The sequence below is a fragment of the Pseudomonas sp. TE12234 genome (genome assembly GCF_054061835.1).
The window spans coordinates 113,792-170,537 of sequence record NZ_JBSSEP010000009.1; the positions used below are offsets into that span (position 1 = coordinate 113,792).

At 58.3% G+C, this 56,746-nt stretch carries 52 protein-coding genes and 2 pseudogenes (2 of these 54 cut by a window edge); 40 read left to right on the top strand and 14 right to left on the bottom strand.

Annotation, left to right across the window (positions count from 1 at the left end):
* From ACVWYU_RS15890 to ACVWYU_RS15910, 5 genes and pseudogenes are all read left to right on the top strand, one after another.
* A protein-coding gene (locus ACVWYU_RS15890; protein WP_457373093.1) for an ABC transporter permease crosses the window boundary here: on the top strand, positions 1-205 show its 3' portion. Its footprint begins 623 nt before the window's first position; 205 of the gene's 828 nt are visible here — the last part of the coding sequence; its start codon lies beyond the left edge, outside the window; the stop codon is at positions 203-205.
* A gap of 2 nt (positions 206-207) precedes the next feature.
* Positions 208-1,854 carry an ABC transporter ATP-binding protein gene (locus tag ACVWYU_RS15895; RefSeq protein ID WP_248914969.1) on the top strand — a complete coding sequence of 549 codons (1,647 nt, stop codon included), beginning with the start codon at positions 208-210 and terminating at the stop codon, positions 1,852-1,854.
* A gap of 9 nt (positions 1,855-1,863) precedes the next feature.
* A complete protein-coding gene (locus ACVWYU_RS15900) occupies positions 1,864-2,568 on the top strand; it encodes an NAD(P)H-dependent oxidoreductase (protein ID WP_457373094.1) in 705 nt (234 codons plus the stop codon).
* Positions 2,569-2,689: 121 nt separating this feature from the next.
* Positions 2,690-2,818 (top strand): annotated as a pseudogene (locus ACVWYU_RS15905) (Rieske (2Fe-2S) protein); the annotation flags it as partial.
* 43 nt (positions 2,819-2,861) lie between these two features.
* Positions 2,862-3,314, top strand: a complete 453-nt coding sequence (locus ACVWYU_RS15910) for a YMGG-like glycine zipper-containing protein (RefSeq protein WP_090321955.1) — start codon at positions 2,862-2,864, stop codon at positions 3,312-3,314.
* A 206-nt stretch (positions 3,315-3,520) separates the two neighbouring features.
* Here ACVWYU_RS15910 and ACVWYU_RS15915 read toward each other — a convergent pair whose 3' ends face one another.
* From ACVWYU_RS15915 to ACVWYU_RS15925, 3 genes are read right to left on the bottom strand one after another with little or no spacing between them, the layout of a single operon-like run.
* Positions 3,521-4,552, bottom strand: coding sequence for a DUF2955 domain-containing protein (locus ACVWYU_RS15915; RefSeq protein WP_457373095.1), 1,032 nt, complete (start codon positions 4,550-4,552; stop codon positions 3,521-3,523).
* Positions 4,542-5,663 (bottom strand): HlyD family secretion protein, encoded by a 1,122-nt coding sequence (locus ACVWYU_RS15920; protein ID WP_090321950.1) that lies wholly within the window; start codon positions 5,661-5,663, stop codon positions 4,542-4,544. Before ACVWYU_RS15920 ends, ACVWYU_RS15915 begins: the two co-directional genes overlap by 11 nt.
* Positions 5,660-7,213: an efflux transporter outer membrane subunit gene (locus tag ACVWYU_RS15925; RefSeq protein WP_457373096.1), complete on the bottom strand. Its 1,554-nt coding sequence runs from the start codon at positions 7,211-7,213 to the stop codon at positions 5,660-5,662. Before ACVWYU_RS15925 ends, ACVWYU_RS15920 begins: the two co-directional genes overlap by 4 nt.
* A 238-nt stretch (positions 7,214-7,451) precedes the next feature.
* On the opposite strand from ACVWYU_RS15925, the gene ACVWYU_RS15930 reads away from it, so the two are divergent.
* From ACVWYU_RS15930 to ACVWYU_RS15950, 5 genes are all read left to right on the top strand, one after another.
* Complete coding sequence (locus ACVWYU_RS15930; protein WP_390956008.1) at positions 7,452-9,455, top strand: aminotransferase class I/II-fold pyridoxal phosphate-dependent enzyme; 2,004 nt, start codon at positions 7,452-7,454, stop codon at positions 9,453-9,455.
* A 24-nt stretch (positions 9,456-9,479) separates the two neighbouring features.
* Positions 9,480-10,268 (top strand): transporter substrate-binding domain-containing protein, encoded by a 789-nt coding sequence (locus ACVWYU_RS15935; protein WP_247255637.1) that lies wholly within the window; start codon positions 9,480-9,482, stop codon positions 10,266-10,268.
* 160 nt (positions 10,269-10,428) lie between these two features.
* Positions 10,429-11,142: an amino acid ABC transporter permease gene (locus tag ACVWYU_RS15940; RefSeq protein WP_457373097.1), complete on the top strand. Its 714-nt coding sequence runs from the start codon at positions 10,429-10,431 to the stop codon at positions 11,140-11,142.
* Between the two features lie 5 nt (positions 11,143-11,147).
* Positions 11,148-11,846 (top strand): ABC transporter permease subunit, encoded by a 699-nt coding sequence (locus tag ACVWYU_RS15945; RefSeq protein ID WP_090327325.1) that lies wholly within the window; start codon positions 11,148-11,150, stop codon positions 11,844-11,846.
* Entirely contained in the window at positions 11,846-12,850 is a 1,005-nt protein-coding gene (locus ACVWYU_RS15950; RefSeq protein ID WP_457373098.1) for a DMT family transporter, read from the top strand. The genes ACVWYU_RS15945 and ACVWYU_RS15950 overlap by 1 nt, the downstream gene beginning before the upstream one ends.
* Here ACVWYU_RS15950 and ACVWYU_RS15955 read toward each other — a convergent pair.
* A pseudogene (locus tag ACVWYU_RS15955) lies at positions 12,806-13,345 on the bottom strand (TetR/AcrR family transcriptional regulator); the annotation flags it as partial. The gene ACVWYU_RS15950 and the pseudogene ACVWYU_RS15955 sit on opposite strands and share 45 nt — an antisense overlap.
* Before the next feature lie 117 nt (positions 13,346-13,462).
* On the opposite strand from ACVWYU_RS15955, the gene ACVWYU_RS15960 reads away from it, so the two are divergent.
* The 5 genes from ACVWYU_RS15960 to ACVWYU_RS15980 all read left to right on the top strand — a co-directional run bounded on the left by ACVWYU_RS15960 (position 13,463) and on the right by ACVWYU_RS15980 (position 18,479).
* Positions 13,463-14,479: a succinylglutamate desuccinylase gene (locus tag ACVWYU_RS15960; RefSeq protein WP_457373099.1), complete on the top strand. Its 1,017-nt coding sequence runs from the start codon at positions 13,463-13,465 to the stop codon at positions 14,477-14,479.
* A gap of 130 nt (positions 14,480-14,609) precedes the next feature.
* Positions 14,610-15,233, top strand: a complete 624-nt coding sequence (locus ACVWYU_RS15965) for an NIPSNAP family protein (protein ID WP_457373100.1) — start codon at positions 14,610-14,612, stop codon at positions 15,231-15,233.
* Between the two features lie 276 nt (positions 15,234-15,509).
* Complete coding sequence (locus ACVWYU_RS15970) at positions 15,510-16,214, top strand: transporter substrate-binding domain-containing protein (protein ID WP_425415224.1); 705 nt, start codon at positions 15,510-15,512, stop codon at positions 16,212-16,214.
* Positions 16,211-17,056 carry an amino acid ABC transporter permease gene (locus ACVWYU_RS15975; protein WP_248914958.1) on the top strand — a complete coding sequence of 282 codons (846 nt, stop codon included), beginning with the start codon at positions 16,211-16,213 and terminating at the stop codon, positions 17,054-17,056. Before ACVWYU_RS15970 ends, ACVWYU_RS15975 begins: the two co-directional genes overlap by 4 nt.
* A 40-nt stretch (positions 17,057-17,096) precedes the next feature.
* Complete coding sequence (locus ACVWYU_RS15980; RefSeq protein WP_248914957.1) at positions 17,097-18,479, top strand: LLM class flavin-dependent oxidoreductase; 1,383 nt, start codon at positions 17,097-17,099, stop codon at positions 18,477-18,479.
* A gap of 32 nt (positions 18,480-18,511) precedes the next feature.
* Here ACVWYU_RS15980 and ACVWYU_RS15985 read toward each other — a convergent pair whose 3' ends face one another.
* Positions 18,512-19,075, bottom strand: a complete 564-nt coding sequence (locus ACVWYU_RS15985; protein WP_457373101.1) for a lipocalin family protein — start codon at positions 19,073-19,075, stop codon at positions 18,512-18,514.
* Positions 19,076-19,228: 153 nt separating this feature from the next.
* On the opposite strand from ACVWYU_RS15985, the gene ACVWYU_RS15990 reads away from it, so the two are divergent.
* The gene (locus ACVWYU_RS15990) at positions 19,229-19,786 is read left to right on the top strand and encodes a chalcone isomerase family protein (RefSeq protein WP_248914955.1); all 558 of its coding nucleotides are present in this window, start codon (positions 19,229-19,231) and stop codon (positions 19,784-19,786) included.
* A 24-nt stretch (positions 19,787-19,810) separates the two neighbouring features.
* Complete coding sequence (locus tag ACVWYU_RS15995) at positions 19,811-20,335, top strand: DUF3833 domain-containing protein (RefSeq protein ID WP_090321909.1); 525 nt, start codon at positions 19,811-19,813, stop codon at positions 20,333-20,335.
* A gap of 17 nt (positions 20,336-20,352) precedes the next feature.
* Here ACVWYU_RS15995 and ACVWYU_RS16000 read toward each other — a convergent pair whose 3' ends face one another.
* Positions 20,353-20,844 carry a DUF2878 domain-containing protein gene (locus tag ACVWYU_RS16000; RefSeq protein WP_248914954.1) on the bottom strand — a complete coding sequence of 164 codons (492 nt, stop codon included), beginning with the start codon at positions 20,842-20,844 and terminating at the stop codon, positions 20,353-20,355.
* Positions 20,845-21,015: 171 nt separating this feature from the next.
* Positions 21,016-22,206, bottom strand: coding sequence for a cation:proton antiporter (locus ACVWYU_RS16005; RefSeq protein WP_457373102.1), 1,191 nt, complete (start codon positions 22,204-22,206; stop codon positions 21,016-21,018).
* 261 nt (positions 22,207-22,467) lie between these two features.
* Between ACVWYU_RS16005 and ACVWYU_RS16010 the strand changes: the two genes are divergently transcribed.
* Together ACVWYU_RS16010 and mgtA are read left to right on the top strand one after the other, a co-directional pair.
* Complete coding sequence (locus ACVWYU_RS16010) at positions 22,468-23,139, top strand: MarC family NAAT transporter (RefSeq protein ID WP_247255626.1); 672 nt, start codon at positions 22,468-22,470, stop codon at positions 23,137-23,139.
* Positions 23,140-23,288: 149 nt separating this feature from the next.
* Positions 23,289-26,864: a magnesium-translocating P-type ATPase gene (gene mgtA, locus ACVWYU_RS16015; protein ID WP_457373103.1), complete on the top strand. Its 3,576-nt coding sequence runs from the start codon at positions 23,289-23,291 to the stop codon at positions 26,862-26,864.
* A 108-nt stretch (positions 26,865-26,972) separates the two neighbouring features.
* Here the strand turns inward: mgtA and ACVWYU_RS16020 are convergent, their stop codons facing one another.
* Positions 26,973-28,130, bottom strand: coding sequence for a transporter (locus ACVWYU_RS16020; protein WP_457373104.1), 1,158 nt, complete (start codon positions 28,128-28,130; stop codon positions 26,973-26,975).
* A gap of 38 nt (positions 28,131-28,168) precedes the next feature.
* Here ACVWYU_RS16020 and ACVWYU_RS16025 point away from each other — a divergent pair, with 38 nt between their 5' ends.
* From ACVWYU_RS16025 to ACVWYU_RS16055, 7 genes are all read left to right on the top strand, one after another.
* Positions 28,169-29,380 carry an MFS transporter gene (locus tag ACVWYU_RS16025; protein WP_457373105.1) on the top strand — a complete coding sequence of 404 codons (1,212 nt, stop codon included), beginning with the start codon at positions 28,169-28,171 and terminating at the stop codon, positions 29,378-29,380.
* A 242-nt stretch (positions 29,381-29,622) separates the two neighbouring features.
* Positions 29,623-30,228: a TetR/AcrR family transcriptional regulator gene (locus tag ACVWYU_RS16030; protein WP_457373106.1), complete on the top strand. Its 606-nt coding sequence runs from the start codon at positions 29,623-29,625 to the stop codon at positions 30,226-30,228.
* Between the two features lie 288 nt (positions 30,229-30,516).
* Entirely contained in the window at positions 30,517-30,999 is a 483-nt protein-coding gene (locus ACVWYU_RS16035; protein ID WP_457373107.1) for a VOC family protein, read from the top strand.
* On the top strand, positions 30,996-32,216 hold the full coding sequence (locus ACVWYU_RS16040; protein WP_390956020.1) for an FAD binding domain-containing protein: 1,221 nt from the start codon (positions 30,996-30,998) through the stop codon (positions 32,214-32,216). The genes ACVWYU_RS16035 and ACVWYU_RS16040 overlap by 4 nt, the downstream gene beginning before the upstream one ends.
* Before the next feature lie 31 nt (positions 32,217-32,247).
* Entirely contained in the window at positions 32,248-32,610 is a 363-nt protein-coding gene (locus ACVWYU_RS16045; protein WP_457373108.1) for a DUF485 domain-containing protein, read from the top strand.
* Complete coding sequence (locus ACVWYU_RS16050; RefSeq protein ID WP_457373109.1) at positions 32,607-34,262, top strand: cation acetate symporter; 1,656 nt, start codon at positions 32,607-32,609, stop codon at positions 34,260-34,262. The genes ACVWYU_RS16045 and ACVWYU_RS16050 overlap by 4 nt, the downstream gene beginning before the upstream one ends.
* Positions 34,263-34,398: 136 nt before the next feature.
* Positions 34,399-35,736 carry an OprD family porin gene (locus tag ACVWYU_RS16055; RefSeq protein ID WP_090321877.1) on the top strand — a complete coding sequence of 446 codons (1,338 nt, stop codon included), beginning with the start codon at positions 34,399-34,401 and terminating at the stop codon, positions 35,734-35,736.
* A 230-nt stretch (positions 35,737-35,966) separates the two neighbouring features.
* On the opposite strand, the gene ACVWYU_RS16060 is transcribed toward ACVWYU_RS16055, so the two are convergent.
* From ACVWYU_RS16060 to ACVWYU_RS16070, 3 genes are read right to left on the bottom strand one after another with little or no spacing between them, the layout of a single operon-like run.
* Entirely contained in the window at positions 35,967-38,222 is a 2,256-nt protein-coding gene (locus ACVWYU_RS16060; RefSeq protein WP_457373110.1) for a molybdopterin cofactor-binding domain-containing protein, read from the bottom strand.
* Entirely contained in the window at positions 38,219-38,683 is a 465-nt protein-coding gene (locus tag ACVWYU_RS16065; protein WP_457373111.1) for a (2Fe-2S)-binding protein, read from the bottom strand. The genes ACVWYU_RS16060 and ACVWYU_RS16065 overlap by 4 nt, the downstream gene beginning before the upstream one ends.
* 5 nt (positions 38,684-38,688) lie before the next feature.
* Entirely contained in the window at positions 38,689-39,954 is a 1,266-nt protein-coding gene (locus tag ACVWYU_RS16070) for a c-type cytochrome (protein ID WP_457373112.1), read from the bottom strand.
* A 286-nt stretch (positions 39,955-40,240) separates the two neighbouring features.
* Between ACVWYU_RS16070 and ACVWYU_RS16075 the strand changes: the two genes are divergently transcribed.
* From ACVWYU_RS16075 to ACVWYU_RS16130, 12 genes are all read left to right on the top strand, one after another.
* Positions 40,241-40,885 carry a DsbA family oxidoreductase gene (locus ACVWYU_RS16075; RefSeq protein ID WP_457373113.1) on the top strand — a complete coding sequence of 215 codons (645 nt, stop codon included), beginning with the start codon at positions 40,241-40,243 and terminating at the stop codon, positions 40,883-40,885.
* Between the two features lie 37 nt (positions 40,886-40,922).
* On the top strand, positions 40,923-42,035 hold the full coding sequence (locus ACVWYU_RS16080; protein ID WP_457373114.1) for an alkene reductase: 1,113 nt from the start codon (positions 40,923-40,925) through the stop codon (positions 42,033-42,035).
* Between the two features lie 53 nt (positions 42,036-42,088).
* Positions 42,089-43,231, top strand: coding sequence for an FAD binding domain-containing protein (locus ACVWYU_RS16085; RefSeq protein WP_457373115.1), 1,143 nt, complete (start codon positions 42,089-42,091; stop codon positions 43,229-43,231).
* Positions 43,232-43,345: 114 nt separating this feature from the next.
* A complete protein-coding gene (locus ACVWYU_RS16090; RefSeq protein WP_090321857.1) occupies positions 43,346-44,245 on the top strand; it encodes a LysR family transcriptional regulator in 900 nt (299 codons plus the stop codon).
* A 276-nt stretch (positions 44,246-44,521) separates the two neighbouring features.
* Positions 44,522-45,571 (top strand): NAD(P)-dependent alcohol dehydrogenase, encoded by a 1,050-nt coding sequence (locus ACVWYU_RS16095; RefSeq protein ID WP_457373116.1) that lies wholly within the window; start codon positions 44,522-44,524, stop codon positions 45,569-45,571.
* Between the two features lie 115 nt (positions 45,572-45,686).
* Positions 45,687-46,925 carry an MFS transporter gene (locus ACVWYU_RS16100; RefSeq protein WP_457373117.1) on the top strand — a complete coding sequence of 413 codons (1,239 nt, stop codon included), beginning with the start codon at positions 45,687-45,689 and terminating at the stop codon, positions 46,923-46,925.
* A 221-nt stretch (positions 46,926-47,146) separates the two neighbouring features.
* Positions 47,147-47,440 carry an ATP-binding cassette domain-containing protein gene (locus ACVWYU_RS16105; RefSeq protein ID WP_457373118.1) on the top strand — a complete coding sequence of 98 codons (294 nt, stop codon included), beginning with the start codon at positions 47,147-47,149 and terminating at the stop codon, positions 47,438-47,440.
* Between the two features lie 277 nt (positions 47,441-47,717).
* A complete protein-coding gene (locus ACVWYU_RS16110; protein WP_457373119.1) occupies positions 47,718-48,245 on the top strand; it encodes a putative PEP-binding protein in 528 nt (175 codons plus the stop codon).
* A 291-nt stretch (positions 48,246-48,536) separates the two neighbouring features.
* Positions 48,537-49,010, top strand: coding sequence for a hypothetical protein (locus ACVWYU_RS16115; RefSeq protein ID WP_457373120.1), 474 nt, complete (start codon positions 48,537-48,539; stop codon positions 49,008-49,010).
* Between the two features lie 1,204 nt (positions 49,011-50,214).
* Positions 50,215-51,495 carry a tyrosine-type recombinase/integrase gene (locus ACVWYU_RS16120; RefSeq protein WP_457373121.1) on the top strand — a complete coding sequence of 427 codons (1,281 nt, stop codon included), beginning with the start codon at positions 50,215-50,217 and terminating at the stop codon, positions 51,493-51,495.
* Between the two features lie 853 nt (positions 51,496-52,348).
* Positions 52,349-52,747 carry a hypothetical protein gene (locus ACVWYU_RS16125; protein ID WP_457373122.1) on the top strand — a complete coding sequence of 133 codons (399 nt, stop codon included), beginning with the start codon at positions 52,349-52,351 and terminating at the stop codon, positions 52,745-52,747.
* 96 nt (positions 52,748-52,843) lie between these two features.
* A complete protein-coding gene (locus ACVWYU_RS16130; RefSeq protein ID WP_457373123.1) occupies positions 52,844-53,419 on the top strand; it encodes a hypothetical protein in 576 nt (191 codons plus the stop codon).
* 694 nt (positions 53,420-54,113) lie between these two features.
* On the opposite strand, the gene ACVWYU_RS16135 is transcribed toward ACVWYU_RS16130, so the two are convergent.
* Positions 54,114-54,311: a hypothetical protein gene (locus ACVWYU_RS16135; protein ID WP_457373124.1), complete on the bottom strand. Its 198-nt coding sequence runs from the start codon at positions 54,309-54,311 to the stop codon at positions 54,114-54,116.
* Between the two features lie 273 nt (positions 54,312-54,584).
* On the opposite strand from ACVWYU_RS16135, the gene ACVWYU_RS16140 reads away from it, so the two are divergent.
* The gene (locus tag ACVWYU_RS16140) at positions 54,585-54,881 is read left to right on the top strand and encodes a DUF7693 family protein (RefSeq protein ID WP_457373187.1); all 297 of its coding nucleotides are present in this window, start codon (positions 54,585-54,587) and stop codon (positions 54,879-54,881) included.
* Positions 54,882-55,042: 161 nt separating this feature from the next.
* Here ACVWYU_RS16140 and ACVWYU_RS16145 read toward each other — a convergent pair whose 3' ends face one another.
* Positions 55,043-55,657, bottom strand: coding sequence for a hypothetical protein (locus ACVWYU_RS16145; RefSeq protein ID WP_457373125.1), 615 nt, complete (start codon positions 55,655-55,657; stop codon positions 55,043-55,045).
* 513 nt (positions 55,658-56,170) lie between these two features.
* Here ACVWYU_RS16145 and ACVWYU_RS16150 point away from each other — a divergent pair.
* A complete protein-coding gene (locus ACVWYU_RS16150) occupies positions 56,171-56,536 on the top strand; it encodes an antitoxin Xre/MbcA/ParS toxin-binding domain-containing protein (RefSeq protein ID WP_457373126.1) in 366 nt (121 codons plus the stop codon).
* A 43-nt stretch (positions 56,537-56,579) separates the two neighbouring features.
* Here ACVWYU_RS16150 and ACVWYU_RS16155 read toward each other — a convergent pair whose 3' ends face one another.
* Positions 56,580-56,746, bottom strand: partial view of a nucleotidyltransferase family protein gene (locus ACVWYU_RS16155; protein ID WP_457373127.1) — the 3' portion only. 136 nt of this gene lie beyond the right edge of the window; only the last 167 of its 303 coding nucleotides appear in the window; its start codon lies beyond the right edge, outside the window; its stop codon occupies positions 56,580-56,582.

The following is a 56,746-nucleotide window of genomic DNA, read 5'->3' on the forward strand; positions in this document are numbered from 1 at the left end:
CATCAGTGCGCTGTCATTCCTCGGCTTGGGCATTCAACCGCCCACCGCCGACTGGGGCAGCATGGTGCGCGACAACGCCGTACTGATTACCTTCGGCGACATCAGCCCGTTGCTGCCTGCCCTGGCCGTGGCATTGATCACGGTCAGCGTCAACTTCGTCGTCGACTGGATGCTGCATAAATCCAGCGGCCTCAAGGAATGCTGAACATGACGACCTCCAAACCTTTGCTGGAAATCCGCAACCTGCATATCGAAGGTCACTACGAAGACGCTTGGCATCCGCTGATCAAGGGCATCGACCTGACCCTTCAGCGCGGCGAAGTGCTGGGGCTGATCGGCGAGTCGGGAGCGGGCAAGTCGACCCTCGGCCTGTCGGCCATGGGCTACACCCGTGACGGCTGCAAGATTACCGGTGGTTCGGTGCATTTCGACGGCATCGATCTGCTCAAGGCCAAACCCGAAGCCCTGCGCAAGTTGCGCGGCTTGCGCATCGCCTACGTCGCACAAAGCGCGGCCGCTTCGTTCAACCCGGCCCATCGACTGATCGACCAGCATGTCGAAACGGCGGTGAAAAATGGCGGCATGAGCCGCTCACAGGCCATGGCTGAAGCCGTGGAACTGTACCGCGTGCTACGCCTGCCCAATCCCGAACAGATCGGCCAGCGTTATCCGCACCAGGTCTCCGGCGGTCAGTTGCAGCGGGTGATGACGGCGATGGCCATGGCTTGCCATCCCGACCTGATCATCTTCGACGAGCCGACCACCGCGCTGGACGTCACCACCCAGATCGAAGTGCTGGCGGCGATTCGCGATGCGGTGAAAACCTACGGCAGCGCGGCCATCTATATCAGCCACGACCTGGCGGTGGTGGCGCAGATGGCCGACCGCATCATGGTGCTGCGCCACGGCAAGCTTGTGGAAGAGGCCGAGACCCGCAAGATGCTCGGCGATCCGCAGCAGGACTACACCAAGTCGTTGTGGGCAGTACGCAGTTTCCGCACCGAGCCCAAGGAGTGTCCACAACAGGAACAGCCGCTGCTTGAACTGCGCAACAGTTGCGCCAGTTACGGTCGTCAGCCGGTGCTGCATGACGTTTCGCTGAAGCTGTACCGTGGCCAGACCCTGGCGGTCATCGGCGAATCCGGCAGCGGCAAAAGCTCCACCGCGCGACTGATTACCGGTCTGCTGCCGCCGACCTCGGGCCAGGTGCTGTATGACGGCCAGCCACTGCCGGCGGACTTTCGCCAGCGCAGCAAGGAGCAGCTGCGGCGCGTCCAGATGATTTATCAGATTCCCGACACGGCGCTGAACCCACGCCAGCGCATCGTCGATATCATCGGGCGGCCGCTGACCTTTTACCTGGGGCTCAAGGGCAAGGCCATGCGTGCGCGGGTGGCCGAGTTGCTGGAGATGATCGAGCTCGACCCGGCCACCTTCATGGAGCGTCAGCCCCGGGAACTGTCCGGTGGGCAAAAGCAACGGATCTGTATCGCCCGGGCACTGGCAGCCGACCCGCAGTTGATTATCTGCGACGAAGTCACCTCGGCACTGGATCAACTGGTGGCCGAAGGCGTGCTCAAACTGCTCAATCGTATTCAGCAACAGCTGGGCGTGGCCTACCTGTTCATCACCCACGACGTTGCGACCGTGCGCGCGATTGCCGATGAAGTGCTGGTGATGCAGCGGGGCAGGGTGGTCGACCACGGCTCACGCAGCAAGATTTTCACCCCGCCGCACCAGGATTACACCGGACTGCTGTTTTCGTCCGAACCGCAAATGGACCCCGACTGGCTCGACCGCTTGCTGGCCAGCCGCGCACTCCCGAATTCAAACCCTACGCTGGAAAAAGTCTAAGGAATCACCATGAAAGTACTGATCGTCCACGCTCATCCAGAGCCACAATCCTTCACCGCGGCTTTACGCGATCAAGCGGTCGCGACCCTTGAAGCCCAGGGCCATGAAGTGCAGGTCAGCGACCTGTACAAAATGAACTGGAACCCGGTGGCCAGCGCCGATGACTTCTCCTCGCGGGAAAACCCCGAGTATCTGGTGTACGCCCTGGAGCAACGCCTGGGGGTGAAAAGCCAGTCGCTGGCGGCGGACATCCAGGCCGAACTGGACAAACTGCTGTGGGCCGACCTGCTGATCCTCAACTTCCCGATCTTCTGGTTCTCCACCCCGGCGATCCTCAAGGGCTGGATCGACCGGGTGCTGGTGTCCGGCATCTGCTATGGCGGCAAACGCTTTTATGACCAAGGTGGCCTGGCCGGTAAAAAGGCATTGGTCACCGTCACTTTGGGTGGCCGCGAACACATGTTCGGCGAAGACGCGATTCATGGTCCGTTGCAGGACATGCTGCGGCCGATCCTGCGCGGGACCCTGGCTTACGTTGGTTTTGATGTGCTGGAACCGTTCGTGGCGTGGCATGTGCCGTACATCAGCGAGGAAGCGCGTCGGGAGTTTCTGGTGGATTATGCGCAGCGGTTGCAGCATCTGAGTGATGATCAGCCACTCGTGTTTCCAAAGCTCTCGCAGTTCAATGAACAGCTGTATCCGCTGCCCAAATGACACCACAAGACCTTTAGGAGCTGGCTTGCCAGCGAGCGGGCCGGCACATTCGACATCGAAATTGCCTGGCCTGACGCCATCGCGGGCAAGCCACACACAAGGGGATTGGGTGCCTACCCAAAACAGTGCGATGTTTCGCTTCGAAGACGGGCACTGCATCGACGGGCCGTGCAAGGGCGCACAGCTGGAGGCGGTGCCGGTGCGCTGGGTCGGAAATTGTCTGGTCATGGAGGTTGGCGAGGAGGGCTGATCTACACTTTCTGAGGGCCACTCGCGCCCATCCGGAGGACATCATGAACAGATTGTCGCCCATCGGCCTGTGCGTCGTATTGTCGGTTTTCAGTGTCCAGGGTTGGGCACAAACGGTCGTACCGATGAAGGGCCAGAGTTCGCAACAGACCCAACTCGACATCAATGAATGCAACAGCATCGCCGCCAGTAGTACATCGACGACCTCGACGCCTTCCGGTGGACGGGTCAAGGGCGCGGCTGTGGGGGCTGCCGCCGGCGCCACGGCGGCGCAGGTGCGCGGAAATCAGCATGACGAGATCTATGATCGCGTCGATGACAACACCAAGCAGGACTACCGGCAAGACCGCGCCAAACAGACCGCTGCGGCCGGTGCCGTGGTCGGTGGTTCGCGCCAGCGTCAGGAGCGGCGTGCCCAGGAGAAAACCAACGCCTCGACCACTTCTGCCGCTTATACGAGCTGCCTGCAGGGCAAGGGGTATCAGGTTAATCCCTGAGCAGGTGTAGACCGGCCTTATGGCAAGGGTGTTTGTGGGACCACCGCCTCGCTGGGACGCGAAGTGGCCCTACGATGCATGAAAAGAAGGGCCTGCTGCGCAGTCCAGCGGGAGCAAGCTCCCTCGCCACAAGGTCAGTTCAACTCACAAGATCAGTGCAGGTCACAAGATCAGTGCAGGTCACAAGATCAGTGCAGGGCACAAGTTCAGTGCAGGCTCGCACTGATTGTTGTGGCCGGTCGCTGATCCAGCCAATACACCATCAAACACGCATACAGCGTCACCGCGATAAACAGCCCCATGCGAATCGCGAACGCGGTGTAGACGTCCTTTCCCAGCAGGCTGTCCTGAACCGACTGCCCCAACAGGATAATCAGTGTGATCAGGGTATTGAGCCAGAAGCCCGGACTTAGCCGGCCCGGGCTCAGGCCATAGAGCTTGCGCGCAAGGATCAGGGCAAACAGCAGCATCCACAAAAAGAACATCCACAGATGCACAAACACGCTCAGTGCACTCCAGAACAGGATCGCCAGCAGACCACCGAGCAACGTCGAGCCAACCAGCTCGCGCGCGGCGTCGCGGGTGTTGGTGCTGGAACTCTGCTGGCCGAGGCTGACGGCTTTGAGGACGATCGGCAGGTAGCTGGCGGGATCGATCAGCGCCAGCAGGAAGGTCGGCATCACGATCAGGGTGGCCCGTAACGCCACCCGGTCGACGTCGGCCTCCGGCAATGCGGCGGCGGGCGGCGGTGCCGGGGCATTGTCCGGTTCGGGGAACAGCCAGTGGCTGAAGGCACCGATCGTCACGGCCAGCAGCAAGCCACTGATCAGCGCCTTGATGACCATTGCTGCCAGACCGAAATCGACGACCCCGGCCGAGGGAATCATGGTCAGGCCGATCACCAGAAAGGTGACGACCAGATTGTTGCCGCCCCGTTGGCCATATCGAAAGACCATCAGCAGGCTGATGCCAATCAACAGCACGCCGCTGAAGGCGTAGTAGCGCAACATCGGGATCAACAGCAGGCCAATGCCGGTGGTCAGCATCGCGGTCACCGCCAGCACCAGGGCGGCCTTGAACGGTAACGGACGATTGAGGCTGACCAGCAGCAAGGCACCGAGCACCGGCGCGAGGAACGGGATCGGCAACGCCAGGCCGAAACTCGCGGCCAGGCACAGTGCGGTGCCACAGGCCAGGCGCAACGCGCGCTGGACCCGCGGCGGGCGTTTAGTAGGCATAGGACAGCCAGCTCATCAGCCACAAAAACATCCGGCCCAGGGGATTGAGGACATTGCCCTCGGACGGGAAGGCCATGACCTCGGCCTGGCCGCCGGCACGAATGGCACGGTTGTCCTTGAGCATGGTCAAGGCGTCCGGCGAGAACTCGATGATCACCGGGAAACGCTGGGCCGGACGCAGCCAGTCGCGGCTGTTCTGCACCGTGGGCAGGCTGCCGGGAGCGGTCGGCTGCCCGACGCTGACCCCGTAACCGATACTGCGCACGCGCCCGGCAAACACTTCGCCGGGCAACGCATCCAGTGCGATCAACACCGGGCTATCGGGACGCATCAGGCCGAGGTTGTTCTCGGTCATGTCGGCACTGATCCAGACGTCGTGGATCGCAATCAGGGTCATCACCGGGTTCCCGGCCGCGGCGAACTGGCCGACGTCGGTGCGCAAGTCGGTGATCAAGCCGGCCGAGCGTGCATGGACCTGGGTGTTGGACAGATCCAGTTCGGCTTTCGACAGAGCGGTGGCGGCACTGCGCAGCAGGGCGTTGGACTCCTCGTTGCCGCCTTCCTGCTCGCGGGCGCGCTGCACTTCGGCGCGGGCGGCGGCGACCTGGCTGACGGCCTGTTCGCGGTTGGCGCGGGACACTTCCAGCAGGCGCACGGAAATGGTTCCGGGGTCCTCGCGATACAAGCCTTCCAGTCGTTGATTGTCCTGCCTCGCCTTGAGTTCGTTGGCCTGCGCGGCGCGCAAGTTGGCTTGGGCCGAGGCGATGCCGGCGGTGCTGGCGCCGACTTGTCGACGGGTGGATTCGAGATCCGCCCGAGCCCGGTCGACCGCGATCTGGTAGGGCTGCGGGTCGATCTCGAAAATCACGTCGCCGGCCTTGACGTCCTGGTTGTTGCGCACGTTGACGCGAATCACCCGGCCGGAAACTTCCGCCGCCACCGGAATCACAAAGGCACCGACCCGTGCCTGCTGGGTATAGGGGGTGAATCGGTCAGCCAGCAGGTACCAGGCCAGGCTCACGACAATCAGCAGCAACACCCATTTCACGCCTTTTTTAGTCGGGTCGGCGGCGGGTTCCGCTGGCGGCGGGGTGGAGGCGGCTTCACTCATGGTTTATTACCTGGTTGGGCAAGGGGGGAGGCGGGCTGCGCGGCCGGGGGATCGTTCAGCAGGTCGCCCCAGTCGGTGCGTTGTTCCATCTGTCGGCGCGTGGCCGCGTCGACCCTGGGCTGGGCGCTGTACCAGCCGCCGCCCATGGCCTTGTACAGGGCAATCACATTACTCACCGCATCGCCTCGACTGAGCAGGTAACTGTCTTGCAGTTCCAGCAAGGCACGCTGGGCATCCAGCACCCGCTGGAAATCCGAATAGCCTTCGCGATACAGGATGACGGCCAGCTCCAGCGAGCGTTTAGCCGCGCCTTCGGCCTCGCGCAGGATGCGTTCGCGCTGCAAGGCATGGGTCAAGCCGTTGGCGGCGTCATCGGCTTCGCGTGCCGCCTGGCGCACCTTGTCGCGGTAGGCCTCGATCAATTGCTGCAAGCGCGCATCCTGGACCCGCACGTTGTTGCTGATGCGGCCATGGTCGAACACGTTCCAGCGCAGGCTGGGCCCGCCCACCAGATCGAGACTGCGTGATGTGCCGCTCAAGGTGTCGGTTGACCAGACGATGCTGCCCAGCAAAGACAGCGACGGGTAGAAATCGCTTTCGGCCACGCCAATCAATGCGGACTGCGCGGCGACATTCAGTTCGGCGGCGCGTACGTCGGGGCGGCGTAACAGCAGATTGGCCGGCACGTCCTGCAATACGGCACGGTCCACCAACGGAATCAACCCGGTGCTCTCGACCACCTGCGGCAATGCACCGGGTGGCTGCCCGATCAGCACGGTCAGGGCATTGCGGGTGCTCGATAACTGGTCTGCCAGGACAGGGAGGGTGCTCAAGGTGGCGAGGTATTGGGTCTTGGCCCCCTGCAGGTCGAGCTCGGCGGTCTGGCCGCTGTTGAACAGCCTTTCGGTGATCTCGTAGTTGCGTAGTTGCTGCCGGGCGTTGTCCTTGGCCACGCGCAAGCGCGCTTCGGTGGTGCGCAGGGCAAAGTAGGTATCTGCCACTTGCGCCCGCAGCAGCACGAGGCCGTCTTCATAATTGGCCTCGGCGGCGAAGTAACTGGCGTCGGAAGACTCGATGGCCCGGCTGAAACGGCCCCAGAAATCCAGTTCCCAGCCGACGTCGAACCCCGCGCTGTGCTGCCAGAACTGGCTGTCGACCGGGTTAGTGCCACCGGATTGATGACGGTCGACGTACACGCTGTCGGCGGCGACCTGTTGCAACTGCGGGTAGCGGCCACTCTGGGCGATGCCTAACTGCGCGCGAGCCTCCATCACCCGCAGGCCGGCGATCTTCAGGCTGGAGTTGTGCGCATCGGCTTCGGCGATCAACTGGTCGAGCACCGGGTCGGCGAAGACTTGCCACCACTGGCGGATATCCGGTTGCAGGGTGCGTTGGCTGGCGTGCTCGATCGCGGGGGTGTTCCAGTGATCGACCCAAGCCTCGCCGGGCGGTTGAAAGTCCGGTCCCACCCGCACGCAACCGCCGAGGACGAGCACACCGCACAGCCATAGCCGTGCGGATCGCGTCAGCGGGGAAGCACTTGATTGCATTGGCTGTTTTCCGACCGGAGAACTTCACAGGAGCATAGTCGCCCGGCGGTCTTCTGCATGCCCGGATTGGCCGGTACGCAAAAACGCCGCGACTGTCGTAAAAACGACCTGTTTACGCTGAACGCGAACCTTCTCCAGTATTCTGTTGAACGAGTGTTCAGCTTGGGCTATGTTCCTTGCACCTTCTCTCCCGGCTGGTTGCGGGCTTGCGTTTCTTCATTTCGAACGAGGCACTGGCATGCGGTTTTCACCCTTTGTTGAGCGGATCTCAGGTCAAGGCGTTGCTGCCTGGGATATTCACAATGCGGCGTTTGAGGCACGGCGTCGCGGCGAGGACGTGATCATCCTCAGCGTCGGCGACCCGGATTTTCCCACCCCTGATTTCATCACCGACGCCGCCATCCAGGCGCTGCGCGAAGGTGATACCCACTACACCGAAATTGCCGGTCGCCTGGCCTTGCGCGAGGCCATCGCCGCGCGCTACGGCAAGCTGTTCGACCGAGAGCTGCAAGCGTCAAACGTGATTGCCCTGGCCGGTGCGCAGAATGCGCTGTTCGTCGCGTCGATGTGCCTGCTCAGCGCCGGTGACGAGGTGATTGCCCTCGATCCGATGTACGTGACCTACGAGGCCACCCTCAAGGCCTCCGGCGCCACGCTGGTACGTGTGCCCTGTGCGGCGGGCGATGATTTCCGCCTCGACGCGGCGGTGCTGGCCAAGGCCATTACACCGCGCACCAAGGCGATTTTCTTTTCCAATCCGAACAATCCCACCGGCGTGGTGCTCAACCGCGAAGAGTTGCAAGCCATCGCCGACCTGGCCATCGCCCATGATCTGTGGGTCGTGGTGGATGAGGTCTATGAAAGCCTGGCGTTCGAGCGCGAACACCTGAGCCTGGCCGCCTTGCCGGGCATGGCCGAGCGGTGCGTGGTGATCGGCAGCCTGTCGAAGTCCCATGCCATGACCGGCTGGCGCATTGGCTGGATCGTTGCAGACCCTTCGCTGGTGGCGCATGCCGAAACCCTGGTGTTGAGCATGCTCTACGGCTTGCCGGGGTTTGTCATGGAAGCCGCGCTCAAGGCCGTACAGGCCCACGACGAAGTGACCCACGGCATGCGCGACATTTATCGCCGTCGTCGCGATCTGGTGGTGGCGGGTTTATCGGATTGCCCGGGGATCGAAGTGCTCAAACCCGACGCCGGCATGTTCGTCTTGCTGGATGTACGCGCCACCGGCCTGACGTCGCTGGAGTTCGCCTGGCGCCTGTTGCGCGAGGCGCGGGTATCGGTACTGGATGCGGCGGCATTCGGCGAACCGGCGCAAGGTTTTGTGCGGCTGTCCTTCACCCTCGGCGAAGAGCGCCTGGCCGAAGCCTGCCAGCGAATTCGTGATTTCGTCCTGGTGCTAAAAGGTGAGGCACCACGTCCGATCATCAGCCGCGAGACGCCTTCAGCGGTGGTCGAACCGGTCGCCGGCCGCACCATGATCCAGGTCGAACAGCTGCACAAACGCTTCGGCAATATCGAGGTGCTCAAGGGCGTCTCCCTGACAGCACGCGAGGGCGAGGTGATCTCCCTGATCGGCGCCAGCGGCTCGGGTAAAAGTACCTTGCTGCGCTGCATCAACATGCTCGAAGTACCGGACCAGGGGCGGATTCTGGTGGACGGCGAAAGCATTCACCTGAACCACACACGGCCCGGTGCGCCGTTGGTGTCCGATGCCAAACAGCTTGTGCGCATCCGCTCAAGCCTGGGCATGGTGTTCCAGAATTTCAACCTCTGGCCCCATCGCACGGTGCTGGAAAACCTGATCGAAGCGCCGACCCAGGTCCTGCGTGAAAGCCGTGCCGAGGCCACTGAACGGGCCGAAGCCTTGCTTGAACGCGTAGGGCTGGCGGCCAAGCGCAACGAGTACCCGGCGTTTCTTTCCGGGGGACAGCAACAACGGGTGGCCATCGCCCGGGCCCTGGCCATGCGGCCCAAGGTCATGCTGTTCGATGAACCCACCTCGGCACTCGACCCGGAACTGGTCGGGGAAGTGCTGCGGGTGATCCGCTCTCTCGCCGAAGAAGGCCGGACCATGATCCTGGTGACCCATGAAATGGCCTTTGCACGCGATGTCTCTTCCAAAGTCGCCTTTCTGCATCAAGGACTGATCGAGGAAACCGGTTCGCCGGACGAAGTGTTCGTACACCCACGCAGCGAGCGCTGCCGACAATTCGTCAACGCTCATCAAACTCGCTAACAGATAAAAAGACGGGAATACATCATGGGAAATCGACGTTTTGCACACTGGTTGACCGGCGCGGCCTGCGTATTGCTGGCGGGCATGAGCGCGGCCCAAGCGCAGCCCATCAGGTTCGCGGTCGCCGCCGAACCCTATCCGCCGTACACCGAGAAGCAGGCCAACGGTGAGTGGAAGGGCTTCGAAGTCGACCTGATCCACAAGCTGTGCAGCGAAATGAAAGCGCAATGCGAGATCAAGGAAGTGGCGTGGGACGGGATCATTCCGTCGCTGCTGGCGAAGAAGATCGACGTGATTTTCTCTTCGATGTCGGTGACCGAGGAGCGGGAAAAACAGATCGCCTTCAGCAAGGCCTATTACGACTCGGTTGTCGCGTTGGTCGGGCCGAAGGGCACTGCCGTGACCAAATACCCGGATGACCTCAAGGGCAAGACCATTGGCGTGCAGAACTCGACGGTCAGCGCCAGCTACCTGAAGACCTACTACGAAAAAATTGCCGATGTTAAGTATTACGACACCCAGGACTCGGCCAACGCCGACCTGATCGCCGGACGTATCGACCTGATGATGGCCGACGGCACGGCGATGGCGTCCTTCGTCAAGACCCCGGATGCCGTTGCCAGCAACCTGGCCTACCTCGGCGCGGTGCCTTACGACCCGATCTTCGGCAAGGGTGTAGGCGCCGGTCTGCGCAAGGACGACACCGAACTGAAGGCCAAACTCGATACGGCGATCAAGACCCTGCTGGCGAGCAAGGACTACGACGACCTCTCCCAAAGTTACTTCGGTACCAGTGTGAAACCGACGTTCTGACGGCAGCACCCAACTCCTGAAGGAGCGAGCTTGCTCGCGATGAACGCAAGAGCGACGCGGTTCGTCAGTTAAACCGCGTCATCGTCAACGTTTTTCGCGAGCAGGCTCGCTCCCACAGGGATCACGTCAGTTGGTTGATGTCTGCTAACCGGAGAGTGAAATGCCAGCAATGTTCGATTTGATCAATTTCACCGAACAGGGATGGGGCGGGGCGCTGCTCAAGGGACTCTGGATGACCCTGCAGATTTCGGCGGGGGCGTTTGTGGTCGGACTGGCCATCGGCCTGGTCGTGGCCTGTATCAAGCTGGGCGCGCCAAAACCGATTGCGGCCGTCGCCCGTGGCTATACCACACTGTTCCGGGCGGTGCCGGAGCTGTTACTTATTCTGCTCCTGTACTACGTCGGTTCCATGTTGCTCAACTCGCTGATGGCCCGCCTCGGATACGACGCGGTCAACCTGAGCGGTCCGCTGGCGGCGATCCTGGTGCTGGGGCTGGTGCAGGGCGCTTACGCCTCGGAGATTTTCCGCGCGGCCATCCAGGCGATTCCCTATGGCCAGATCGAATCGGCGAAGGCTTTCGGTCTGCACGGCTTCGGGCTGTTCCACCGCGTCACGCTGCCGATCATGGCGCCGTATGCGATGGCCGGGATGGCCAACCTGTGGATCAACCTGATCAAGGACAGCGCGCTGATCAGCGTGGTCGGCACCAACGAATTGCTCTACACCGCCAAGCAAGGCGCGGGTTCGACGCGTCACTATCTGTTGTTCTACCTGACGGCCGCCGCGTTGTATTACGCAGTGACGCTGTTGTCCAACTACCTGTCGGGACGGCTCGAGCGACGCATTCGTCGCTGGATGCCATTGGCTGAGTGAATGACATGATTCCAGCGTGGACAATTGAATACGCGGCGCTGTTGGGCCGGGGGCTGCAAACGACCATCACCATCCTGCTGGTTTCCAGCGTGTGCGGTTACGCGCTGGCGGTGCTGGTGGCGCTGGCCCGGATCTCGAAGAACAAGGTGATCGCCAAGGTCAGCCTGTTCTATACCAGCGTGACGCGCGGCACACCGTTGTTGATCCAGATCTACATCTTCTACTACGGCCTCGGCAGCCTGTTTGCGCAGTTTCCGCTGATCCGTGGCAGTTTTCTCTGGCCGTACCTGCGCGATGGGTACTGGTACATCGTGTTCGCCCTGGTGGTGTCGGTGGGCGCCTATGTGGGTGAAGTGATCCGTGGTGGCCTGCTGGCGGTGCCCAAGGGTGAGATGGAAGCCGCTTCGGCGTTTGGCATGACCCCGCGTCAGTCCTTGTTGCGGGTGCGCTTGCCAAGGGCGTTGCGCCTGCTGCTGCCGACCCTGGCCGGGGAAACCGTGATGCTGCTCAAGTCCACGGCACTGGCCTCGACCATTGCGGTGATCGACTTGCTGGGCGCGGCCAACGTGGTTCGGGCGCAGACCTTGCAGGTCTATGAGCCGCTGTTGCTGGTGGCTGGCGTGTATGTCTGCCTGACGTTCCTGATCGAGGCGCTGTTTGCCTTTGCCGAACGGCGCGGGACGCCCGTGCGCAGGTCCGCCTAATGAGTTCGCCACGGGTTGACCGTTCGTTGCAGGGCATTGGCCTGTGCACCTTGGGCTACGCGTTCCTGGCGTTGCAGGACGCGGTCATCAAGTGGCTGGTGGCTGATTACTCGGTGGTGACCATTCTGTTCTGGCGCGCCCTGGTGGTGGTCGCCGTCGTGTTCGCAGCGGGACGCACGCGTCTGATCCAGCGGGCCTGGTCCTCACCGAGCCGACGCTTGCTGGTGGTGCGCGGCCTGTTGTCGATCGTGGCCTGGCTGCTGTATTACACGGCGGCCCGGGACCTGACCCTGGCGGAAATGACCACCCTGTATTTTTCCGCGCCGATCATGGTCACGGTGCTGGCAGCGTTGATTCTCAAGGAGCAAGCCAGCGGCTGGCAGTGGTTCAGCCTGATCGTCGGTTTTGCCGGCGTGATCATTGCCTGCCGCCCGGACAACATGACCGAACCACTGCCGGTTGTGCTGACGCTGCTGGCCGCGATGTGCTGGGCCTTCACTTATATCCAGTTACGCCAGGTGGATGACCAGACCTCGGTGCTGGAGCAAATGCTGATCACCAACGTGGTGTTCGTGCTCTGCATGGTCGTGGCGTTGCCATGGACCTACAGCCCGACGCCGACACCGGCCTGGCTGGGCATGGTCGGGGCAGGGCTGGTGGGCGGCATGGGGCAGTTCCTGCTGTTCGCCAGTTTCCGTCATGCCACGGCGACCTTGCTCGCACCGTTCGAGTACACCGGACTGATCTGGGCGTTTGCCCTGTCGAGCCTGATCTGGGGCACGCTGATGGATGGGTCGTTAATGATCGGAGCCGGGCTGATCGCCGTCAGTGGGACCCTGGCGATGATTTTCGGCCGGCATCCGTCACAGGACGTCGTCGGTGCTGAATGCTCCGTGACGCAACCCCTTTATCCAGCAACGACAGATATGGAGGCCGTTGGCGGCACTGAAGGTCTCGGGATTCAGGCACCACTCGAGCCAGAGTCCGTCGAGCGTCGCCGATAGGCCGATGGCAGCCAGGCGCGTGTCGTGAATCCTGAAGCCTTCGCTGTCGGCCATGTCGTCGAGCAATTGGCGGAGCAGATCAATGTAGGCACCGTAGGTTTTGACGTGGGACTGGCTGACGTGTTCGGAGTGCCGGATCAGGCTCCAGAACACCACCCAGACGCCCAACAGTTTCGGGTCCATGACCCTGGGTGAAAACGAGCCGACGAGGAACGCATCCATCTTTTGCGCGGGTGTGCCGGCCTGTTCGATTTCCTGGAGCAGTGCCGTGGTGAGTTCGCTCGCGAGTTTCTGATAGGTGTCGGCGATCAGGGCATCGATGCTGCCGAAATGATGATTGAGCAGGCCGACGGAGACCCCGGCCTCGGTGGCGATGCGCCGCACCGAAATCCCGGCATGACCGTCGCGGCCCAGGCAGCGCAGGGTGGCGGCCACCAACAGTTCGCGACGCTCGTCAGGCTCGGCGCGGCGGTTTTTCGGGGCGGTGGTTGTCACAGAAGATTCCTTGGCAGTGGTTCCACGCTGGCGAGCTTAGTTGAACGTGTGTTCAATCTCCAGTCTCGGCAGCGGCAATACCTCGATTTTTCACGCTGATGAGGGGAGGGCAAGCGCATGGTGCAGGATATTTCGTTCAACGTTCGCAACAACAACGGCGAACCGGTGCAGGTCGGTGCCTGGCGTTTCGAGGGCGATGGCCCCGGGCCGAAGGTGCATTTGCAGGCCGGTGTGCATGCCGATGAAATCGCCGGGATGCTGGTCCTGCATCTGTTGATGCAGCGCCTGCGGGTCGCCGAGGCCGAGGGTCGGCTAAAGGGCAGCGTGACCGTGGTGCCGCAAGCCAATCCGCTGGGCATCGGACAGTTTCGTCAGGGGCGGATTCTGGGGCGTTACCACGACGCCACCGGGCATAACTTCAACCGGGGTTTCGACCAGTCAGCGGCGATGGAACAGTCGATGACCAACGTCCAGGAATGGCAAAAAAAACTGGTGCAGCTGGCGGCACCGGCCGACGTGATGCTCGACCTGCACACCGACGACGAAGCGCTGCCCTACGTCTACGTTCATCGCAGCTTCTGGCCCCGTGGTCGCGCATTGGCGGCGGCGATGAAAATGGCGGTGGCGATCATCTGGGACGACGGCGGCGACGGTTCGTTCGAAGAAACCATCATCGCCCCTTGGCTGCGCGAAGGCAGGACCGACACGCGCATGGCCGCAACCCTGGAGTTGCGAGGGCAGGGCGACGTCAACGATCGATTCGCCGAACAGGATGCCGAGGGCCTCTATGCGTGGCTGTGCGGATACGGCGTCATCGATGAGGCAGTGGGACCCGCTGACTGGCCTGTCGACGCAGTGGAAATGGGTCACATGGAAACCATTATTGCGCCGCAGCCCGGGGTGCTGATCTTTGAAAAAGAACTGGGCGATATAGTCGAAGAAGGTCAGCGCTTTGCACGGATTCTGCGCCGGCCGGGTGATCCGTCATCGGAAGTGGCGTTGTATGCCGAGCAAACCGGGCGACTGGTCACCCGCTTTCGCGATCGCTTGATTGCCCAGGGCATGGGGGTGGCCAAGTTTACCGGGAGCCGGGTGTCGCGTAACTGGAGTGGCGGCTTGCTGGACCCGAACTGAGCCTCGCCCTAAAGAAACCACCTGGCCGACTAAGGCATTTCCCGTCCTGCCGAGTGATCGCCCGAATGGTTTGCCCCATGACGTTGCCCTAGGCTGCTGGCTTTCAAGTGGCTGTTGGCCGGGGGACGTCATGGTTTTTTTTGAGCTGATCACCTTCACCGTTCGGGTTCGCACCGTCGCGCAAGCTTTGGCGTGTATTGAAACGGCACTGGCCGAACCCGGCGTTGGCGGCACCCTGATGGGGTGCTGGGCGTCGGAAATCGGCCAGTTGAACCAGATCGCCGTGCTGCGCGGGTTTGCCGACGAAAGCCTGCGGCAGGCGGAGCGTGAACGTTTCCTGTTGGATGGCAAGGTATTTGGCACCCACGAATTCATGACCGATCTGCGGATCGAAAACTACAGCCTGTTTCCATTCCTCAAACCCTTGAGCCCCGGCCAGCATGGCCCCTTCTACGAAATGCGCGTGTACGACCTGGTCAGCGCCGGGTTGCAGCCGACACTCGATGGCTGGGTCAAGTCCGTGGAATCACGCACTGCCGAGCAATATTCGCCGGTGTACGCCGCCTTCTACGCCACCGACGGTGCATTGCCGCGCTACCTGCACATCTGGCCATGGACCACGCTGGAACAGCGCCTGCAAGTGCGAACCCAGGCCGTGGCGGACGGCGTCTGGCCACCGGAAAATTCCGGCCCGCAACTGCGCGACATGCGCTCGACGATTTATCTGCCGGCAGCGTTTTCGCCGTTGCAATGATCGGCGGTTTAAGCGGGCCGGAAGCCGCGGGGCAGACGCTGGGGGCCGCTGTTTGGATATAGCCTGAAACGAGCTGTTTATTCCATAAAACTAGTACAAGACATTTTTATAGTGCGTTTTAATCTAATCAGGTTTATTAACTGATTGGAGCATTCGCCTTTGAAATCACACGCATTTTTACCCCTTGGCCTGGCCTTGCTGGCCGCCTGCTCGACCGCTTTCGCAGGGACCACCCTTGATCGCGTCAAGCAAAAAGGCGAGTTGACCGGCGTCCTGATGGAAAACTATCCGCCGTTCTCTTTTCTCAACGAGCAGAACCAGCTGGACGGCTTTGATGTGGATGTGGCCAAGGCGGTTGCGCAACGCCTGGGGGTCAAGCTCAAGCTGGAAACGCCGTCCTGGGATGTGATCGCGGCGGGGCGCTGGAGCGGACGCTATGACATTTGCGTTTGCTCGATGACCCCAAGCAAGGCCCGCGCCGAAGTGTTCGATTTCCCTGTCGAGTATTACCAGTCGCCTGCGGTCATCGTGGTCAATGCCAAGGACAAAGACATCGCCACGGGCAAGGACCTCTCCGGGAAAAAAGTCGGGGTGATCAGCGCGTCGACTTACGAAGCCTACTTGAACAAGGATCTGGTGATCGAGGGCGCCGAGGACAAGCCTTTGAGCTATCCATTCGACAATGTCCAGGTAGCACCCTACGACAACGAAACCGTCGCGTTCCAGGACCTGGCGCTGGGGACTGGCGTTCGCCTTGACGCGATGGTCACCAACCTCATCACGGCCCGCGAACGTATCGCCCAGGATCCTCGCTTCAAGATCGCCGGTGACGCGCTGTATGCCGAACCCAATGTCGTGGCGATTGAAAAGGGCGATGCGCAATGGAATGCCAGGGTCACCGAGGTCATTAGCCAACTGAAGGCTGACGGTACGTTGAGCAAGATTTCGCAGAAGTGGATCGGTGCCGACATCAGCCAATGACAGCCCTGAACCCATATCCAGCCAAAACAACGGTCGCCCCCGCTCCCGAGAAGCGTCGCTTTCACTCGCTGTTTGGTTTTCGCACTCGCCTGTATTTGACCTGGGCGGCGCTGTTCGGATTGTGCGTCATGTTTTTCATGAGCTTCGATCTGAAGTTTTCGATCATCCTGGAGAAATGGCCGAATCTGGTCGGCCTGCATCTGGGGCCAAACGGTTTCCTGCAGGGGGCCGCGCTGACGTTGTTTCTGTGCTTCTGTTCGATCTGGCTTTCATTGATCCTGGGCTTTGTGACAGCGCTTGCGCGACTGTCACGCAGCGCAGTGGCGTTCGGCATTGCCAGTTTCTATGCGTCTTTTTTTCGCGGTACTCCGCTGCTGATCCAGATCCTGCTGATTTATCTGGGCTTGCCGCAGTTGGGGGTCGTTCCGGGTGCCATCAGCGCCGGAATCATTGCGCTTTCGCTCAACTATGGCGCCTACCTCAGCGAGATTTTTCGCGCCGGTATCCAGGCGGTAGCACCCGGACAGCGTGAAGCGGCGATGGCGCTGGGCCTTGGGCCGACGGCGACCTTTGTGCACATCGTCTTGCCGCAAGCCATGCGCACGATCATTCCGCCGACCACCAGTCAGTTCATATCAATGCTCAAGGACTCGTCGCTGATTTCGGTGATGGGTGTGTGGGAGGTCATGTTCCTGGCGCAGTCCTATGGCCGGTCTTCTTATCGCTACATCGAAATGCTCTCCACCGCAGCGATCATCTATTGGTTGTTGTCCATCGGCCTTGAATTGATCCAGCACCGCCTGGAGCGCCACTACGGCAAAGGTTTCAAGCATCAGCGGTGATCCGCCGCGTTTAACGACTATTTTTTTGACGAGAACCACGATGTCCGATCCAACACCTCTTTTGTTTGCGCTCTATGAGCAAGCCAGCGTGGGCTGCGGCGGTGCGCCAAGCCTCTGGACGCACCCGGCCGACGAGCGACTGGCCATCAACTCGCTGGGCTATTGGTCGAATCTGGCGCGCATTGCCGACCAGGCTCATCTCGACATGCTGTTCTTTGGTGATGTCCTGGGCTTCTACGACGTGTTTGGTGGCAACGCCGATGCAGCCATGAAATGGGCTGTGGAGGCACCGGCCAACGACCCGCTGATGATCATCCCGGCATTGGCGGCGGTCACGCAGAACCTGGCCTTTGGCGTCACCGTGACCACCAGCTATGAACATCCTTTTACCCATGCCAGACGCTTCAGTACGCTGGATCACCTCACCAACGGCCGGGTCGGCTGGAACATCGTCACCTCATACCTCTCCAGCGCCGCCCGCAACTTCGGCCTGGAGCAGATGATCAAGCACGATGATCGTTATGAACGCGCCGAAGAGTTTCTTGATGTGGTGTACAAACTCTGGGAAGGCAGTTGGGCCGACGACGCCGTGGTCGCGGACAAGGCGCGTCAGCTCTACGCCCGGGGCGAGCGTGTGCGACCGATCAATCATGCAGGTGAGCATTACCGGGTGGCCGGGCCACACCTGACTTCTCCGTCGCCACAGCGCACACCCCTGTTGATTCAGGCGGGCTGGTCGGGGCGTGGTCGTGAGTTCGCCGCCAAACACGCTGAATTGATCTTCATCGCCAAGTCCAATCCCCGGGAAATTCGCCTGGGGCTGGAGGAAATCTGGGCCAAGGCTCAGGCCCGTGGCCGTCAGCGAGAGGATGTGAAGTCCCTGACGGTGTTGCGCATCGTCACGGCGAAGACAGAAATCGAAGCCCAGCGCAAATACGACGAGCTGCAAAGCAACTATCACTTGCAGGCACAACTGGTCAGCTATGCCGGCGACACCGGTATCGATATCGGGCGCTACGCCGACAACGAGGCACTGTCGACTCACACCGAGGGCATGACCTCCTATGTGATGCACCCCGATGGCAGTGGCAAACCCTTGACGGCCGGCGACGTCAAACAGCGTTTTGCCAAGGTCACCCGTGGCAGTGACCTCATCCTCGTGGGGACCCCGCAACAGGTCGCCGAGCGCATCGAAGAACACGCGCGTATTTCCGGCACCAGTGGCTACATGATCAATCCGCTGATCAGCCCGGGCAGCCTTGAGGATTTTGTCGAACTGGTGATACCTGAGCTGCAGAAGCGCGGCCTATACCGTACCCAACCGCAAAGCGGTACTTTCCGCTCGCGGCTGCAGGCCGACGGATCGAACCATTTGCCAGCGTCGGCTTATGGCGCCTCGTTCCGTTTCGAACAAGGCGCGTAGAGGGCGCTCGATAGTGCTGTGGCTCGGCCCGCTCAGGGCTGGGCCGCTTCTGCCTGGCGCCAGATGAGTTTGTGGGTGTCATACCCCTGTTTGCGGGCCATCTCGAGTAACTGGTCGCGGGTCTCGCTGCTCACGGTGGGGGTACGCGACAGCAGCCAGAGGTATTCGCGATTGGGATGGCCGACCAGCGCAACGCGGTAGGCCGGGTCGTGGTACAGCACCCAGTAGTTGCCTTTGGCCAGGCCCGGCAGCAGACGGCTGAACCAATTATCGAACCGGACCCAAAGCTTGTCGGTACTGCCCGGCTGCTGCGGTTCGGCAATGCCCCGGGCTTCGTTCCACTGACCGTCATGCTCCTGGCAGCGGTTGTCGACGTCGATCCGGCCGTCCTCGCGCAGGGCGTAGTGCGCTTCAGAGCGCACGCAGTTGCGCTGGAAGAACATCGGTAGCCTGGCCAGTTCATACCAGGTGCCCTGGTAGCGTTGCAGATCAACCTGCATGGTCGTGGGCGGCTGTTTATCGCCGGAGCCGGCGCACCCGGCCAGGGCCAGGGCCAGGGTCAGGCAAGCGAGCAGCAGGGTCGTACGCGTGACCATGAAAAACCTCCAGTTTTAACGCGCAAAGTCAGAACTCACCTGCGTTAGAGGGGAGTACCCGACAAAAAGTTGTACAAGTTTCACTCCATCTCGGTAAAAAGCTATACAAATAGCTACTCTTGTACAATATTGTGCTGAAGACAGGAGGCTCTGATGAACGTGGTTGAGACAGGATGCACTTTCAAACATCGCCTGACGAAGGCCTGTCTGCTGTTGCTGTTCTTCGCCGTGTCGGCCTCGGCGGACTGGCGGCCCACGGTTCCCGAGGCGCGTCTGGTCGGCCGGGGTGATTTCAGCTGGTTTGGCATGAGCCTCTACACCGCGCGCTTGTGGAGCTCCGAGGCGCCGCCGGCGTGGGGTCAGCCCTTTGCGCTCGAATTGACGTATCGCCGCGCACTTTCAAGGGACACGCTGGTCGAGGCCAGCCTGGATGAAATGCGCCGCCTGGGCGGGGCGAGCCTGGACGACGCCACCCTGCAGCGGTGGTCCGCTGAAATGCGTGAAGCCTTCGTTGATGTTCAGCCCGGCATGCGCATTACCGGGGTCTACCTGCCCGACAAAGGCTGCATGTTCTACGTCGACGACCAGCTTCGCCGGCGAGTGACTGATACCCGATTCGCCCGTGCGTTTTTCGACATCTGGCTCGATCCGCGGGCGCGAGATCCACAGTTGCGCCAGCGCCTGCTGGGGCTGGCCGGCCCTGCTGAATAGGCGCCTTCTGAAGAGGAGATAGACATGCGGCGAATACTGTTACTGATTGGCAGCCTGTTGCTGGCCAGCTGCGGCAATGTCGGCGTGGAGCACTACGCGCAGGAACGCCCGAGCCTGGATCTGGCCGCGTTCTTTTCCCGGCCGGTGCAAGCCTGGGGCCTGTACCAGAATCGCTCGGGTGAAGTGGTCAAGCGCTTCCACGTCCAGATCGAAAGCCATAGAGAGGGACAGCGCCTGATCCTCGACGAGCGTTTTGTCTACAGCGATGGCACGCGCCAGCAGCGGGTCTGGACCCTGGAACCGGATGGCCCCATGCGCTGGCGTGGCCGGGCGAGCGACGTGATTGGCGAAGCCCTGGGCGAGGTTGCCGGCAACGCGCTGCGCTGGCGCTACCGCCTTGACCTGCCGGTGGACGGCAAGCATTGGGAGGTGGATTTCGACGACTGGATGTACCTGATGGACGACGACACCCTGATCAATCGGTCGAGCATGAGCAAATTGGGTGTCGAATTGGGGCAGGTGAGTCTGTTCTTCCGCCGCCAGCCTTAGCAGCTGTCATGTGTTTGTCAGCGCGGCGCGGCCAGTCGCAGGGCGAGGGGCAAAGCTGCTGCCCACAGCGGCGCCAGCAGCAGGGCGGTGCCAAGGGTGCCCCAGGGCAAACCGACCCCGGCCAGTGGCGCACCGGCGATGTACGCCAGAGGGCCACCGATCAGGCCGAGGAGTGCGCCGTACCACATCGGGTTCCGGGCCCAGGCCAGGCTGTGGCGAAGTCCACTTGCCAGCACCAGCCAGAGCAGTGCCAGCCACAGTGGCAGGGGCGGCCGGTCAAATTCGAAAACCCCCAGCGCGCCCAGGCCGGCATCCATCAACCAACCGGCCACGCACACACGCAGGAGAGCACGGGCTTCCTCGCCGGGCCGTGGACAGACCGCCACATGGATCACCAAACCGACCGCTGCCAGCAGTAGCAGCCAAGGGTGCCTGGCGCCCAGCACACAGCCCCACCAGCCGGCCTGCATCCATAGCGCGTTGGCGATCAGCCATGCCCGGCCCGACATCAGGCGCTCGGCTGCGATGTGCTGCGCGTAGCAGGGGCTGGGTTCAGCATTGCGAAAGGCTTGGCGAAAGGGGGCTGGCAGGCGGACATGGCAGGTTCCAGGCAACGTTGTACAAATCGGAAAGTCTGTACAGATAAGCCTGAAGCCTAGGGGTAAAGTTGTACAAGTCAATCAAGGCTCGCGACGGGCCAGCCGCGCGACCCATGGATTGGCGCTCAAACCATGCAGGACCACGCTGAGCAGTACCGTACACACTGCGATGGCGCCTACTATGCGACCGGCTTCCAGCGGGTAATCCAGGATCATGATGGCAAAGACGATGGTGGCCAGTCCGCGTGGGCCGAACCAACCGATGAACAGTCGGGTTTCATAATCGAAGGCCGTGCCTGCCAGGCTAATCAGTACTGGCAGCACGCGAATCACCGTCAGACTCAGCACCGCATAGAGCCAGATGACCGGGGTGAGATTGCCCCAGACCCGAGGGATGACCAGGGCGCCGAACACGATCCAGGTAATGACCGATAGCGGCGTGGCGAACTCTTCGCTGGACTCAAGCAGGCGATGCTTTTGCTCGGAAAACAGACTGCTTGCCAGTAACCCGCCGACGAATGCGGCAATGAACCCGCTGCCACCGAGTGTTTGCGCTGTGGCAAAGCACAGGAGGGCGAGTCCGGGCAGCGTCAGTTGTGACCATATGGGCGATTGCCAATCCTGTTTTGAGGCGTAGCGAAACATCAGCCAGGCAATAAACGTCAGGGCCAGCCCGACGACGGCACCGATCCCCAGTTCCTCAACGAACAATTGCGCGGCCAGTGACAGGGGGGACCGGGTCTGTTCTTCGACCAGCAACGCCAGGAACATCAACAGCACCGGCACGCAGATACCGTCATTCAACCCACTTTCGACGTTCAACCCTTCACGCACGGCGCCGGGAACCTTGGGATTGCTCACCACCGCCTTGCCCAGCGCCGCGTCGGTGGGGGCCAGGAGGGTCGCCATGATTGCCAGTTCCACCGACGGTATCTGCGGAAACAGCCAATGACCGACCAGCCAACCACCAATAATCGTCAGCGGCAGCCCGATCATCAGCAAGCGCAACGGCAATCCTTCGTGGGCTTTGAGAACCTTCAGGTCGGCATTGGCCGCATCGCTGAACAAAACGATCGCCAATGTCAGCTCTGCGAGGATCTTCAGGCCGTCCTTGTCGATCCGGGGCGCCAAAACGCCCAGGAACGCCGGGCCGAGAATCAGGCCGACGACCATGAACATCAGAGGACCATTGAGCAGGCGCGTCTCGATCCCCCCGGCAAATAGGCTGTAGAGCAGGAGGAAGGCGGCGAAGAAGGCGAGGTTCTGATACATCGACGGCATGCCTGTGCGGGGACCGGTTTCGGATGTAAACGGTGTTGATCTAAGTTGGATTCGCGCGTGGTTGGGGCATCTGATTTAAATCAAGGTATGGCCAGATTCTCGCCGTCAGTGGTGAAAACCCACATCGCACCTAGACTTGTCTGGCGTTCGAGTGCAGTTGCGAAATGAAGCTTTATAGAAAATGCCGACACGCAGCCGGCTCCGCAATGACGCACCACGAAGTGTCTTCAGTGACTTGCAGGGTGTATAGGGATGAACCATTTATTCGACGCCGTCACACTCGGGTTGCTGGCATTGCTGCCCTTGATCAATCCACCCACCACCGTGGCGCTATTTCTGGCTTTATCCCAGGGGTTCAGTCGTGAAGAAAAAAATCAGCAGGCTTTCCTGACGGCCTTTTACGTGTTCATCATCATGCTGGTGACCTATTACATCGGTGAGTTTGTGATGGGCGTATTCAGTATCTCCATTCCGGGCCTGCGAATTGCCGGGGGTGGAATCCTGGTCGTGATCGGCTCAAGCATGTTGTTTCCAAAACCGCGCGTAGCAACGGCCGGCGATGACGGGGGGAAAAAAACCAGCTTCGCTTTCATCCCTTTGGCCATGCCCAGCACAGCCGGCCCGGGCACTATCGCAATGATCATCAGTGCTTCGGCCACCATTAAAAACAGTACAAACTTTCCACATTGGGTATTGCTGACGGCTCCGCCACTGATATTCCTTGTCACGGCTTTGACACTTTGGGGTTGTTTGCGCGCGTCGGATTTAATCATGAAGTTGACGGGGGAATCGGGCATCGATGCCATTTCACGTTTGATGGGTTTCATACTGGTGTGCATGGGCGTTCAATTCGCCATCAACGGATCGGTCGAGATCATTCAAATGATCATCAACAATAACGCTCAGATAATACGTACCCCCTAGGTTTGCCCAGCGCTGCAGGTATCCAGGTTTCAGCAGCAATATCCCATCGGACTGAGCCGGTTCGGGCCTGAGGGATTGACATTAATCAAACCAAATAACCACCACAGGCCCAGAATCCAGCAATCCGCCGAATTGCTCAGGGGCCTGGCATGTCTGTTAAATCGCCCATTCCAGACTTTACTCGCGCGCCTGCGCTGGAAGAAGGCCAGCCTTTCAGTCGTCCCGCCCTCTGGCTCACCTGGCTGCTGGGCGCGGCCATGTTTGCGACGGTCGTGGGCGTCGCACTGCAATTCACCGACGTCGAATCCTTCACACGTTTGCTGACGGAGGCAGAGCCACTGTGGCTCATTGCGGCCTTCGGCTTGCAAGCCCTGACCTATATGGCGCAAGGGCAAGTCTTTCGTGTAGTGCTCAAGGCCGGGGCTCAACACCTTTCACTCTGGGATGCGGGCAAGCTCAGCCTGATGAAGCTGTTTGTCGATCAAGCCTTGCCGTCTTCCGGGATCAGCGGGGCCTTTGCGGTTGTCGCCTCGTTCGTGCGTCTCGGGTTTGCCAAACCGGTGGTGCTGGCGTGCCTTGTCCTGGATCTGTCCGGGTACTTCCTGGCCTATGTGCTGTCTGTTGGCGTGGCGCTGCCGGTGGTGATTTTTCAGGGGCATGCCACGGCCGCCGTGGTGACCACCTGCGGGGTGTTTGTGGCGGTCAGTCTGGTGCTGGCGGTTATCACGCCGAGGCTGGCCGGCAATAAACGTCTGGCGACCCATGTGCCGGGGCAGCGTTTTTCGATTGTTGCCAAGGGCATTGCATTAATCACCGGTGCGGATCGGACGTTGGTACGCAACCACGCGTTGCTCTGGCGCATCACGCTGCTGGAGCTGGCGATCATCGTGCTGGACAGCGCAACGCTGTGGGTGTTGGTGCGCGCGTTGGGCGTCTCGGCTCCGCCCTTGGGGTTGTTTGCCGGCTTCATGCTGGCCAGTGTCCTGCGCAGTATCGGTGTTGTGCCGGGTGGCCTTGGCGCCTTCGAAGCGGCGGCCGTGGTGACGTTGCATTGGGTCGGGGTGAACGTTGCGGTGGCGTTGTCCGCGACATTGTTGTTTCGCGGTTTGACGTTCTGGTTACCGATGTTGCCCGGTCTCTGGCTCGCGCATCGTGAATGGCATTCCAGTGCCACACAGCCCGCGCATGATGTCAGCACGGATTACTGGAGCCCGTCGCTCAGCCAGTTATTCAGCACGTTGCACAGCAAGCCGACGGGGTTGAGCGATGCTCAGGCCAAGGCCCGACTGCGCCGCGCGCCACTTCGAGCCAAAGACCGACCACAGGGTTTGGCCAGGCTGGTGCTGGAGCAAATGCGCACACCCCTGGTCCTCATTCTGATTGCCGGCGCAGTGGTGGCCGTGGTGGTGGGCGACTGGCTCGACGCGGCGATTGTCGGGTGCATTGTGCTGATCAGCGCGGTGCTCAGCGCCTGGTATGAAAATCGCGCCAGCCATGCGGTGGAGCAGCTGCGCAACAAGATCGCCTTGCGTGCGACGGTCCGTCGGGACGGCAAGACCCTGGAGGTAGCCGCCAGTGAGGTGGTGCCAGGCGACGTGCTGCTACTCAGCGCCGGCAGCCTGATTGCCGCTGACGGCCGTATCCTGCAGGCACTTGATTGTTTCATCTCGGAGAGCTTGCTGACCGGCGAAACCTTTCCGGTCGAAAAGCTGCCAGGTGACTGTGCCCCCGATGCCACCCTGGGACAGCGCCACAATTCTGTGTTCATGGGCACTTCGGTCCGTAGCGGAACTGCCGTGGTACTTGTGACGCGTTATGCCCAGGACAGCGAGATCGGTCACATCGCCAAGACCTTGTCCCTAAGGCCTCCCGAAACCGAATTCGAACGTGGCTTGCGGCATTTTGGTGGCTTGCTGTTACGGGTGATGCTGGTGATCACCATCGTCGTGTTCGGCATCAACATCTTGCTGCATCGCCCGCCCCTCGACACGTTGTTGTTCGCCATCGCCTTGTCCATCGGGCTGTCGCCGGAACTGTTGCCGGCGATTCTCAGCATCACGCTGGCCAAAGGCGCGCAGCGCATGGCTGCCAAAGGGGTGATCGTGCGCCACCTCAACGCCATCGAAAACCTTGGGGCCATGGACATTCTGTGTACCGACAAGACCGGTACGCTGACCCGGGGTGTCGTGGTGCTGGACGCTGCGATGGATGTGGAAGGTGTCGCCGCCACTGATGTCTTGCAACTGGCAGTGTTCAATTCCAGTTTGCAGACCGGGATGCGCAACGCCATGGACGATGCCATCAGCCTGGCCGGCAAAGACCTGGCCCCGTGCACTGACGTCATCAAATTCGATGAAGTGCCCTATGACTTTGTCCGCAAACGCCTCAGCGTGGTGGTGGCCAATGCGCCTGAAGCCAGCAGGCTGATGGTGACCAAGGGCGCCCTGGACAACGTGCTTGAAGTCTGCACGCACCTGCGCCGTGGTGAACAGGTTGTCACGCTGAACGACGCGGAACGGGCGGCAATCGCAAAACGTTTCGCGGAGTGGAGCGAGCAGGGCTTTCGAGTCCTGGGCCTTGCCACTCGCGTATTGCCCGATCAGCCGCACTACGGTCGGGACGAAGAAAAGGGCATGACCTTTCGCGGGTTTCTGTTGTTCTTTGACCCGCCCGAACCCGGGGTCAAGGACACCATCGCCGCCCTGGACGGGTTGGGTGTGAAAGTGAAGATCATCAGCGGCGACAATCATCTGGTCGCCCGCCATGTCGGCCTGGCGGTGGGCCTGCCGGTGGAGCGAATCATCACCGGCGGTGAACTCTCGGCGATGAAAGATGAGGCCTTGATGCACCTGGCGCCACTGACAACCCTGTTCGCCGAGGTCGATCCCAACCAGAAGGAACGCATCATCCGGGCCCTGCAAAAGACCGGGCATGTGGTTGGGTACATGGGGGATGGCATCAATGATGCCCCGGCACTGCAAGTCGCGGATATCGGGATTTCCGTGGACAACGCTGCCGACGTGGCCAAACAGGCTGCCGACTTCGTGTTGCTGGAGCACGATCTGAATGTCCTGCGCGAAGGGATCGAAGAGGGGCGGCATACCTTTGCCAATACCCTCAAATACATATCGATCGTCTCCAGCGCCAACTTCGGCAACATGATCAGCATGGCCCTTGCTTCCCTGGCGCTGCCTTTCCTGCCGCTGCTGGCCAAGCAGATATTGCTCAACAACTTTCTGTCCGACATCCCTTCAATGGGGATTGCCAGCGACAACGTCGACAGGGAATGGCAAAGCACGCCTCACCGGTGGAACATCACGCAGATTCGTAATTTCATGGTGGTGTTCGGGCTGGTCAGCTCGCTGTTCGACATCCTGACGTTCGTGGCCTTGTACCTGATGGCGCAGATGGTTCCCGAAGTATTCCGTAGCGGCTGGTTCGTGGAGTCGTTGCTGACTCAACTGCTGACGATCTTCATCGTGCGCACTTACAAACCGTTTTACCAAAGCCGTCCGGCGAAACTGCTGATCGCCAGTGCATTGGGTATCGGCCTGCTGGCCATAGGACTGCCATACAGCCCGGTAGCCCAATGGTTCGGCCTGGTGCCTTTGCCACTCCCTATCCTGTTGCTGATGCTGGCAATCAGTCTGGTGTACATGGTGTCGGCCGAGTTCGTGAAGCGGGTTTTTTATCGGCGTCAGCGCCAGGGGGATCATCGCGTATGAGGCAGGTACAACGCATTGATGGGGGGAGGGTGTCTCGGGCCACTGAGGCATTCAGGATGCTATTGGTACTAACGCTATTTCATCAAGGCAGTATCCCAAGCCCCACGTTCAAAGCCCTCCGCCGAAGCGGTACTGCCAGACGATGCCAATGGCATCGTATTCGCTGCCCGTACGAGTATGTGCGCCATTGCTCGCATTGAGCTTCACCGAATTGTTTCGATTCAACGGTAGCGTGAGGGTGAATCCATAGCGTGTGTTTTCCTGAAAGTCATGGTTACCGACGCCATCGATTGAAGTACTCCCCCCCTCAAAGTAGGTCGAATCCAGCGACACCCAGACACCGTTATCAAAGGCATAGATAAAATGCGCCTGTACCTGGTAGATCGGGTTCTGGGAGAGTGTGCGGTCGCCGAGGTACTCGTTATTGTCGGTGTAGTAGGTTCCCGCGGCGGACAGTTCCAGGGTCACCGGCCCCAGACGCTTGGAAATCCCCAATTCGGGCTTGAACGACCAGCGGTTGTTGCCGAGATTCACCAGCTTGTTCGCGTCGTACTGGCCCAGTGGCGCCGTGATCGCCAGGCTGGTGCCGATAATCACATCCTGTTGATAGTTGGGGAATTCAGCCAGGGACATCGCCGGGGCGCCATACAAGTTGACCGAAAAGCGAAATCTTGGATCGATCAATCCCGTCACATCACGTTCCCTGGGTTCACCGGCAAACAGGGCAGAACCCGTCAATCTAGCCTCAGGCACGACGATATCGAACTTCCCGGAGCGGCCCCAGACATCCAGGGATCTGGCAAAGGCAAACACGACAGTCTTGATATTGAGCTTGGCATCCTGGAGCGGGACGGAGGGGTTGGCCGTCACGTTGCCACGGAGATCGCTATAGCCCATGAGCAGGAAATTGATACCAACCGGCGTATTGGCGTAGGACCTGGGTTCGAGATCCTCTGCGCCCGCAATGGAGGGGACGAGGATGAGCGAAGCGGATGCGAAACGAATCAGCCGAACGACGCAGAGTTGGCGTTTCATCCACATTCGCTCGCTTCCTGTCAGGTCCTGAAGTTCTAAGTATTGTAGTAGCGCATCTGGATTCGACTGGTATTGCTGGTTGCCTTGGCGCTCGGCTGGCTGGTCTTCGTTGATGGCGCCCGCGCAGCTTTTGCGCACGACGCAACAAGACGTTGCGCCATGTCCATATTCTCTCGCTGGGGCGAGCCGCCTACTTTGTGACCTGACAAACATCCAGCGGGTGACCTTCATTGGAAAGTCACTGCTGCCGAATTTCAGGAGTCCATGGCATGAGTGTTTCAGCAAGCGGCACAGCAGCGGCTTTAACAAAAGCTTCAATGACGAGAGGGATGGTTCTGCTTTTTGCGTTTTGTTGTGGGGCCATCGTGGCCAACATCTATTACGCACAACCGATCATCAGCTTGATCGCCCCGGATATCGGCATGTCGAATGGCAGCGCCAGCTTTATCGTATCGCTGACTCAAATTGGTTACGCACTGGGTTTGTTTTTCCTGGTTCCGTTGGCGGACCTCATGGAAAACCGCCGACTGATGATTGCGACGATCGTGGTCACGATCTTCAGCCTGATCGGCGCGGGTTTGGCCAGGCAGCCGAGTGTGTTCCTTGTCGTCTCGGCGCTCATCGGTTTCAGCTCTGTTTCCGTGCAAATGCTGATTCCATTGGCCGCGCATCTGGCGCCGGAAGAGTCTCGCGGCCGAGTGGTGGGCGGGATCATGGGGGGCTTGCTGTTGGGGATCCTGCTTGCGCGGCCGCTGTCGAGCCTGGTTGCTGATCATTTTGGCTGGCGGGCCGTATTTATCGGCGCGGCTGCGTTGATGCTCGTCATCTCCATGGTGATCGGCATGACCATGCCCAAATGGCAACCGACCCATCGCGCGTCCTATGGTCAGTTGTTGAAGTCCCTTGGACAATTGTTTTGCCGCGAGCCGGTATTGCGTCAGCGAGCGCTCTATCAAGGGTTGATGTTTGCCGCGTTCAGTTTGTTCTGGACCGCGGTTCCGCTGGTGTTGAGCCGTGAGTTCGGCCTCACGCAAAGTCAGATTGCGATTTTCTCGCTGGTCGGCGCCATCGGTGCAATCGCCGCACCTCTCAGTGGGCGTCTCGCTGATGCAGGACACACTCGACGCGCCTCACAGTTGGCCATGATATTGGGCGCAGTGAGTTTTCTGCCGGCCTTCATCAATCCTCTTTACGGTGTGATTGGCCTGGCTGTTACAGGTATCGCGCTGGATTTTGCCGTGCAGATGAACATGGTGCTTGGACAACGAGCCGTCTACGCCTTGGGCACTGCCAACCGAGGCCGTCTGAATGCGTTGTACATGATCAGCATTTTCATTGGCGGGGCGACCGGCTCCTCGGTGGCCAGCTCACTTTATGAACACTTCAGCTGGTTGGCGATTGCCGCAGTCGGCAGTGCATTGTCACTGGTGACCTTGATCATCTTCCTGGTGGTGTCCCGTAGAGACGGGCAGAGCCACTGAGTCATCGCGCCGCCTGGACTCCTGCTCGGGAACTGATCTGCTCACGTCCTCAGACGCCGGGTCGGGGTTCATAGCCAGCGCATTCTTTTGTTTTGTATGATGCCTCGACGAAGCTCTAGTGAGGCGTTATGCAAGACTCAAAAAACGTAGACGAGAAAGCGCCGCAAACTTCAGCGGACTCACAGGGCACTGTCAAAGCGACGACTAGGCGCCTTTCGCCAGAGGTCCGGGAAAAGCAGATCGTGCAGAAGGCCATTGAGCACTTTGCGACGTGTGGATTCTCTGGAAGCACCCGTGAGCTGGCGCGACAACTGGACATTACCCAGCCGTTGCTCTATCGCTATTTCCCCAGCAAAGAAGCCTTGATCGACCGAGTTTACGAGGAGGTGTATCAGTGGGATGCCTCTTGGGAGACGATGATCAAGGATCGTTCGCAACCCCTTCAGGCACGCCTGGTGCGTTTCTATACCTCATACGCCAACGTGATTCTGCGCCGAGAATGGATTCGCATCTTCGTTTTCGCCGGATTGACCCGTGAAGGCATCAACGATCGCTATCTGGCCAAATTGCGTGAGCGAGTCTTCATTCCTGTTATTGCTGAAATTCGCCATGCCCATGGTCTGGCGCCATCCTGTGGTGAAACGATCAATGAAAAGGAGCTCGAACTGATCTGGAGTTTGCATGCCAGCATTTTCTATATCGGCGTGCGCAAATGGATCTACGATCTGCCGGTGACCGAAGACATTGATGCGCTGATAGAGCAGATGGTCGATGCGTTCCTCAATGGCGGTCCGCATGTATTGGCTCAGGTCGACAACGACCTCGGCGAGACGCCTCGCTTGAATTGATTTTTCGGTTTTCCCGCCTCCTGGCATCTTGCTTCCCCCTTCTTTTTGTCGACCACTCATCACCTGTTTCAGCCTTTGGCCGTACGGGTGGTGGGAGGGCGCGCACCTCGCTATTTCGCCCTGAAACGCCCATTCCCAACGCCTGAAACTCCTCCTGTAGAGACGTCACCACGACGTGTTTAAGGGGCAGTCCTGAAAAAATCCGGTCCTGCGGCTATTTACTTCAATTTCGTCAGGCCTTACTGTTTATCAACCGATAAATAAATACAAAAAAACGTTGGAGGCATCATGCAAGTCCGAAAACTCGCTCATTACTCGATCCGGTCGTTCGACCTGGAGAAGTCCAGCCAATTTTATGAAAGGGTGCTCGGTTTCACCCCCGGCTACCGGCCGCCGTTCGACTTTCCCGGCGTGTGGTTGTACATGGGAGGGGACGAGCAGGATTTTGGTACGGTCCACATTATCGGGATCGATCCCTCCAACCCCGAGGGTCTGCAGAAGTACCTCGGAGACAAGGAAATCCCGCTGAAGGGCACTGGAACCGTGGATCACATTGCGTTTCTGGTAACAGGCCTGGTTGAGTTCTGGGGTGTCCTGGAAGTCGAAGGCATCGCCTGGCGTGATCGCACGGTTCCGAGCCTGGGCCTGCATCAGGTCTTCATCGAAGACCCTTCCGGCGTCACCATCGAACTCAACTTCCCGGCCTCCGAAATTGAAGCCGTCGGTTCCTACGCCGCCCATACCGCTGGGGCTGTGGAGGTGCAGCCATGACTCATATCTCGGACAAACGTCGCGCTATCGTCGTGGGTGGTTCGCTGGGTGGTCTGTTTGCGGCGAACATGTTGCTTCGCAAGGGTTGGGATGTAGAAGTCTTCGAGCGTGTGCCGGATGAACTGGCCGGACGTGGCGCAGGGATCGTTACACACCCTGAATTGTTCGAGGCGATGGCCGCAGCGGGCATCCCGCTTGATGCGTCGGTAGGTATCGATGTGCTGTCGCGCGTCACGTTGGACCAGGACGGCGATGTTGTGCTCGAGAACGCGCTGCCGCAAACCCTGACGGCATGGGGGAAGATGTACCAGGTGCTTCGCGGCGCGTTTCCAGACTCGCTCTATCGTAGCGGTGGCAGCGTCGTCTCGGTCGAAAGCACAGAGTCCCATGCCAGTGTCACATTGGCTGATGGCACCACTCATCAAGCCGACATCATTATCGCTGCCGATGGATTTCGCTCGACGATTCGCCAGCAGCTTCTGCCTGACTTACACCTGCAGTACGCCGGCTATATCGCATGGCGCGGCTTGGTCGACGAAGCTGTTCTTTCCGACTCCGCTCACGCATCGCTCTTCGATAAATTTGCGTTCTGTCTACCTCCGCGCGAGCAGATTTTGGGGTATCCGGTTGCCGGACAGTCGAACAGCACCCTTGCAGGAGAGCGTCGGTACAACTTTGTCTGGTACCGCACCAGCGGCGACGATGAGTTGAAGGATCTGCTCCGGGATGAGAGCGGCAAGCAGTTTGAAGGTGGAATTCCTCCGGCACTGATACGCCGTGATGTACTCGCCAATATGTATAAGTCCGCCGATACGCTACTGGCGCCGCAGTTTGCCGAAGTCGTGAAGAAAGCAACGCAACCGCTGTTCCAGCCGATTTACGACCTGGAAGTACCGAAGATGAATTTCGGACGCATCGCCTTGCTCGGCGACGCTGCATTCGTGGTCCGTCCCCATTGCGGTATGGGTGTCACCAAGGCGGCCGGTGATGCCTTGGCCATCGTCGAAGCACTTGAGCGTCATGCATCCGTTGAAGATGCCCTGGCGGACTATAGCCAACAACGTTGCCGTTTCGGCGCCTCGATCGTTCAGCACGCCAGGCATCTTGGCGCGTATATGCAGGCGCAATTGAAAAGCGAGCAAGAACGCGAAATGGCTGAGTTGTACCGGACTCCAGAAGCCGTGATGCGCGAAACGGCAGTGCCCGTGAAGTTTTAATTCAGTTACACGTCCTTCGCAGGAGAGAACCATGGAACATGCATATCCGCAAGCCGGTGGCCCGGCCGTGTCCGCTGAACAGCTTGAAGGCACGCTTCAAAATCCGATTCTGGAAAACCCGCAGTTTCGTGCATTGGTCAAACAGCGACGAATATTCTCGTGGAGCATGACGGCTCTCATGCTGGCGGTATATTTCGGTTTTATTCTTTCGCTGGCCTTTATTCCTTCCCGCCTGGGTACACCGATCACCGAAGGCCAACCCATGACGTGGGGCGTGCCGATTGGTTTCGGAATGCTCGCCTTTACGGTGCTTCTCGTGGCTGTCTACGTATGGCGCACCAACACCTGCTATGACCCCAAAATAAAAACAATCATCAGGAGCTTCAACAAATGAAGCGTCTTCTTATCGCATTCTCGGCCGTCCTTGGTTCGGCAACCGTATACGCGAGCGATGTCCCTGCCGCAGTGCCCAAACATAACTCCATTGCCATAGGCATGTTTCTGGCGTTCGTCGTGTTCACTCTATTTGTCACACGATGGGCCGCGCGCAAGAACAATAGCGTTGCCGATCACTATGCCGCAGGGGGGAAAATCACCGGTTTCCAGAATGGTTGGGCCATAGCCGGAGACTACATGTCCGCAGCGTCTTTACTGGGCATCTCCGCGTTGGTGTTTACCAGTGGTTTCGACGGACTGATCTACTCGATCGGCTTTCTCGCCAGTTGGCCGATCATTCTGTTTCTGATCGCGGAGCCTCTGCGCAACCTTGGGCGCTACACCCTGGCGGACGTTCTGTCCTACAGGCTGAAGCAACGACCCATACGGGCTTTTGCGGCGTCCAGTTCCATCGTGATCGTGTTGCTTTACCTGGTGTCGCAACTGGTTGGCGCCGGCAAACTGGTGGAACTGTTGTTCGGCTTCGATTACACCGCGGCCGTACTGCTCGTCGGTACGCTGATGGTCATCTATGTTTTCTTTGGCGGGATGCTGGCAACCACCTGGATTCAGATCATCAAGGCCGTGTTACTGCTGACTGGCTGCGTCTTCATGGCGTTCATGGTGTTGTCCGAGTTCGGATTCAGCCTGAACCAATTGTTCACTCAAGCCACCCAGGTTCATCCATCCCATGGCGCAATCATGAGCCCCGGAGGTTTGATCACCGACCCGGTATCCGCCATTTCCCTGGGGTTGGCACTGGTCTTCGGTACGGCGGGTCTTCCACACATTCTCATGCGGTTTTTCACCGTCGGTGACGTCAAAGCCGCGCGCCAAAGCATTCTTTATGCTTCCGGTCTTGTGGGCATCGGGTATGCGCTGATTGTGATTATCGGCTTCGGCACCATCGCCCTGGTGGCGAGCAATCCGGCCTATCACGATGCATCCGGTGGAATATTGGGTGGCGTTAACATGGTCGCGATTCACCTTGCCCATAACGTCGGCGGTAATGTCTTCCTCGGATTCATGTGTGCGGTGTCGTTCTCGACGATATTGGCGGTGGTGGCAGGGTTGACCCTGGCGGGCTCGTCAGCGGTTTCTCACGACCTCTATGCCCATGCTTTGCGCCGTGGCACCGCCAGCGACCGTGACGAAATGCGCGTCTCTCGTGTGACGACCATCGTACTGGGTGTGTTGTCGATCCTCCTGGCGATTGCGTTTGAAAAGCAAAACATCGCCTTCATTGTGAGCTTAACGTTCTCCATCGCCGCCAGTTCCAACTTTCCGGTGCTGTTGTTATCGATCTACTGGAAAGGCTTGACGACCCGTGGCGCCGTGATTGGCGGATCGCTGGGACTCGTATCGGCCATCATCCTGTGCATTCTGAGTCCGACTGTTTGGGTCAAGATCCTTCATCATCAGCAAGCCTGGTTCCCTTATGAATATCCGGCCCTGTTTTCAATGGCCGTCGCATTCATCGGTATTTTCTGGTTTTCCATGACCGATCGCTCCGCCAGTGCCATCAGTGAACGCAATCAATTCGAAAATCAGTTGGTCGACTCTGAACTGGGTACGCCGGCAACATGGAAGTCCCTGCTCAAGGCGGATTGATCCCGGTAGTGGCTGTCTTCATTAAATAACTTCTGAATAACGGCGCTCATGCTGCCTGTGCGGCTGGGGCATGTGCGCCTGAAAAACCGCTGACCCGTGAATACAAAAACAATAACCACAACTTGAGTGCTCATAAATGAAAGGTACTTTGACCCTTGCGGCTGCCCTGTGCGTATTGGCGCAGCAAGCCCATTCGGCTGGTTTCATTGATGATAGTAAGGCAGCGCTTAAATTGCGTAATTACTATATCAACAGCGATTATCGTGATTCCGCTACACCCGCGCAGAAAGCCGCCAATCAAAGTTATCAAGCGGAATGGGGACAGGCTTTCCAGTTGGAATATATCTCCGGATACACCCAAGGGCCTGTAGGCTTCGGTGTCGATGCGTTAGGCATGTTGGGTGTCAAGCTCGATTCAAGCACTGGTAAACATGGCAATCCAACGGGTAACAACTTCGGAGGCGTAGTGTTTCCAAGCGACGGCGACCATGCGGTTGACGATTTTTCCAGTCTGGGATTGACCGGGAAAGTGAAGATCTCCAGGACCGAGTTGAAGCTAGGCACGCTGGTCCCGAAACTGCCGGTTATCTTCAGCAATGACGGGCGTCTGCTGCCGCAAACCTGGCAAGGGGCCCAGGTGACCTCCGCGGACATCAAGGACCTGACCCTGACAGGAGGGCAAATTGACGGGGTCAAGGGGCGTAACTCCAGCAATAACGAAAACATGTCCATTGCGGGTGCCAACAACCCTGTCACCGGGCGCTTCAGTAATAAATTCCTTTATGCGGGGGGCGATTACAAACTGAGCAAAGATCTGACCTTGCAATATTATTACGGCAACCTTGAAGACTTTTATAAGCAACACTTTCTCGGGCTGACTCATAATTGGGCCATCGGTTCGGGCGTTCTGACCAGTGATCTTCGATATTTCAATAGCCGGGACGATGGTGCAAACGGCCATGACCCTGCGTACTTTACGACAGGCTACTACGGCGGTAATACGATAAAAGGCAAAGTCGACAACAACCTGTTCAGTGGACTATTGACCTATGCCGTTGCCGGTCACACCTTCGGAGCCGGCTATGAGGTCAGCAACGGAAAAAGCGATTTCCCTTATTTAAACCAGGGTGACGGTCCGTCCACTTACACCATCACGGAAATGCAGGTTCAGAAATTCGTGCACGCGGGCGAGAAGTCCTGGCAAGCACGCTACGCCTATGACTTCGCGACACTGGGCTTGCCTGGTGCGACGGCGGGGGTTGTTTACGTTAAAGGTGATGACATCAATACCATCGCTTCCAGCCATTCCAGTGAATGGGAACGCGATATAACGCTGGCCTATGTCGTGCAATCGGGACCGTTGAAAGGGGTTAGCCTCATGTGGAAAAACGCGATGGTACGAAACAACATTCCGAACACTCGGCAACAGGATGAAAACCGGATCATCATTAATTACCAATTGGCATTGTTTTAAGCGGTATTCGGTAGAGTGGAGTTGAAACTATATTTGGCGGGTTAACTGCCCGCTTAACCGACAGGCAGCGCTTTAAGAAGTGTTGCGTGTACATGCCGTTCTCTTCCAACGGCATGTTTTATAGAAGAGAAACATTTCCCTTGAATGGGGTAGGGCGGTGCGAGTGATCCTCCACCGCTTTTTTTATTCCAAGTGTGCGACAGCCGACCGATTCAGACCGTCAGGACCGCTCACGATCCCAACGCATCCTGCCAGCCTCGTCGAGCCAGTGGCAAATCGAGCAAACGCTTGCCGGTGGCATCCTTAATGGCATTACCCAGCGCTGCGGCCATAGGGCCCTGGACGATTTCCGCAGCACCGAGAAATGGCTGGTCCGGCTGATCGAGCATGTGGATCTCGACCTGCTTCGGCACCTCGGAAAAACGCATGATCGGATAGCCACTCCAATCGAAGCTATGCAGGCCACTGGCGTCATAGAGGATTCGTTCATAGAGCGTCCAGCTGGCGGACTGCACGATGCCGCCCTGAATCTGATTGAGCAGCCCATCGGGGCTGACAATCTGACCCACATCGACGGCCGCCACCACCCGATCAATCGTCACTTGCCCGGTCTGGCGCTGCACATGCAACTGCACGGCAATGGCGCAGTAACCCATGATGTTTTTATAGCGGGCGAAGGCGAATCCGATTCCGCTGCCAGGGCCTGTTGCTTTTTGCGGCCAGCGGAACGCACTGGCCACCCGATCCACCACCGCCCGTGCACGTGGGTCGCTCAAATGATTCCGGCGAAATTGCACCGGGTCCACAGCGGCCCGGGCCGCCAGTTCATCCACCGTGCTTTCGATGGCGAACACGTTGATATGGGCACCCAGCGAACGCATGGCCGAGGTCCTGAACGGCATGCTCAGCACAAAATTCAGATCAACCAGCAGATTGGGAATCTCATACAACGGAACCGCGTTACGGTCGCCGTCACCCTCGGGTTGGGCGATCGGAACCGAAGGCGCAGGGGTGAAGGGTTTGGCCAATAGCCACGCCGGCAGCAGGCGCCCGGCATTGACGATGCGTTCGTTGTGCGGAGTGCTCCAGAGCTCGTATTTCCAGTCATGCAGACGGCCGCTGTCGTCCAGTCCCGCTTCGACTTCGGCCAGCATTGCCGAGCTGTAGGGCTCCCAGAGATTTTCCTGTTCGCGCATCCATTGCACCCGTATGGGTTTGCCAGGCAGGGCCATGGCGATCAACGCGGCATCGGCGGCAGCGTCATCGGCGCCGTTGTGACCATAGCAGCCGGAGCCTTCAGCATGGATGCAGCGCACCTGCTGCACGGGCAACCCCAGCATCTCGGCAATGCCATTGCGCAGCGGATAAACACCTTGCGTATGGGTCCAGACGGTCAGCGTCCCATCCTTGAACCACGCCACCGCACAAGACGGTCCGATGGAACCGTGCATCAGGTATTGCTTGGTCACCCGTGCCTTGTACCCACGGGGCTCAGGTTGCGTGAGGTGACCCTTGGTACTCACCGGGTAGCGCCGCGCTGGCAGCTCGGTAAGCAGTTGATGGATGTGTGTCGAGTCAGGTAACGGATTACCTTCGGTCCAGCGGGCAGCGGCGTAGCCTTCGCGCATGGCCTTGACCGCCAGCCACTCATTGGTGGCGACCACAGCGAGGTAACTGCCGTTGCGGACCAGCTTCACCACACCGGGGAGTTTGTTGAGGGCGGCCTCGTCAATGCCCAGTAGCTGACTGCCGCGCCGGGGTGGGCGTATCACGCGTGCATGCAGCATGTCCGGCAGGCGTATGTCCTGCACATAGGCCGCACCTCCGCTGACCTTGGCCGGAATGTCCAGCCGAGGCAATGACTGGCCGATCAGGGTGAAGCTGCTGGCTGGCTTGAAGGGGGAACTGGCCGAGGCGAAGCGATGCAATTGAACCCCGACCACCGCTTGTACGTAGGTCATGCTGCGGCCTTGACCATCGTAAATCACCGCGTCCCGTGTGCTCAGGCTGTCGATGTTGGATTGCCATTGGCGTGCCGCGGATTCGAGTAACAACTGACGCACCTGGGCCGCAGCGTTGAACAGTGCAGTACCGCTGTCGACGATGGTATGGCTGCCGGCGGTGTAACCCTCATTGGGCGTCAGCGCAGTGTCGGCCGTGAGAAAACGAATGAGACCCGGTGACACTTCCAGGCGTTCCGCGGCGATCTGCAGGAGCGCGGTCTTGACGCCAGTGCCCAGCTCCACTTTGCCGGTATAGACGGTAATGCCGTCTTTCGCATCAATGCGGATCCAGGCGTCCAGATACGGCGTGGCCCGCAGGCTGCCGGGCAAATCAGGCGCCAGGATCGCCGTACCCAAGGTGTCCACTTCCGTGTCGGCGAAGGCTCGCGGGATACCCGGGAGCATGGCGAACCCCATCACCAACGCGCCGTTTATCACGAAGGCGCGGCGGCTCAGATCGACGTTTTGCGTTGAGGACTTCATACCTTGGCTCCCTGCGCGATGACCGATTTGATGGCGGCGAGGATCCGCACATGGGTGCCGCAGCGGCACAGGTTGGGCGCCATGTGGCGACGGATCGTGTCATCGTCCGGATGAGGGTTGGCCTCCAATAGAGCCTGCGCCCGTACGATCATCCCCGCGATGCAATAACCACACTGGGCCGCCTGCTCGTCGATAAAGGCTTTCTGCAACGGCCCCGGTTTGTCGGCACTGCCCAGGCTCTCCACGGTGCGCACGGACTTGCCCTCCAGCGCGCCGCAAGGCGTCAGGCATGAAAACACCGGTTTATCGTTCACTAAAACGGTGCAAGCGCCGCACTGACCCAACCCGCAGCCGTATTTCGCGCCATTGAGTCCTGCCTCGTTGCGCAGGGCATACAGCAGCGGCATGTCTTGCGGGATGTCCAGTTCATGAGTCTTGCCGTTGATGTCGAGTGTGATCACGGTGGCTACTCCTGAGCTCGAATGCTCTTGATTGTCTTGTCGAGGTCCGTCCAGGGTCTGGTCGGGCAGCTCTCGTTGCGCAAGTACTCGGCGATGGCGGCGAGGTGGGTGTCATCCAGACTGTCGGCGAAGCCAGGCATGTAGTGGCTGGAGTCGGAGGTGGACATCGGGATGCCCTTCAGGACGGTCTGGATCAGGTTTCGTGGCGAGTCCGCCGTGACTGCGCTGGTGCTTGCCAGCGCAGGCCTCGATTCAATGGCGCGCATGGGGGCGGCGGAGCCATGGCAACTTGCGCAGGCACCGTCGAACAGCGACGCGCCCGGCAAAGCCTTGGCAGTGGAGTTGGTCACAGGCGGGCAGGGCGGTGACGTCGCAACCGAGGAGGATTGCTTGAGGTCGAGAATATAGTGGGCGATGGCCTGGGCATCTTCGGCCGGCAATTGCGCGATGCTCAGGCTGACCGGCAGCATCGGGCCCGCCGCCGCACCGTGATCTTCGGCAACCTTGCCCGTGAGATAGGCGACTAGCTGGGTTTCATTCCAGGGGTGTTGCGCTTCGGCCATCCCGCGTAGCGAAGGGGCGATCCAGCCGTCGACGATACCGCCGTTGAACAGCTCGCTGCTCTTTTCGCTGCCAATCAGATTCAAGGGCGAATGACAGGACGAACAGTGTCCCGCGCCTTCGACCAGATAGCGTCCGCGGTTCCATTGCGCAGACCGGTCGGGAAGCGGTTCCAGCGGATCCCCATGCAGGAACAGCAAGTTCCAGAACGACACCAGCGCACGGAAGTTCATGGGGAAAACCATGTGGTTATCAGGTGCGGTGTATTTGACCGGGTCCACGCTCATCAGGAAGGCGTAGGCATCCGCGATATCGGCATCACTCAACTTTCGGTAATGCACGTAGGGGAAGGCCGGGTAGAGGAAGTGACCGTCGCGGGCGATGCCTTCACGCATGGCTCGTTCAAAGGCCGGCAGCGACCACTTGCCGATACCGGTTTCCGGGTCCGGGGTGATGTTGGTGGTGAAGAGTGTTCCGAAGGGCGTGATCAATGGCAAGCCGCCCGCCATGTAATCGCCTCCTGGTCGCGTGTGGCAGACCGCGCAGTCGCCCGCTTCGACGATGCGCCGGCCTCTGTCCAGGGTGTCGCGTCCGGCACTCTGAGGCTGGCTGACAGCAGCGATTTCCGGCCTCCACATCATCCAGAGCGCGAACCCTGCCCCCACCACGCCAAGCGCCAGAACGGCACCGATGATCGTCTTGCGCTTCATCGCCTTACCTCTCGAACCGAGTGAACGACAGATTTTTCAATCCGCCGCGTGCGATTGGCGTACGGCGACTTTCAGCTCGGTGAGCTTAGACAGGGCGCTTGGGATCGAGTAGTCCATCATGGCGCAACGCTACATTGCGCCGGGCGCAACGGCGGCCATGAGCCGACGCGCAGATCACCTCAGCGTTGCGTTTTGCGAAAAGCAACGTTGCGCGGCAGGTGGATACTCCGGCTGGCGTCGGACGCTTACCTTGGGGGTGTGAAAACATTCAACCACGGAGGCCGTCATGAGTTTGCACTCAACCACCATTCAAGTGACTTACGACTTCATCTGCCCATGGTGCTGGATCGGTGAGGTGAATCTCGAACGCGCACTGGCCGCTTCGGGTTTTTCAACTGACCGTCAAATCAGTTTCCTGCCTTACCAATTGAACCCGGACATGCCCGTTCAAGGCGTGGATCGCAAAGTCTACCGTTCGGGCAAATTCGGCAGTTGGGCGCGCAGCCAGGCCATGGACGCGCAGGTCACCCACGCCGGCAAGGCCGTCGGTCTTGGTTTCCATTATGAGCGTGTCGAAACAACCCCCAACACCCTGGCAGCGCATCGCTTGGTATGGCGCGAGCAACAGGCGGGTAAAGACGCTTCATGCCTGGTCAAGGCCATTTTCAAGGCTTACTTCGGCGAGGGGCGGAATATCGGCGACCTCAATGTGTTGGCCGATATCGCTGGCGAAACAGGACTGGACCGGAAGGCCATTGTCGACTTTCTCAACACCGATGCAGGCACGGCTGAAGTCTTGAACCTCGAAGCGCAAAGCAAGGCGTCCGGGGTGCGCTCGGTGCCGAGTATCCAGATTGCGGGTGACGTGATCAGCGGCGCGCAACCCAGCGAAATCATGATTCAGATACTGAAACGAAACCAGGCCGCTTGAGCCGCTTGTTCAATACCGATCCCTACAGGAAATCATCATGTCCCATCACTTGTTCAGCCCAATCAAACTCGGTCAACTCAACCTTGATCACCGTGTCGCCATGGCCCCTCTGACTCGCTCGCGGGCGGGGCAACCCGGCAACGTGCCGACATCAATGAACGTCGAGTACTACCGCCAGCGCGCCAGTGCCGCGTTGATCATCACCGAGGCGACCCAGATTTCGCAGCAGGGTCAGGGGTACGCCTGGACGCCGGGCATCCATAGCGATGAGCAGATTCAGGGCTGGAAAGCGGTCAGCGATGCCGTGCATGCAGAGGGCGGGCGCATTTTCCTGCAGCTCTGGCATGTGGGGAGGGTGTCACACCCGGTGTTTCAACCCGACGGCGGCTTACCGGTAGCACCGACCGCGCAGCCGGTCCCCGGCAAGACCTTTATCCTCAATGAGAAAGGTGAGGGGGTTTGGGGTGATGTACCTGTCCCTCAGGAACTGGACATTGCGGGGATCGAAGTGATCGTTTCCGACTTCCGCGAGGCCGCGCGCAATGCGCTTGCGGCCGGTATGGACGGTGTGGAAATCCACGCGGGTAATGGCTACCTCCTGGACCAATTCATCAACAGCGACAGCAATCAGCGGAGCGATCGCTACGGTGGAAGTATTGAGAACCGTGCGCGGCTGCTGCTCGAAGTCGTGCAGACGGTGACCGAAGAAATAGGCGCCGAACGCGTTGCTGTGCGCCTGACACCGATGGGACGTTTCATGGGGATGGGCGATGACACCCCGGAACAGACCTTTGGCTACATTGCTTCGCGGCTCAATCAATGGAATCTCGCGTACCTGCACCTGGTGGAACCGATGATGGTCGGCACGGTGCTCGATGAAAGTAATGATCCACGCTGGGACGCCATCATCAAACAGCTGCGCGCTGACTTCCACGGTGTGCTGATGCTGGCGGGAGGTTACACCGGAGAGACCGCTGAACAGGCCATCGCGCAAGGGCGTGCCGACCTCATCGCTTTCGGTCGCCCGTTCATTGCCAACCCCGACTTGCCGGCTCGCCTGCGCGGGCGTACCGAACTCAACCCGGCGGACGGCAACAGCTTTTTTGGCGGCGACGCCAAGGGCTACATCGACTATCCGGCACTGGCATAACGCAGCACAAAACCGGTTGGTTCGGGAATCACCACTTCGCAAGGAGAAAGGTAATGAAGAGTCCGGATAGTCCGAAGGCCCTGGTCATCGGTGGTTCACTGGGCGGCCTGTTTGCCGCCACGGCGTTGCGGGCAATTGGCTGGCAAGTCGATGTTTTCGAGCGATCCCCCGCGGCAATGGATAGCCGTGGCGGTGGCATTGTTCTGCAAGGGGATGTCTTGCAGCATTTTCGCTATGCGGGCATCCAGCATTCCCGTGCGTTGGGTGTCCGGTCCCATGATCGTCTGTATCTGGATCGAGCCGGCACCGTCGTGCATAAAGAACCGATGCCGCAAACGCAGACGTCCTGGAACACACTGTACGGCTCATTATCTTCGGCGTTTCCTGCCGAGCATTATCACCGTGGCAAGACGCTGGTGGATCTGGCTCAGAATGAGCACCGAGTGACCGCTTTTTTTGCCGATGGCAGTCGTGCCGAGGCAGACCTGCTGGTCGGGGCCGACGGTGCCGGTTCATCCGTGCGCAGCATGGTGTTGCCCGGGGCACAACCTGGCTATTCGGGCTATGTGGTTTGGCGTGGGCTTGTTGATGAGAATCGGCTTGCAGACTTCGCCAAGACCCAGCTTTACGAGGATTTTGTCTTTCAACAGGACCCTGGATCGCTGATGCTCGAATACATGGTGCCGGGTTTGAATGGCTCCGTTGAGCCTGGCGAGCGACGGTTCAACTGGCTATGGTATTTGAAAGCCACGCAAGGGCCGGAGCTGGACGCCGTACTCACTGATCGCGACGGCCTGCGGCGTAGTCACTCCATTCCACCAGGGGCGTTGGCGGCGGATCAGGAGGCTTACATACGGGAAATGGGCGAAAGGCATGCAAACCCGGCTTTTCGCGAACTGATTCGCCAGACAAAGGACATTTTTGTCCAGGCGATTCTTGATCTGAATGTTCCACAAATGGTGTTCGGACGCGTGCTGTTGACCGGCGATGCCGCTTTTGTACCGCGTCCTCATACCGCCGGAAGCACGGCCAAAGCGGCACGCAATGCATTGTTCCTGGCTCAGGCAATCGACGACACTGGCGACCTCGATAAAGCCCTGCAGGCCTGGCAAAGCCAGCAACTTGCAGAGGGCAGGCGCATGGGCGACTGGGGGGGGTGCATGGGTAATCGGATCATGGGCATCACGCCATCCTGATTCAGCGGCGCCTATCGACTTTAATCCACGACTGATTGAGCACAGCCATGCAAGACGTACGACGCCAGTTCGTGCACAGTCATTACCGTTCCTTTTCGATCCTGGACTCCGCTTATGGATAAGTTGCTGGCGCTCAAAATGTTTGTCGAAACCGTACGCTGTGGTGGTTATTCGTCAGCGGCGCGCAAGCTTGGCATCTCCACTTCGTCTGTGACCCGACAGGTAGCGGGGCTGGAAAGCGAGCTGGGCGCCAGTTTGCTGAACCGCACCACGCGCAACACGAGCGTCACGGTAGCGGGACAGAACTACTTCGAAAAGGCAGTGGCGATCCTGGAGGCCATCGATGAAGCCGATGCCGTCGTGACCGATCGTGGCAGCGAAGCTCAAGGGCGCTTACGGGCCAGCGTCCCGGTGGAATTCGGCCGACGCATCATTGCTCCTCATCTGGGGCGACTGCTGGATCGTCATCCTGGCCTTGAGATCAGCCTCTCGTTGAGCGACGAGGTCAGTGACCTGCTCAGCGAGCAAATAGATGTGTCAGTGCGTCTGGGTTCATCGGTCGTCAGTGATGACATCGTCAGCAAGCGGCTGGGCGATTTCCAGCGTTGGGTGGTGGCGAGCCCCGATTACCTGACGCGTACCGGGCTGCCCCGACACCCCCATGACCTGTTGGAGCATCAATGCCTGCGTTTTGATTACCGCACGGGCCACCACAATTGGACATTCCAGGGTGATGAGGAAATCATTCGCTTGAATGTGCAGGGACGGCTGCAAAGCAACAACGCCGACATTCTGCGCGAGGCGGCGTTAGCCGGGGGAGGGGTGACGCTATTGGCCGATTGGCTGGTGCGTGACGATGTCAGTGCAGGTCGCCTGACGCGCGTGCTGGAACAGTATGAAGTCAACCCTGGCAGTGCGAGCACTTGTATCAATGCGCTGTACCTGCCCAATCATCGTGGTTCCAGTCGCATCAATGTGTTCATTGAATTTCTTCAGGAAATACTCGCCCCATAATGTCACGACTGGGCGCGGTACCGAACAGGCGGCCATATTCACCGCTGAACTGCGAGCGAGGGCGCCTTCCAGGGCGGACGACAGGTGATTCATGGCGCAGCGGGGTAGGGATCATGTCGGGGCGCTCCTGTTGACCGAACTTTAATCCGCTGAAAAGGCGTTTCCTCTCCACCACCCTGCATCCCCACAGGATTAGGCAAGCATTCAAGAGGAATGCACTAGGGGCAGAGGCGGATCGACCGGGAGAATGTGCCGATCAGTCACAGGAGAGCCTCAATGCAAGTCTTCGCTTATGGCGCCCATGCGGGCGACAAACCGCTTGAACCCCTGCGCATCACGCGTCGCGATCCCGGCCCGGAAGATGTGCAGATCGAGATTGCCTATTGCGGTATCTGCCACTCGGACCTGCACCAGCTGCGCGCCGAATGGGAAGGTACGAAATACCCTTGTGTGCCCGGTCACGAGATCGTCGGTCGTGTCTCAGCCGTAGGCCTGAAGGTCACCGGGTTCGCACCGGGTGATCTGGTCGGAGTGGGCTGTATCGTCGACAGCTGCAAACATTGCGAGGAATGTGCTGAAGGTCTTGAGAACTACTGCGACGGCATGGTTGGCACCTATAACTTTCCGACTCCGGACGCACCAGGCTGGACGCTCGGTGGTTATTCGCAAGCGATCGTTGTGCATCAGCGCTACGCACTGCGTATTCGCCACCCCGAGGCACAACTGGCTGCCGTTGCGCCGCTGCTGTGCGCGGGCATCACCACCTGGTCGCCGCTGCGTCACTGGCACGCGGGCCCCGGGAAGAAAGTGGGTGTGGTGGGCATCGGTGGCCTGGGTCACATGGGTATCAAACTGGCCCATGCGTTGGGCGCGCATGTGGTCGCTTTCACCACGTCCGAATCCAAACGTGAGGCGGCCAAAAGCCTTGGCGCCGATGAAGTGGTGGTCTCAAGCGATGCGCAGCAAATGGCCGCGCACCTTAAAAGCTTCGACCTGATCATCAACACAGTCGCCGCCCCCCATGACCTGGACGCCTTGCTGGTGCTGCTCAAGCGCGACGGCGCGATGACATTGGTGGGAGCGCCAGCCTCGCCACATCCATCGCCCAACGTGTTCAACCTGATCATGAAACGTCGCACCCTGGCCGGATCGATGATCGGCGGCATCCCGCAAACCCAGGAGATGCTCGATTTCTGCGCCGAACACGGCATCGTTTCGGACATCGAGCTGATACGTGCAGAGCACATCAATGAGGCGTTCGAGCGGATGCTCCAGGGTGACGTCAAATACCGTTTCGTGATCGACAACGCGACACTGGCGGAGTGAAAAACCGCACGTCCGGGCATTGACTTCGGCTGTTCGCTTAAACCGAAGCGTACGACTCTTGCCTCGTTTGCCACCTCGCAAAACCAACACGCCTTTCGCACCACAGGTAGTTCCAATGACCTCTCGTTCTACGGAGAAACGCGGCTGGAGCGCCGTGCTGGCCATGTCGTTGGCCGCATTCGCCCTGGTCGCTTCAGAATTCATGCCCGTCAGCCTGCTGACGCCCATTGCGGCAGAGCTGCATATCACGGAAGGTCAGGCCGGCCAGGGTATTTCCGTGTCCGGCGCATTCGCATTGATCACAAGCCTGGTCATTGCAGCGATCGCCGCTCGCGTCGAGCGCAAGAAGCTGCTGCTGTGTCTGACCTTGCTGATGATTGTGTCAGGTACGGTCGTCGCGCTCGCGCCGGGCTACCCCTCATTCATGCTTGGGCGTGCCTTGATCGGCATAGCCATCGGCGGTTTCTGGTCATTGTCGGCGGCGACCGCAATGCGTCTGATACCGCCGGACCAGATTTCCCGAGCGCTGGCCATTGTCAATGGTGGTAATGCTCTGGCGACGGTAATCGCAGCCCCGGCGGGCAGCTTCCTTGGCTCGCTGATCGGCTGGCGTGGCGCATTCTTCTGTGTTGTTCCTGTCGCAGCGCTGGCGGCCGTGTGGCTGCTGATAAGCCTTCCATCCTTCAAGGCCGAGCGCCAGGCAGGTAGCGGCAACGCCCTGCGGCTGATGAAGCGGTTGCCAGTAGCATTGGGAATGGTCGCCGTCAGCGTATTTTTCATGGGGCAGTTCATGCTGTTCACTTACCTGCGCCCATTTCTTGAGGTCGTCACCGGCGTCAGCGTTTCAACATTGTCTTTGATGCTGTTGGGTCTGGGACTGGCAGGTTTTATCGGGACCTTTCTGATCGAAAGATTCATCGGCAATGGCCTCTATCGCACGCTGACGGTTATACCTCTGATCATGGCTGTCATAGCACTGGCGCTAGTGAACTACGGCGCTTCGCCGTTGCTGACCGCCGTGCTGCTCGGAGGATGGGGGCTGGTCGCTACTGCTGCTCCCGTTGGATGGTGGACATGGCTGGCGCAAACGCTTCCGGATGATGCTGAAGCCGGTGGGGGCCTGCTCGTGGCCATTGTCCAACTGGCTATCGCCGCAGGGGCCATCATCGGCGGCCTGGCCTTTGATCTGAGCGGTTATAAAGCCACATTCGAGCTAAGCGCAACCGTGTTGGTTGCGGCGTCTGTGCTCGCTTGGCTAGCGGGTCGCAGTGCTAATGAAGTTCATCTCCCCCGAGTCGAACGTGACGGCCTGATCAGATCAGGAAACGCCGGGCACTTGGATGCAAGAAAATGACGCTCGATCCACTGTGTGACTGAGTCTCTCAACGATATTGATCTGTGCATCACCTTGCTGCGCACTGACGGTCCAGGCACGACCCCAAAAGCCTTTGAGGCGTCAGGTCCAACGGGAGGGCGGTTATGCCTTGATTTGATTTAAATCAACAGCAGGCCGGCGTGGTCAGATGACAGTAAGTTGCTCCTGTCACTGACCTTACCGAGCAGAGTGGTGTAAGCATGACCGATACACATGCGTCGTTCGCAATCACCACCCAGGCATTGAGCAAGCGTTTCGATCACCTCACGGCACTTGATGGTTTGACGCTTGAAGTGACCCAGGGGCATATTTTCGGCCTGCTCGGTCCCAATGGCGCGGGAAAAAGTACGGCAATCAAAATCCTCACTACGTTGCTCGATGCCAGCTCCGGCTCGGCCACCGTGGCGGGCTTCGATGCCGCTGTTCTTTGCATCGAACGCCATTTACCCACTGGAGCTGATGCCGGGCTGGTTGAAGATCGTTGCCGTGTGTAACCCGCCGACCTACCGGTGGATGCATTGCGCGGAGCCATGATCGTCGGTGGCCAGAGTATCTACGCGGTGAGTACCAGTTTTGCGGTGATGCTGTTTGTGTTTGCTATGCTCCTGTTTCTCGCCACACGACTCTACCCTGGGTTGGCGCACTGATGGGACGCATGTACCGTTAAGGATTCAAGACAAGCGCCCGTCAGCGTTGACTGACCATCCTCTTCGGCTTTCGTGGCGCTATCCGTTATACCCACCCGGCGTATGCCGAAGGTTTTGCACTGGAGTGCGCGGCAATGAAATGGGCGCGCGAAAAGATTGGCCTGACGAACGTCAAGTTGATGATCCCTTTTGCCGCACCGTGGGGGAGGGGGAAAGGGTGTTGCAGGCGATGGCCAGCCACGGCCTTGAGCGTGGCGAAAATGGTCTGGAGATCTATGTCATGTGCGAGATACCCAACAATGTCATCCAGATTGATGCGTTCGCCCAACTGTTCGATGGCTTCTCCATCGGTTCCAACGACCTGACTCAACTGGTGCTTGGCGTGGATCGGGATTCGGCGATCGTCGCCTGCGATTTTGATGAGCGCGATCCTGGTGTGAAACAACTGATTCGCCTGGCGGTAGAGGGCGCAAAGCACAACGGCCGGCATTCTGGAATCTGTGGGCAGGCGCCGTCTGATTATCCCGAGATGGCCGCATATCTGGTGGAGATAGGTATCGATTCGATGAGTCTCAATCCAGACGCAGTACACGCCACGACACGGAATGTGCTTGCACTGGAACAGCACTTGGCACTGAATCGCACATCGTGAACCCTATGGCGCAGGGCGTTCAGCCATGAATCAGAGAGCAGCCACCCCGCGTGAAGGATGAGCTGCAACTCATTGAAATGTCATCGACAATGGAAATGGAGGGCAGGCGGAAGATCGGACCATAATGTTCAGAGGGCACTTGTGAAATAGCTCAACTAAATAGATGTTTAGTTTAGTTATAACTAAAAAGCATTAAAGGGCAGCGTAGCTCATTGTTGAACGCATCTTTCACAAATGAACGATGTCGCTCAAGGTAAGAATCAGCATTTACCAATTAGGGGAAAGACCTAAATGGATCACTTTCCGGGCTGGATGCTCGAAAGCGCGCACAGCTACCTCAAAGCGGCCGAACTGCTGGATGCGCAATATCTACCGCACGTAGCGCAAGTCAATGTAGCGATCGGTATGGAAATCCTGCTAAAAAGCTTTAATTCGATCCCTGACCAGCACTCGGGGAAAACTGACCGCAGCCAACGTGTTGATTGGCATGATTTGCTAACGATGTTTCATGCCGTTCCTGAACAGATTCGGCGCAGCCTGGCACTGAATAGCCAAGAAGAATGCTTTGAAAAATATCGAAGTGTGTTCACCAACAGTCGGTACCCATACGAGTCCAACAGCGCGAAATCTTCTGATGCGGTTCTGATGAGGATGCTGCGGTGGACGTTGGCCAATGCGGTTGGTTATCACAAGGAGCGCGGATCGCAGGATGCATTCATTGTGAGTTGCATCTCCAAGCAGCAAGCTGGACCAGGTGATGCGTAAGAGGCTGTGCCTGCCTTCAAATCTGGCCAAAGAGCCTCCCAAGCCAGCGAGCGTCATTACGCATAATGTATATTATGTTAAATGATGTGTCAGGCCGGGCCCTCCAAGGCTGTCAGGATTTTCTATAGATTGGACTGAGTTTTTTAAATGTGGTGTCACCGTCGCGAATTTCGGACACCGACGCCCCCTACATCCCTACAGCCCTTGAACCACCTAGCTTGCAGCGTTTAAGCAAACGGTAAGGATCGCTGTAATCCGATGAATTACGGACACTTTGGCTCCGATTCTATTTCCGTAACTCATTGATTTTTTATGGTTTCGTCTTCAAGAGACTGTTTGAACATTTTCAATCAATTCTTCGGCATTCTGGACACTTCTCGATTGTCGGCACTAGCCATCACTTACTGGGAATCCAGAAAACCCGCGGTCTCCAATAAGATTTGCTCATTTCTGGACAAATTCTGGCGGGTACACCGTGCGGCCTATTCTGGACACAAACCGGGAATTAGAGCATGACGGCGTCAGAGTATCGCATACGCCTGAGTTCGTTCAGCGGTTGCACTGGCATGCTGCAGCCCAAGCCTACCAAGGGCTGTGGGTAAATGGTTGCCCTTCGAGAGCTACTTTCGATTACTCAGGCACGCCCGACTTAGGATAAGTCCTAAGGATGCCTTTTCCTTCAATGCGATAAAATTCAAGACAAAATCAGAAACCCTGGCTTCCTCACACACAGATTCAAGCCCGTTTCTCTAGGCTCCAGCCAATTTGCAGTAATCTGGACAAAAAACGAAAAGCGAGTAATGAAAATAAAAGCGGACACTTTCCCTACGAACAATGACTATACGAAATCAGCATCAATTGTTTCTCAGTAGATATTTAATAAGTATCCGATTCAAACCACGTCAATTTTTAAGTAAATGTGCGTAAATTGACTGGACTGTCAATACCTAAATAATATTTCTCCCCTAATAAGAAAATTGGCAATATATAATTAATTAATTGCTCTAGCCGCCAATAAGGCAAACTTTAAAAGTTGTCAACATCGTCGACGATATTTTTTTCTTGAAGTACAGTTGCGGGACAAAAAATCAGGCGCTAGGATTATTTCGTCCTTGCATCCCCTTATCGGTAGCACCGGGGGAGTCGCAAACTTCCAGTAACTGTCAGAACTGGAAGTCTTAATTCCTGGCGTCGGTGATCGAAAATGGTTTTTGACCCAAACCCACTATTTGAAACCTTTGAGGCTTTTTTAGATCAAGACTTCTTAAGTGATAGTTCATCTATAAGTTTTGTGAGCAACTATATCGAAAGTTTCCCCGCCGCATTTGGTGCATCTTCAGGTTATAGAGCTGTGCGCTCGTTCTTACGCGCATACGAAGGCAGTGAGCAGACATTCAATTCATATAGGACTCACGTTGAGCGGTTACTTCTTTGGGCTTTGATTGTCAGGCAAAAATCAATCTTCGTCTTAAAGCGTCAAGATGCTGAGGCCTACTTAAAGTTCTGTAGAAATCCACCTTTAGAGTGGATCGGATCAGTTACACGCGGCCGTTTCATCGCTAATAAAGATGCTGAAACCGCTGCGGTGTATCCCATAGTCCCGAATCCAAATTGGAAACCCTTCAGTCAAAAGCCTAATAAGGAAAGCACCCACGTTGATACTGTTCAGACGTACGCAGCTTCCAAAGGAACCATGAATCAGATTTTCTCGGTTTGCAGCAGTTTTTATGAATTTCTGGCCGAAGATAACCTGGTGAGCCTAAATCCCTTCAGGCTCGTAAAAAATAAGCAGGACTTTACCGGCAGTCCCACTGGCGATGCCCAGAATCGTGCGTTGACGCCATTACAATGGGACTACGTGCTTGAGACGGCGGAGGCAATGGCTTCGGCTGAGCCACTTCGACATGAACGCACCCTCTTCATCCTGGCTACCCTTTTCGCCATGTATCTCCGGATCTCTGATCTGGTTGGCCGATCGAACTGGGAGCCTTGCATGGGAGATTTTCGCCAAGACCCTGAAGGCAACTGGTGTTACCACGTGATCGGGAAAGGCAACAAACCAGGAAAAATTGCAGTTCGGGACGAGTACGTTGACCGATACCTCAAACGTTACCGCGTCTTTCTCGGTCTGCCCCACCTACCGGCCGAAAACGAGCGAACCCCTCTACTCACGACATTGGATGGCCGAGCGGGCTTGTCTGGACGACAAGTACGCACCCTCCTCCAATCCGTTTTTGACAATGCTCTGGCTAAAATGAAGGCAGAAGAACGCGAGGCGTACGAGATGAACAGTCTCCGGTCAGCGTCAGCTCATTGGCTCAGACATACGTCGGCAACCTTCGACGCTCCTTTTCGCAAAGCTAAAGACCTGCAGCTAGATCTTCGTCATAGCAACCTGAGTACCACCCAAGACACCTATTATCACTCTCATGACCAAGAGCGGATGCATTCTATCAAGCGCTTAGGTATGAAGGAGCGAGGTTGATTTCATTCCACAAAACGCCCTAACCTAGTTACTTCTCTCGAGGCTCAGGAGCTCCGTGGAGAGAGATGAATCTAAAATCTCCACTCCGCGCAAACTCCGGCTAAATCAAGGCTACGCATGCGGTTGAATCATCGATAAATGAGTGGTATCTCAGTTGTGCGAGCCAGGTGAGCCATTCCCAAGGGGTTCTCCACCAACATCGCCCCACACCTAGCCCCTGTCCATACGCTGCAGCCCTCGATTCCATGCTTCACCGGTTTAGGAAGCCCTGAAAGAGCGGATCTTCGACGCAGCAACATGGATAACTGGAAACAGTTCCTTTCGGTATAAAATTCGTGCCCCTTCTTCCCGCATTGGCCCACGGACTCGTCAAATGCCCGGCATCAACCTCAAAAAAGCAGCCTTGCGTATTACGACCATTTCACGCAAACCATCGTGCTGAAAAGAGCCGAACAGCCTGATCTCTTGACCCTCGCGAATGCGGTTTACAACCCCGAGTGGAACGCTGGGTTGTTGCTGGTCGATGGCGCCCACACGGTACTGGCCCCTTTAGCACATGAGATGCGTCATTGGGTAGATATGAACTGCTCGAACAGAGGCCTGAAGACGCTTCAGGAGGTCTTCCGGCTGATGGCAGACCCCAGCGCCTCGAACGCCGCAATCAAGCCCCTCAAGCAGGACATTACGCTCAGTCATTTCATCGAGCTGTATGAGCGAGACGACGGTGCGGCTCGGTACCCTTGGCAGTTCGAATTTTCCATAAGCAAACCGAGTTTCCACGAGCCGATAGAACATAGACACGCCAGGCTGGACGGGCAAACCTGTGCACTACTGGCGGGTACCTAGCCTGCATATGTTCAAGTCCGAGCTTCAGATTTACGCGAGTGCAATCAGAGAGTGGCTTGACAGCGAGATCGACGTGCCCGCCATGCTTTCATCAACCGAGTCGATGAATCGGCTATGGCTGCATGAGCTCGATCCAGCAGCAGTTCCGCGGCAATGGCTACGTGGGTCGTTCGAGTTTCTCCAAGCATGGCACCAGATCACCACCGGCACGCCTGGTGATGCTCGACTGGCGACGCACTTGGTTGACGCGGAAGTCATCATCTCCGCGGATAAAAATTTCGTCCGGTTTGCAGAACGCTGTAGAGAGGACGCTCCATTCCGGATTGGTAAGGCCCTGCGCGCCCAAGCCCATCGCCCAGGTGTTGATGAGGTACTCGAATGGGTCTCCCACCCGAACACCCTATGACGTCCCGTCCCGCGCGTTTGGTGTAGATTTACAGCTTTGCTGCGGGGCCGCCTACACCCCGCCGTCTTCCTACCCCATTGTGATGAGGCAACCATTGTGAATGACCGCCACAAGCTCCTAGGCGACGAGCATCAGCTTGAGGACTTTCTGCGAAATCAGCGTGCGGACTTTGACGAGCGCAGCTATTGGCTCCAGCATTCGCTGGGTGCAGAAAGTCATTGGCTTTTTATCCAAGCGTATGACGCCCTAAAGCTTGAGCTCTACTTGCCAGCTTGTACGGGATTTCTCACCGGAATCGAGGCCTCGCTTCGCAATACGATGGCTCAAGTGAAAAAACCTGCTCAAGTCTACAACGTTGACGATATCTCGCTGCTGAGTAACTCACTGCTGCGTCAAGCTAGGGCCAATGGCATTTCAATCGACGGATTAGCATTTCCAGCTGAGTACGATTTCGAAGCCAATCTACCTACCCGCCAGAACGTTGAACTCGTCCGGGTTCGGCACACCCTGTGCCACGGCAACATTCTTGAGTATGTCAGTGCCCAAGAGGATATGCCGTCATTCTTCACACCAGAGTGCTGCCGTGACCTAGCCATTACGCTTGATGCCATCTCTCGTAACTGGGTAGCGAGCTTAGGGGTATTTAGACAGCAAGTCTTAGGCCTGCAGTGACTGGTCGCCCAAGGGTTGCACCATGGTGACAGAGCGTGAAGGCAAGACGATCCTGCACTCAACCAGGGGCCGCGCCGTCAACGTCTACCCCTACTAGCTGAAAGCCTTACCAGCGTAGCCGGCAGCGAAAAGTTAAGTGCTGCCTTTGAAGTCGAACTTGAGCACCCTCCTCCCAACCTGAAAAAGATAGCCTGAGTGCTCTCTCCCATCACGAGGCCTCACACTCGTGTTTAGATCCTGGTAGCGAGACGCTATACCGCGTACAGCTGACGAAACTCGTAGAACATTAATCGAGCCCTTGCCAGAAACGTCTAGGCCACAGGTTCACGTCGTGGTCATTGACTTCGAAGCAGGAAGAAAGACCATCATGCTAGCGACCTATCGGGCAGCATGCTCGGTAGGAATCCGTTTTTCGAACACCATCTATTCACGTAGAACTGACTTTCTAACTCGTTATCTGGAGCCCGCCCCCCATAGGAATGCGAGGCCTACAGGTATTCTGCTCTGCCCCGGTCGGTTCCGCACGTCACCAACCGCCAGTGTTACCCTGCTTGCTATATGTGAAGGCCATGTCCATAGACCCCATAGCGATCCAGGAAAAAGTCATAGCGGCGCGCTTAAAGCTTCGGCATTTCGTCACACTGAAAAGGGACAAATAATTTCTATGCAAGGTGAAGTAGGATTTTGTGATTGGCTACCCTGGTCGAATCGCAGTGATCTTCCAAAAAAAGATTTCCCTGGCGTTTACTTCATAGCTCGAAGCAAGCGCAAGCCTGACAACTTTCGCGTTAACAATGACTTCATCATCTACATCGGTGAAACCACTGGCCAAACCCTTGCCGACCGGCTTCGACAGTTCCACATCTCGGCTTTCAGCGAGCGACCAGGTCACTCAGGTGGCAATACCTTTCGGACGACGTTGCTGGAGACGACTCCGCTTGAACATCTTTGGGTTTCTGCGTGCCCGGTAGACATGGGCGAGCCTTACACCAGGGCATACATCAAGCATCTTGAGCGAAAATTGCTTTGGGAATACGTGTGCACCTGGGGCCGATACCCGGAATGCAATAGCTCGTGATTGTCGACGCGCAAAATTGCCGAGGATCAAGCCAACGCTTAAGTTAAGCCCCACTGTTTTGAGAGAAATGCCGTGCCCAATTCAAAAATGCTCACAGCTCGAGAGGTTTACCAGGTACTGCATGACGCAGCTATCGCGTCACGAACAATGCGCCGCATCACCGAGACGAGCTGGAACGACATTTACTGCGGCCTCATGACTGTGGAGGTGGATGGCTGGGTGATCACATTCTTCAATGATGCCGGCGACCTCGACTACTGCGACAGCTGTTACTCCCCTGACGGAAGAACGTATGACTTCAGTTCAAACGATGCTCTGGATCCAGTGGAGTTGCTGTCCACTGATGAGCACCGGCAGCTCGAGGATCTGCAGCGCAATATCTGATCAGACGTGTGCTCGGTTGTCCCCTGTCGTCAGTTATTGCGTGCCCCTCCGGGGGCGGCTGTCGTGAACCGAGCCTCGTCGCAGGCGCCGACGTCTCGGCCCTCCGGGCTTCCATCCTCACGCCTGCGCGCGCCGCTTGCTATTCAGGTTATCCAACCGCACTAACCAACTCGCTTTGAATTTGTCCCTACCCAGCGATGTTGCCCCAAGCCATTAGCTGCCAACGACATGTGAAACCAAAGCCATAGCGCCTGCTCTGCATTGAAACGCATGCTGAACATTCCAAAACGCATCTCAAAACTGTCTCCACTTTCACATGCCACGACCATCTCATAGATGGCTTCATCGTCCTCAGTAAATTCAATGTGAGGCTGTGGTTCGGAATATTTGCCACCGGCTATGTACAGATAACCCAGTCGGTTCAATGGAGTCATCACATTCGGCCTATCTGGAAGGGTCTCACTCTGGGGCCTCGGATCCTGCGCAAAGTGGTCGAAGGCGTCCTCATAAGAATTTTTGCGTAACGCTTCATCTCCACTCGAGCAAAGGTATGGCCTCACTGTCTGTGCTGCCCCAAGTGCTTCAAACAGGCAGCGAGTAACCTGTGCTGCTTGTGCTGGGGTGTAACGCTGTACGAAGTCATCAAGCGCGAGCGTGATGACTGAACCGTCCATTGTTGCAATGGATGCTTCATAGAAGTCTTCGACATCGTTTAGCCAATTGAATTCTTCCGTTATTTCGTACCGAAACTCACTGCCTATCGTTGCTGCGCTCATTAGCTTTCTCTCAAATTTATCTATCCCTAATGAGAACAACGGTTCGGGTTTCGAAAACCTTTAGCGAGAATTAGAATTTATTTTTAGCCAGTGTTGATAACCATCTGGTTCACCTCCTACGACGGTGGAAAACACATGCAAATGCGAGAAGGTCGCTGATGATTGGCGATGGCGAGATATAGAGCGACCGTCGAAAAGACCATCGAACGGTAGTCCCTGTACGTACCCTGCCGGGGCGGCTGTCGTAAACCAAGCCAGCGCAGGAGCTAGTCTTGGCCCTGGCGGGCTTCCATGCTCACGCCTGCGCGCTCCGCTTGCCTTCGCCCCCCCTCGCCTTCTGGGGTCTGTAACGTAGTTTTGTGCGTTGTAACGTAAGCAGTGTTACAGCGCATAAAGTTACGTTACAGACCATCGATCGCATGGCTATTGGAGCCGTTCACCGGTCAGAAGCGGCCATACTGTTCGATGAAGGTGGATAAATAAACTCGGTCATCACAGATCATATGGTGGAGCATGAAACCAGTCACATCGAGCGCTGAAAACGCTGTGCTTAGCAAAGCTTTTATCCGAGCCGGAGAAGGGCTGGGGCTTGATGACACTGAGCTATCAGCGGTTTTGGGCGAGCAGTTTTCCAATGTGCTGCGTCTACACCACGGACATGAATTGCTTCAACCTGGCACTGAAGCGTGGGGCCGAGCCTTGCTTTTTGTCGAGTTGTATCAGTCATTGCTCGCGCTTGCAGGAACCGAACAAAATGCAAAGATCTGGCTAAGCAGCGAGAATCGCGGCCTGAGTGGTCGACCACGTGATCTCATTGCGCGCCAAACGGGACTCGAGCAAGTCGTTGAGTACCTGGCTGCTACTCGCTCAACCATTTAACTTGTCCGGTTAAGTCAGTCAGGTGGTCAATGTGGAACCCCCACTACAGCTTGATCATCTCAAGTTCAATCGACGCCCTGTAGATTTCTGGCATGTTGTTTTCGACATTAAAATCAACAACCACGCCGAGCATCAGCTCGAGTTCGTCTTGCATATTGGCGATGTCAAACAGCGAAATCAGACCGACCATGCCCTCTGGAATGGTCGCTA

What these genes read in the sequence shown, in the direction of transcription:
- ACVWYU_RS16150 (WP_457373126.1), top strand. Translation starts at nt 56,171, where the DNA reads ATGAAACCAGTCACATCGAGCGCTGAAAACGCTGTGCTTAGCAAAGCT.
- ACVWYU_RS15935 (WP_247255637.1), top strand. Translation starts at nt 9,480, where the DNA reads ATGGGAAATCGACGTTTTGCACACTGGTTGACCGGCGCGGCCTGCGTA.
- ACVWYU_RS16050 (WP_457373109.1), top strand. Translation starts at nt 32,607, where the DNA reads ATGAAGCGTCTTCTTATCGCATTCTCGGCCGTCCTTGGTTCGGCAACC.
- ACVWYU_RS15985 (WP_457373101.1), bottom strand. Translation starts at nt 19,075, where the DNA reads ATGGTCACGCGTACGACCCTGCTGCTCGCTTGCCTGACCCTGGCCCTG.
- ACVWYU_RS15970 (WP_425415224.1), top strand. Translation starts at nt 15,510, where the DNA reads ATGGAAAACTATCCGCCGTTCTCTTTTCTCAACGAGCAGAACCAGCTG.
- ACVWYU_RS16125 (WP_457373122.1), top strand. Translation starts at nt 52,349, where the DNA reads ATGTTCAAGTCCGAGCTTCAGATTTACGCGAGTGCAATCAGAGAGTGG.
- ACVWYU_RS16140 (WP_457373187.1), top strand. Translation starts at nt 54,585, where the DNA reads ATGCTCACAGCTCGAGAGGTTTACCAGGTACTGCATGACGCAGCTATC.
- ACVWYU_RS15940 (WP_457373097.1), top strand. Translation starts at nt 10,429, where the DNA reads ATGCCAGCAATGTTCGATTTGATCAATTTCACCGAACAGGGATGGGGC.
- ACVWYU_RS15975 (WP_248914958.1), top strand. Translation starts at nt 16,211, where the DNA reads ATGACAGCCCTGAACCCATATCCAGCCAAAACAACGGTCGCCCCCGCT.
- ACVWYU_RS16095 (WP_457373116.1), top strand. Translation starts at nt 44,522, where the DNA reads ATGCAAGTCTTCGCTTATGGCGCCCATGCGGGCGACAAACCGCTTGAA.
- ACVWYU_RS16100 (WP_457373117.1), top strand. Translation starts at nt 45,687, where the DNA reads ATGACCTCTCGTTCTACGGAGAAACGCGGCTGGAGCGCCGTGCTGGCC.
- ACVWYU_RS16080 (WP_457373114.1), top strand. Translation starts at nt 40,923, where the DNA reads ATGTCCCATCACTTGTTCAGCCCAATCAAACTCGGTCAACTCAACCTT.
- ACVWYU_RS16120 (WP_457373121.1), top strand. Translation starts at nt 50,215, where the DNA reads ATGGTTTTTGACCCAAACCCACTATTTGAAACCTTTGAGGCTTTTTTA.
- ACVWYU_RS16145 (WP_457373125.1), bottom strand. Translation starts at nt 55,657, where the DNA reads ATGAGCGCAGCAACGATAGGCAGTGAGTTTCGGTACGAAATAACGGAA.
- ACVWYU_RS16040 (WP_390956020.1), top strand. Translation starts at nt 30,996, where the DNA reads ATGACTCATATCTCGGACAAACGTCGCGCTATCGTCGTGGGTGGTTCG.
- ACVWYU_RS16105 (WP_457373118.1), top strand. Translation starts at nt 47,147, where the DNA reads ATGACCGATACACATGCGTCGTTCGCAATCACCACCCAGGCATTGAGC.
- ACVWYU_RS15980 (WP_248914957.1), top strand. Translation starts at nt 17,097, where the DNA reads ATGTCCGATCCAACACCTCTTTTGTTTGCGCTCTATGAGCAAGCCAGC.
- ACVWYU_RS15915 (WP_457373095.1), bottom strand. Translation starts at nt 4,552, where the DNA reads ATGCCTACTAAACGCCCGCCGCGGGTCCAGCGCGCGTTGCGCCTGGCC.
- ACVWYU_RS15920 (WP_090321950.1), bottom strand. Translation starts at nt 5,663, where the DNA reads ATGAGTGAAGCCGCCTCCACCCCGCCGCCAGCGGAACCCGCCGCCGAC.
- ACVWYU_RS15995 (WP_090321909.1), top strand. Translation starts at nt 19,811, where the DNA reads ATGCGGCGAATACTGTTACTGATTGGCAGCCTGTTGCTGGCCAGCTGC.
- ACVWYU_RS16055 (WP_090321877.1), top strand. Translation starts at nt 34,399, where the DNA reads ATGAAAGGTACTTTGACCCTTGCGGCTGCCCTGTGCGTATTGGCGCAG.
- ACVWYU_RS16085 (WP_457373115.1), top strand. Translation starts at nt 42,089, where the DNA reads ATGAAGAGTCCGGATAGTCCGAAGGCCCTGGTCATCGGTGGTTCACTG.
- ACVWYU_RS16020 (WP_457373104.1), bottom strand. Translation starts at nt 28,130, where the DNA reads ATGAAGGTCACCCGCTGGATGTTTGTCAGGTCACAAAGTAGGCGGCTC.
- ACVWYU_RS16045 (WP_457373108.1), top strand. Translation starts at nt 32,248, where the DNA reads ATGGAACATGCATATCCGCAAGCCGGTGGCCCGGCCGTGTCCGCTGAA.
- ACVWYU_RS15900 (WP_457373094.1), top strand. Translation starts at nt 1,864, where the DNA reads ATGAAAGTACTGATCGTCCACGCTCATCCAGAGCCACAATCCTTCACC.
- ACVWYU_RS15895 (WP_248914969.1), top strand. Translation starts at nt 208, where the DNA reads ATGACGACCTCCAAACCTTTGCTGGAAATCCGCAACCTGCATATCGAA.
- ACVWYU_RS16070 (WP_457373112.1), bottom strand. Translation starts at nt 39,954, where the DNA reads ATGAAGCGCAAGACGATCATCGGTGCCGTTCTGGCGCTTGGCGTGGTG.
- ACVWYU_RS15930 (WP_390956008.1), top strand. Translation starts at nt 7,452, where the DNA reads ATGCGGTTTTCACCCTTTGTTGAGCGGATCTCAGGTCAAGGCGTTGCT.
- ACVWYU_RS16060 (WP_457373110.1), bottom strand. Translation starts at nt 38,222, where the DNA reads ATGAAGTCCTCAACGCAAAACGTCGATCTGAGCCGCCGCGCCTTCGTG.
- ACVWYU_RS16025 (WP_457373105.1), top strand. Translation starts at nt 28,169, where the DNA reads ATGAGTGTTTCAGCAAGCGGCACAGCAGCGGCTTTAACAAAAGCTTCA.
- ACVWYU_RS15950 (WP_457373098.1), top strand. Translation starts at nt 11,846, where the DNA reads ATGAGTTCGCCACGGGTTGACCGTTCGTTGCAGGGCATTGGCCTGTGC.
- ACVWYU_RS16115 (WP_457373120.1), top strand. Translation starts at nt 48,537, where the DNA reads ATGGATCACTTTCCGGGCTGGATGCTCGAAAGCGCGCACAGCTACCTC.
- ACVWYU_RS16075 (WP_457373113.1), top strand. Translation starts at nt 40,241, where the DNA reads ATGAGTTTGCACTCAACCACCATTCAAGTGACTTACGACTTCATCTGC.
- ACVWYU_RS16005 (WP_457373102.1), bottom strand. Translation starts at nt 22,206, where the DNA reads ATGTATCAGAACCTCGCCTTCTTCGCCGCCTTCCTCCTGCTCTACAGC.
- ACVWYU_RS16000 (WP_248914954.1), bottom strand. Translation starts at nt 20,844, where the DNA reads ATGTCGGGCCGGGCATGGCTGATCGCCAACGCGCTATGGATGCAGGCC.
- ACVWYU_RS15910 (WP_090321955.1), top strand. Translation starts at nt 2,862, where the DNA reads ATGAACAGATTGTCGCCCATCGGCCTGTGCGTCGTATTGTCGGTTTTC.
- ACVWYU_RS15965 (WP_457373100.1), top strand. Translation starts at nt 14,610, where the DNA reads ATGGTTTTTTTTGAGCTGATCACCTTCACCGTTCGGGTTCGCACCGTC.
- mgtA (WP_457373103.1), top strand. Translation starts at nt 23,289, where the DNA reads ATGTCTGTTAAATCGCCCATTCCAGACTTTACTCGCGCGCCTGCGCTG.
- ACVWYU_RS15945 (WP_090327325.1), top strand. Translation starts at nt 11,148, where the DNA reads ATGATTCCAGCGTGGACAATTGAATACGCGGCGCTGTTGGGCCGGGGG.
- ACVWYU_RS15990 (WP_248914955.1), top strand. Translation starts at nt 19,229, where the DNA reads ATGAACGTGGTTGAGACAGGATGCACTTTCAAACATCGCCTGACGAAG.
- ACVWYU_RS15960 (WP_457373099.1), top strand. Translation starts at nt 13,463, where the DNA reads ATGGTGCAGGATATTTCGTTCAACGTTCGCAACAACAACGGCGAACCG.
- ACVWYU_RS16090 (WP_090321857.1), top strand. Translation starts at nt 43,346, where the DNA reads ATGGATAAGTTGCTGGCGCTCAAAATGTTTGTCGAAACCGTACGCTGT.
- ACVWYU_RS16035 (WP_457373107.1), top strand. Translation starts at nt 30,517, where the DNA reads ATGCAAGTCCGAAAACTCGCTCATTACTCGATCCGGTCGTTCGACCTG.
- ACVWYU_RS16010 (WP_247255626.1), top strand. Translation starts at nt 22,468, where the DNA reads ATGAACCATTTATTCGACGCCGTCACACTCGGGTTGCTGGCATTGCTG.
- ACVWYU_RS15925 (WP_457373096.1), bottom strand. Translation starts at nt 7,213, where the DNA reads ATGCAATCAAGTGCTTCCCCGCTGACGCGATCCGCACGGCTATGGCTG.